Source organism: Mesorhizobium sp. M0571, from assembly GCF_040320985.1.
Classification (GTDB): domain Bacteria; phylum Pseudomonadota; class Alphaproteobacteria; order Rhizobiales; family Rhizobiaceae; genus Mesorhizobium.
In genome coordinates this window covers 1-53,511 of record NZ_JAMYQT010000032.1, presented here as the reverse complement: position 1 = coordinate 53,511, position 53,511 = coordinate 1, and the positions used below count along the sequence as shown (strand labels likewise).

Below are 53,511 nucleotides of genomic sequence, written 5' to 3'. Positions count from 1 at the left end.
ATGCAGCAGGGCGCGGTTGTTGCCGGCGGCAATGAAGTCCTCGTGCCGATAGCTGCTCGAGCGCATGCCGAGCGGATCGAACAGCAGGCTCTTGGCCAGCGGCGCCCCAGTTTCGCATTGGCGGGTCTTCGGCGCTGCGTGGTGCTGGGCGTCCGCAGCGCGTCGAAGCGGTGCGGCGGCAAGCAAACGATCCTGCAGTGCCTGCGCCGTCGGATACGTCTGACGAGCTGTCGAAGGCATTGGCTCGCATCGCCGATCTGGAACGATTGGTCGGACAGAAGACCGTCGATCTCGATTTTTTGCCTTGCAGCACGTCGGGGAAGAACGCCAGCAGAGCGGCGCGCCTGGCGGGACGGCATCTACACGGTCATCCAGGCGATGATGGCGTCCTTTTCGATGGCTGCAAGGCGTGATCGGGATCGAGCGGATGTGCAGGCTCGCGGGCGTGAGCCGCGCGGGCTACTATCGGCATTGGCAGGTGTCGTCTCCACGCCGTGAGGAGGCAGGTCTGCGTGATGTGATCCAGCGCCTGGCGCTGTCCAATCCGCATTACGGCTATCGCCGGATTGCCGTGCTGCTCGGCTGCGGGAGCTGGCGGGCGAACCACAAGCGTGTGCTGCGGCTGATGCGCGAGGACAATCTGTTGTGTCTGCGCAAGGCAGGTTTCGTGCCGATGACGACGGATTCCAAGCATGGCTGGCGGGTCGTTCCCAATCTGGCACGAGGCCTCCAACTGACCGACATCGACCAGCTCTGGGTCGCCGACATCACCTATGTCCATCTTGCCGAGGAGTTCGCCTATCTGGCGATCGTGCTTGACGCCTACAGCCGCAAGGTCATCGGCTGGGCAATGGCAACCCATCTCAAGGCCGAGCTGGCGATCGCTGCGCTCGACCAAGCGATTGCGGTGCGCCGACCTCCGCCGGGCAGCGTCATCCATCACAGCGATCGCGGCGTGCAATATGCCTGCGCTGAATACGCTGCACGACTTGCGGCGCATCGCATCCAGCCGAGCATGAGCCGGATTGGCAATCCCTATGACAATGCCAAGGCTGAGCGCTTCATGCGAACGCTAAAGGACGAAGAGGTCGATGGCCGAGCCTATCGCGACATCATCGATGCCAAGAAAAGCATCGGCGAATTCATCGAGCGGGTCTACAACAGGCATCGCCTGCATTCAGCGCTCGACTATCTCTCGCCGGATGAATACGAAGCCGGCCTAACGCGATTGCGCCAGGATCCCCCAGCCGCAATCCAAAACCTGGAGAACTGTCCCTAATTAGTGTCTCACCCAAGGGGTGCAGTCCAATGGGTAACACTTTTGGCTTTTGGCCGGAGGTGTTGATGCCGTGGAGAGAGTATTCGGTGATGGAGGAACGTCTTCGTTTTGTAGCTCGCCTTCTCGACGGGGAAGGCATGAGCGATGTGTGCCGGGAATTCGGCATCTCGCGCAAGACCGGCTACAAGATCTCGCGCGCTCCCGCTACCAAGTTTATCTCAATGAAATCAAGGCATTAACTGGAAGGTTGCTTTATAGAAGCGTTCTTCATGTCGCGCATGTTGGAAGCTGCCACGGCTGATTTCCAAGCGTTTCCTGCGGCTATCGGCAGATCCATGCGACATGAGCGCGACATGGGAAGCGGGCCGGGACTGCAGATGTCTGCACTGTCGAGTCTATAAACATCCAGCAAGGCGCTGGCGCGGATAACCGTGCCAGCGCGCCAACGCCCGATGCGCGCGGCAGCACAGCGTCGACGGACCTCATGACCCAGCGCTGTTTGGAAGCCGAAAGAAGCTCTTCCTCCTCCACGATGCCGGCCATGTAATTTGCAATGATCCGGGACGCGAGCGCTTCACGTTGATGCACGGTCTGACCGTCAACTTTCAGCCGATCGAACCCGCGACTGAGCAACGCCAACTCGGACTGGTCGAAAACACCCGCGTCCCGAGCTCTTTGATGGATCGGCATTACCCCTCTCGCCCGGAGATTTCTTTACAGAATTACCAATCGACACAGCAAAAGCAAAGTCGCCCCTTCGAGTGAAGGTCTGCCATTCGATCAATATTGCGCACACCTCGACTTGAGAGAGAAGAATTGCCACAAGGCGCCGGTTGAGCGTGCGACGGTTAGGCGCCCAGTCCCGGCATCAGGCAATGACACCAAGCCAAGGCTCAGCTACGCTGTTGCGGCGGCGGACCTGATTCCCGCCTTGGCCGGCACCTATCTCCCGCCCTCCCCCCTCTCCCGATGGGTGCCGGCTATCTTCAGCGCGGGGCGGATTGCGCTTGTGTAGCCTACAGGCCCAGGGTCAGAGACAACTGGACAACAGGCGTGTCTTGCTCACGGACATCAATCGCTACGTGGGGCTGCTCCAGCCTTTGCACCTGATCTTTCGCTAAATTCGAGCAAGGCTCGAACCTGTACGGTTTTCACACTCCTCATGGTGAACCCACCGCCGGCGTGCGCATCGGGCCTTCGAATGTCGGCGCATCGACGATCTTGCTTTCAAGATAGCCGTCGTTGCTGCGGTAAGGCCCTTCTGACCCGCCGGGTAACTCCAGCAGCCGACCGCAGGCGACGGCACGATCAATCCGTATCGCCCCGCGCGCGCTCTGAGGCCGCGAATGCTGCGCACTGACCACCCGCTCGGCGGAACGCTCTCGTCGCACCAATTGAACGCGCGGGCGACGGCTTCGCAGACGTTGCGTCTGCCGCCTTTGTCAAACGAATCCAGGAATTGACCCCTTTGGCGAACTGAAGAACTGACCCCCTTCATTGGTTTGCTTCGTTTGTTTCGGGCACCGAGCCGACCTTCTGCAGAAGGCCGGACCGGCGCTTTTCGCGCAGCCTGTAGCTGTCCCCCTGATGGTGATCACCGTTGAATGGTGAAGCAGGCGATCCAAGATTGCCGTGGCCACCACGGGATCTCCAAAAACGCTCCCCCATTCACCCACCGAACGGTTGGAGGTAATCAGGATCGATCCCTTACGCGCGGTGGCGACCAACGTGAGACGAGATCGAACCAACAACCCCGCAATCGGCATCAAGGGCAAGCGCCACGGGCCGCCCGCCAACGACGAAGCCGGGTATTTCGAGTTCTGCCCCGTTTGTGGCCAGACGTTCGACAAGCGAAACCTTGGCGAGGTGCTGCATCACTATCTCCCAACCATGAGCCGTTGAACTCGACGGATGCGTAACCAACCTTCGAACAGACGGTTCCGGTCATCCAAGATCATGATCGGTCCCAACCAGACGATCTCAAAAGTGATTGCGGATCTCGTCGTTAAAGTAGCGGCCTTCGCGAAGGCCGCTTTGAACCCGGCAAAGGTCTCCGGTGGTACCCGGAACCATTGCATATTGGGCGGAATTGGCTGAAAGTGATCGGACCACAGGGCGGGGTGTCGGACGGCTACGCATTCCAGGTGGCCGAGGCGCGGGTCAACGTGATTCGGGTCGATCGGCGGGACAGGGGGAGAAATGCACCCTTGGACGATGGCTGAGCTTGCGGAGATCACTGCAGGCATATGGGAAGGCGACCTGCCGGAAGACTGGACGACCGACCGCATAGCCTTCTGCGACGCACTGATCGGCCCCGGCGCGCTCGTCATCCCATGCGTTGGCACCTACCGTTACGGCGTACACACCAGGAAGATCAGGCGCTTCAGGCGACAGGGGCTCGCGCTCCTCGCGGACCGAGAGTACCGGTCCAACTTCGAATACTTGCCGTTGCTCCGGGTGGCTTCGGTCCGCGTCGCCATGAAGTATCTCGCCAAACGAGCGCGGGCTGCTTACGGCGGACGCCTCATCGCCGTGGGCGGCAGCGTCGGCAAGACGAGCACCAAGGCGATGATCAACGCCATTCTCACCGCAACTGGTTATCAACCGTTTCCGGACAAGAACTTCAATACCAACAGTGGAGTGTATGGCGAGATCGCCAACCTTCCCCGTGATGGCTTCCACGTTTTCGAGGTGTCGATTGGCTTTTATCGGAAGCTTAGCGCGCTTGCGCTCAAGCCGCATGTCGCACTCATCACGACAATCGGCGACGCCCATCTCGAAGAGTACGGCTCGCGTGAGGCCATCGCCAAGTTGAAAGCCCGCCTGTACGATGTCGCTAAGGGCGGCACTGCGATCATGCCTCGGGATTCCGAGCATTTCGAATACCTCCGAGCCCGCGCCCTGTCGTTCGGGGCGAAGGTCGTGTCCTTCGGTGAACATGCTAAGGCCGACTACCGGCTCGTGGACTATTCGCCCGAAGATCAACTGGTGCATGCGGTCCTGAAGGGCCGGGACTTTGCCTACAAGTTAGGTAATCCAGGGCGGCACATGGCAGTCAACAGCCTCAGCGCGCTGGCGGCTGTCGATTCGCTCGGCCTTGATCTGGGAGCTGCGACCAACGCGCTCGCCGAGGTGGAGGCCATCCCCGGGCGCGGCGAAGTCATACGCATCGCCCTCGCGTCCGGCGAGATCCATATCGTCGATGAGGCCTACAACGCGAATCCGACATCAGTAGCCGCCGTGCTGGCGGCACTTGCTGAGGGGCAGCGCGCAAGTGGGGGCCGAAAGCTTGCCCTTCTTGGCGACATGCGGGAACTCGGGCCACGATCGGCCGAATTTCACGCCGGTCTGGCGGAACCCGTTCTCGCGGCCGATCTGGATATGGTGATGACGGTTGGGACGCAGATGACATATCTCCGTCGTGCCCTGCCGGAGTATCTCCTCGGCCCACACTTCGCGACAGCAGACGATGTGTTGCCCGAGCTCGCCACTATCCTGCGCGCGAAGGACCTCCTTCTTGTAAAAGCTTCGAATGCCATGGGTCTAGATGAAGTTGTAACTCGCCTGCGCCGGCAATTGGACTCTCGACTAGGTCCGCCGTGATATAGCGTCCCAGGGTAGTGCCGGCTGGGCGCCGTCTTTGCAACCGGAGAGCTGCGTACATTCATGCCCGCTCGTCCGCATTAACGCCTGAAATGACAGGATGAGCAATTGCGCTACCGTCGAAGGGCGAAGCGCGGTGACAGAGGAACTTGATTTTGCAAGTACCACCACCCAAAATCATCTTTCTTAAGTTTAATCTGGTGGTCGAACTGGTCGGGAAGTGTCGCACGTCGTCTCAATTCCGACAAGACCAATGCAGCTTGCATGGCATTCACAGGACGCGTGCGGAAATCGGTGACCCGGTTGTCGCAAGACACCGGGTAGAGGCGCAGCTCCGCCTCCCCCACACCCAGATGTAGCCGCGCGATGAGACTGTAAGGGAAACCACTCTCTTTCAGATAGCGACCGGGGGCATTGTAGACAAAATTACCCAAAGAGCACACCAACCCGCCTTCTTTGCAAAACTCTACCTGCTGTAGACAATGGGCGCCATGCCCAATAACCAGATCTACCCCGGCGCGCATTGCCTCTTTCGCCAAAGCGAACATCTCCTGCGTCGCCCAACGATAATTCTTGCCGCCCCAATGCGGTTGAAACACGATCATCGCCTCAGGAAAGGCGGCTCGATAGAGGCGCACTTGGTCGGGCAGGAAATGCGAGAATCCCTCCCCAAATCCGGCCACTCCTGGCGTGTGGGGCCCGGCATAGAACTTGAAATTCTGGTCGTAGTCTCTGCGGTACTCGAAAGCAGAAAAAACTATGACTTGGGCAACACCTAAATCGATCAAAAGTGGGGTTGTTGCTGCGGCAAGGTCGGGCCCCATCCCGATCGAATGAATTCCGCTGGACGACAAAGTGTCTCTCATCGCCAATGCGGGCTCCTGCCCAAAGTCCATTGAATGGTTATTGGCCAGCGTCACGGCGTCTACCCCAAGGCGCCGAAGTACGCTGAGCGTGCGCACGGGGTCTTCCCAGGAAAGAAATTTCTTTTGTCCGCCAAAGATATCCGGTGGCGAAACGGCAAGGACTGTCTCGAGGTTAAGGACCAGAACTGCACGATTGGCGATCATCGGCCGCAGGGCGTCGAAGAAGCTGTCCGGGACCTTGCTTAAGCGGGCGCGTGTCTCAGGCCACCGGTCGCTGAGATAGCCGTCACCAAGGCTCGTGTCTCCGCCGAACATGATGGTGGGCGGCTGGCTGCTGGAGACTTCAAGCCTATGAAACGGTAGGTCTAGGTCAGGCGAGACCACCAGAGCGGGCTCTTCGGCGCGGGCTGCCGAAGGCCGTGGCCTGTCGGCGGTCAGCATATCGGTTGGCGGGTGTGCCTTGAGAAACAGCTGGCGGTCGCAAAACGCCGCTATCAGACGGCATACATCGATTGCATCGCCGTGTGCGGGATATACATAAAGCCCTAGACCGGGACGGTTATTGGCTTCGATAATGATGTAGCTACCGGGGTTCGGGGCTGTGGTATGATCGTACGCCATGACATCGAGACCGATCACATCCAAGCCTGGCGCGATTTGAGTGGCTCTTTCGGCGATACGCCGCATCTCCGGATGTACGCTGTCGGTGATGTTCCGCGTCTCGCCTCCTAGCAACCAACCGGATTTGGCGGCGAGCGGAACGATCCGACCTTTGGACGGAACATCTTCAAGCGTCATTCCCTGCCCGGATAAGAAGTTGCGCCGTGCTGCGTCGACCTGGATTGGATACTCGGACAAATGTGAATTGCGAGCACGCCGGGCGTTTTTTTCGTCGATAAGGGCCGCGACGTTTTGCTCTCCATCCCCTACGACATGTGCAATAACCTTCTCAATCACCGCGACGCACTGTCCATCTATGACCAAGTATCGCGCTTCGACTGCGTTACTGAAAAATGACTCGATGAGAATGCCCTTTGAGGACCCGACGCTGGCGAGACCCCAAGCTGCATCTAACGTTTCGGGCGTCACACCGACGGTAACCCCCCTGCCTTTTCTGCCGTCGGCAGGCTTGACTACAACGCTACCCATCCGCGCCACCAAGGGTCGCGCCGCCTCTAACTGATCGGAAACAAAGACGTGCTGTTCAGCCACCTCCAGGCCGTGTTCCTTCAGAATTCTCGAAGTTAATACTTTATCCTTTAAGATGCGGCTTCCCAAGCGCGACATAAAACTGGTCTCGCCTTCGAACAAATAACAATGTCGACCGCCCTTTGCGACCCGCAGCAAATCACCGAATCTTGTCGAGGTGTAGCCAAGTTCCTTAAAAGCAGCCTTCATCGCGTGGGCCGTGCGGAACTGCGGCACCCCGTCATAAATATTAATTGGACCCAGAAGTGGTATCTGCACCATTTGAAATTGCCCAGGCCAACCCCGTTTTGGCTAACTTAGCGGAAGAGGTAGGACCTGGGAAGTATACTAGTTTCCGGCTCGTCGGCACGCTATTGGCTTAGAGCCGAGCCTGTCTGCGGAGACATAGGCAAGCTCTCACGGCGCCAGTCCCGCTGAAGCGAGCAGCGGCGATGTCAGTCACCTTCAGATCGACTGTCGCGTTTCACCCGGGATCGTCGCCAACCACCAGCCGCGGAGTGCGTAGACTGCCTTCTCTGTAGACGCAAAAATGGCACGCTGCCGGCAGAGCAGCGGAACTGACAGAGATCTCTGGCGGCAATTTCGGCCATGCATTTGACCGCAGCCGCCCGGAATGGTTGCTTCGTCCCAGCCCCGGTTATTCCGTCCAAAACGCAGCGACAACAAAGGTGTGGCCCTGTCGCGAGGACTAACATCATCACTGCTTCAGCGAAGGAGCACTATCCCTAACTCTCTAAGAGCTTTCGGCGGAGTCGCACCATAGCTATCCAGGGTCACGCTCGAGTTGCCGCTATAGAAGAATTGCCAGGCAACAATCCAACCTGAGTTGGCAGTCGACTTCAGGTCTTTTGTCCCTCTCATCCGAAAATGATGGTGGGGCAGGTAGATAGCCCCTTCAATTAAGTAGTTTTTGTTTCCGGATAATGAGACCGTTGGCACAGAGGGCGTAACTGTGCGTGACCCGAAGATAGCGATGCCAGCGTAAATGCCGCTCGTGGGAGCCGAAATCCTTACGCCACCTTTGCCTGCTGACTGAATAATGCTTGACTCGGAGTCAACGAATATCGTGACTTGGTCGCCCGAGAGATTCACATGGCTGCCGATGCTCACTGTTGCGTTCTGAAAATAGTGAACTCCGGTAGAAAGAACGACGTTTCCGTCGAAGTCGATGTTTCCACAGAACACCCGACCGGCCGGAATGGTAACATCGGTCAGCATCTGATTACTGTAATCGCAGCCGTTCGGTGGAGCGGGCTGCGGTATGTCGACAAGTGGGTCTGCGAGTTCGGGTTGGTTGGTTTTCGGGATGATGGTGTAACCGCCGCCTTGGTAATTGCCCACTATAGAGATTTCCCTGGCGACGATCTTTCCGGTTCCAACGTGCCTCAGCGCCTTTGGACTGGAGGAATTCACTTGGATACCGCAGTTTGGCACCGAAAGGCCCCCGGAACCCATTACCGTCAGCGCTCCATTTGAGGCAGGATCGAGGACATAGAAGCAATAATCTGGCGCGGCTTTTCGGGCCGTTGCCGCCACGTGAAGGTTAATACTCCGAATTCCAGCAAGACTCATGAAAGCGGTTGGCATTCCAGCTGAGATTTCAACCGCCGCCTCTCGCGTCCCAGCAGTAGGAGTGGTGATGCTCACCCCAACGACAGCGCCGGTCACGAAGGAGCTATTGGCCAGCGCCCAATTCTTCGCGGCATGGACGGCTTCTTCGTTTCCTCCGTCGCTCTCGACAGCAGCAAGAGCCGCCGAATCGGCCATCTCCTGCAGCTTGGATTTCCAGGAAGCGGCATTGACAAAGTCAATGCTAAGGCCAAGGGCCAAGCCCAGTGGCACCACCATTAAGGCCATCGCGACGGCAAAGTTCCCTTTCCTTTCGAGCAGCAGATCTTTCAGTGTCCGCATCCAGAAGCCCTCTCTTAAGAGCAACTTAGACCGAAGGCGGTTTAGAATTTACTAAATTAGAACAATCAAACGCAGTGGCAATTCACGCTCGGCAGAAAGGCGATGCAAGCTGTCTCGCTACTCACTGGCTGAGTGAAACGCGGCAGACCTTGAAGTCAGCGATGTGCTAATTCTCTACTTAAGGCCGAAGACTTGCTGAGCTTGGTCAGACTGCAACAAGTCGCGTGCCGAATGTCCTACACCCGGCAAAATCACGAGCCGCCAATTGAAAGGCCACCCGTTAGCGGTCGCGACAGCTTGCGCCAGCTCAAAAGTGAACTGCCCCCGATCCAAACGCGTCTCTCCTTGGCGCATAGCAGCTGCGCTTTCGTTTAGATCGACATCGCCAGTGTCGTCTTCTCCAAGATAGATCGTTAGAGGCAAAGCCAGATAGGCCTTCAACTCCTGAGAGGCTTGATCCGGCGTATAGACGCAGCCCGAGGAGAGACATCCCAGCCCGTAAGCTGCCGCCTCTGCTAGCGAGGGCAATACGTAGGTCGACGGATTGGCTACGACCACTCTCTTGGCATCCGACAAGGCAAATGCTGCAACACGCGACATGAATTGACCTCCCGCCGAGTGCCCAAAAAGGTAATACTGCGCAGTCGGCAGCCCCTCTCGGGCCCTCGCCCAGTTTACCAAGCCCTTCACGTACCAGACAGTCCACCTGTCCCGAGGTTGAATTGTGCCCGAGTTGACAATGCCTCCCCGCTGATAGCTCCAGCCTGGGAACCTTTCCAGGTCGAAAAGCGGCGCCATAACGATCAGGCAATTTCGATCCGCAAGAGGCTGCGCGTAGTCTCGGTAGGATTCGGCCGTTCGGCTTAGTCCATGGAACACGAACAGGATCGACGGATTGGCACAGTTCTTCGGATGATAGGTGTATACCGTCAACTTTATGCCGTTAATAGTTGCTGAGGTCGTACCTTTTCCAACCTTCCAGGCAAGTACTTGGCCTGAATACGTCAGACTACAGCCTAAGACGACTGCCGCTAACAGACGGATTAGAAATCGCACCTGTCGCTCCCATGGACGATCCCGCAGGGATGACATATCCCATTAGCGGCAGCTAAACAAATCAAAACCGGCTGAGCAGTAAAGAGTTCGTTTCTCCAAGTCTGGTCCTCGCAACGTTCGCAAGCGACGCCTCCGCGGCACCTCAGCGTCCTGAGTGACAGGGTATCGGCTCCTCGTTTTGTCGGCACGTATCGCTCGCGCCGCCATTGCGATCGAGGAACCCAGTGCAAATCCGCGTACGGCAACGCATAAGCTTCGGAGCCTCACGCCAGTGCAGGGATGGCCAATTTAAGGCATCTGTCTTGAACGGCTACGACAACATCGGCGAGTCCAGGCGACAACGCCAGCAACCGATCGATTGTCGCGCGACCGGCTGCCCCTCCCATTATCTTTGGTTGGTAATCGAGGCGCGGGTCTCTGTTTTGAACGTAAACTGGAAAAATATCTAAACAGATCTGCTTCGCACCAAAGTGGAAGCAAGGCAGAATGGACTCCCCTTTGCTGTTTCCGGACCCAAAAGCAAAATTGCCGACACTGTATAATATCGGCCGACCATTATAAATCTCGATCGGCTGAAGGATGTGGGGATGATGGCCGATGACTGCGTCCGCACCCAGGTCGATAAATAGCCGTGCTTTCATGCGATCTTGCTCGGTAGGTTGGCGCTGGTATGGCAAACCCCAATGTACCATCACGGCGATCCGATCGACCAGTGGACGAAGCTGGGCCAGGTCACGCTCGACGAATTCGGGCACATCTTGTGCGGAGCCTGGAAGTTCGCCACGAGCCGCTGTTCGACGGTTCCAGTAATATCCGAGAAGTCCGATACGGATATCTGCGCCATCAAAAATCGCGGGGTGGTAAGCAGAGCTCTGGTTCCTACCACCACCGTACGGTTGGATATACTGTCGCTCTAACGTGGCTAGCGTCTCAACCACGCCACCCCGACCGCAGTCTTGAATGTGGTTATTCGCGACAGTCATGGCAGCGAAGCCTGCACGACGTAAGACAGAGGCTGACTTGGGATCGACTTTGTATGAGTAGTTCCGAGTGGTACCTGCTTTCTCTGAGATGGTGGAGAACGGCCCCTCAAGGTTTCCCGTTATCAAAGCGCAGCGTCTAAAGATCGGCCTGATCCAGGCGAAGGCATAGTCTGGGCCAAACCTGCGGATACGATGACGCATCCGCATCCCGGTCATCACATCTCCGACCGCCGCCAAATGGTACGGAGCGCTGGCGGACGAAGAGAGGAACTGTTCAAGTTGGTCCGGGTCGATGAGATCGATGTCATCCGGAATTATGACCTCTGAAAACTTCTCGCGAATATTTTCAACATGGCGCCGGACTTCTTCCGACTCACTGAGGCGGTAGAGGGGTGGCTGAACGGAGGGTGCCAACAATGTCTCAACCGCTGAAGAACTAAAGCCGATCCCACGTTTCTCAAAAACGCTTCGGATCAGTGTTTCGTACCGGCTGCTGAATCTCGTTCGGTCTGCATGAAGCAAACACGAGGCGAAGTTCTCCGGAAATGACCTGAGGGCGCGCGTTCGAATTCCGGAAGGAGCATACGGGCTATCAGAAAGTCGTCCCAGCGCCAAAAGGGCAGCTACAACTAACGAAATGCAAGTAAGTTCGTCTCCCGGAAAAGCCTTGTGCAGGTCCCACATTGTCGCCGCTATGATTTGCGCGACCAGCGCCTCCTGCGGCGGCATGTCGGCATCGTCCATACGTGAGTCATTGGCAAGAGTATCCGATGGTACGAACTCGGCATCATGACGGAGGTGCCAGCACCATAGGTAGGGAGTCGAGAGCATCGAGGCCGCAAAGTATGTGCTCAAGGCGTACTCAAGTGGGCCGGGCCTGCTGAAACTGGCGCGCGGTGCATGCAGCCTGTCGGCTTGGATGTCAGCGGTATGGCGCACCACGTGAAGTCCGAATGCCTGATATATGAAGCTGGCATTGTGCGAGGGGTCGCACAGATAAGCACCGCCTGAAATTCGTGGAAGCCACCCTTCCGCCGTGACTGCACGCCCCGGGCCAAACAGCAATTCCCCACAGAGGGGGATCGAAAAATCATCGAGATTTTCGATTCTTGCTGGATATCGGTATTTGGTCCCTTTGACCGGCACCAACCTAAGCAGGTTCCCGTTAACTCCCCCTTGTTTCGGCTGGTGCGCATTGACGATCGCCCTGACCTTCGGCAAGGGGCCCTCGCCGAGTGAACGAAGCACTTCGTTCACTCGATGAGCCATCAAGGAGACGTGGTAGTAGACGTTGACCTGGCCGAAGCGTGCCGCAGTCTCACAACCTTCCTGTTCACCAAGAATGCCGCCGCCAAAAGGCTTGAAGACATAGTTACCTTGCTTGTCGGGCAGTGCTTCGCCCATCTCACCCGTGGGCCAGTTAACTTCCGCGGCTGGATGACCAATTACGTCCACGTACCGCCCACGCAGGCCTTGCCTCTCTGTGTTCTGGTAAAGATAAGGCAGTTCGACCTCGGTTGAATGCACCCGGCCGCCAGTAAAATCTGAATCGCAACGCTCCCAGACGTAAACAGATCCAGTCGCCATCTTTTTCCCCAAAGCTACTGTTTCTTCTGCGAATGCTGAGACGCAAGAATTCACAAGTCTTGCGCTCTGCAAGCCTCCAAACCTTTCGCCGACGGTGCTGAAATTGAGTCCGAAAGGACATGCCGTCGGTTGCAGGCCAACTCTCTACGGGGCGCGGAGATTGTCCTTTAACATGCTCTGGGGCCGCATTTCCCTCCATGGTGGGAAGCTGGATCCGCATCTGCAGCCCAGCTTCCTGGAGCCTTTTGGCCTCAATTCGCCCGCCCCTTTTTGGGGCTACACAAAATCAATCTCCTGAGGAAGCACATCTATCAGATGCTTGCGACCGGCTTTTTCTTCTCTCCGTTTATTCGAGCTGCCTTACTGAGGCCGCCTGCTGAACTGTTATCCTCACCCGATGCAGCGAGCTCTTGCCGAGCGCTCTCCAATGCCTTCGCTGCAGATCCCTCCTTAATCACCTTAAGTTCTTCCGCGACCATATTCGATTTTATGAGATGCCACTTGTCGAGGGAGGCGGCGCGCACGAAGCCGTAAGCCGATGGCATACGGACCATCAGCCAGCCTAGCTTCAATAATTCCTCCGTGAAGCCTCTCACGAACGCTGCCCTGCCGACACGCCGTCCAGTTAGGCGCCTGAATGTCTTGTACGACATTCTTGCACGGGTTCGCGGCTGTCCCGCTTTGTTTGTGGTGCGTTTCAAGGTCAAAGCAACGAGTGTCGCCGCATCATTTAGCGAAACAATCGGTGTGGCAGTTGGCGAAACAGTATCCATAACTTTACTCTCCTTTGCTTCAGCAGAATCGATAAACTCATCACTGCTATCGAACGTCGTTCGTCTCGGGCCGAACCGAAGGAAATGGGGCCACTTCATCGAACCAGCCATCCTTTTTTGCCAAATACGACATTGCCATTGCGTGCATGGCAGCCCTTATTTGCGGTGGCCGCGACTGAGACATAGATGTGACAGGTTCCGCAGCTAGCTCACCAGATCTCGACACAAGCGCTATTTTGGCGCCCGATCCGTCAGTGCTCCATCTCAAAGTTAGAACCAAACCACCACTGTGCAGGTGCCGACGTAGGTCGGTATCAATATCAGGCTCGGAACTTACCAATATTAGTCGTGTAGTCGGCAAGGTCGACAGCGAACGGCGGGACCATTCATCTTCGCTGTTAACAATGAAATAACCCTGGTTGCCGCGCTGCAACACCCGCTGAGTGAGATCTTCGAGAACTGTACCATTATCTGCATCCGTTCGAGTCATCGAGACCGCGCGGCAAGCACCCAGACAAAGACCGCTCGCCCAAAGTCTGTCCGGAGAGGCTGCATAAACCAGAGCTTCCAGGAACGGGTCTCTGGCCAGCATTTGCGGGGTTGTCCGCCGGCCAAATTCCTGGGGTACAGTGTTGATGTAAGCGCCTCTTTTCGACAAGAGACCAACTCTTCGCCCTTCGGCTTGGAACCGGTGATCGATTGCTGTTGCCACCATACCAGTGTGTCGATCGCCAATGACGAGTACGGTGGCGATTTCCGATGAGCCCGGCTCATTGTACATATTGGCCAGGATTACCTCACTCACATCTCTCGAGATCCCCGCTCGCGGCCAAAGATGAAACTCGATCCCCGGCCGTGCATTTACCTCGATGACAGTACACCCGACCTCTTTGTAAGATCTTGCAATGTCGGGCATGATGAGATCTATCCCGGCAATGCTAAGGCCGATGACTCTGACGATGCGCTCGCACAGTTGCTTGTTATCTGGATGAACGGAGCTTGTAACATCGACCGGGATGCCTCCACGGGCGAGGTGACCGGTAGGTCGGAGAACCAAAGGCTGCCCGGAAATTGGGACGGACTCCGGCGTATGACGATGCAAGGCTAGGTGCCGTAGCAACTCATCGTCGATTTCTACAGGAGAAAGACGTCTCCCGTCTCTGTCCGGTTCTCGATTCAAATCATGAATCAGGTCAAGTATCGTTTTTTCACCGTCGCCAACGACTTGGGGGGGGCAACACATGACCGCCGCCACGAGGTGATAGTCAACGACTGTCGCTCGAAATTCCGGGCCGGCGATGAACTGCTCAACCAAGACGCCATACCGCTCTGACTGAGTGACGTCGTGCGCTATATCGAATGCAGCCTCAACTGCACGGCGTCCCCGCAGTTTAACCGAAACTCCCCGCCCCTGATTTCCCTGAGCCGGTTTCACCACGACGGTCTTACCCAGCTGTTTAGCGGCAGCGACGGCCTCAGGTTTGGTGCGAACGGTAATTTGACGGGGTACTGGGATCCCCGCTTGCGCCAAAAGTCTGTTGCCCAGCCTTTTGTCCAAGGCCACCTTCGCCGACGCAAACGATGTAGAACCCGATATCGTTGAGAACAGCTGCTTCTGGTGCTTGCCTTGGCCAAGGCGAAGGTGGTTACGGGCAATGAACTCGAACGGGATGCGATTTCTCTTAGCTGCAGCTACAAGCACAGCGGTCGAATTTGAAAGACGCCGTCTCTTCGCCCTTTCCAGGTTTAGCTCCCGAGTCTGAGCGTATTTCGGTGCCCCGTCCTCGCCTCGCGCCGCCTCACCAATCGCCTCAACGACAGCCGAAGCAGCCGCGCGCGACATCTGCGGGTCATCCGACTCCCAAACGATTGCAAGATGGCTTTCGGACGGGTCGCCTACTAGCGACGCCGTCGGCGAAAACGAATAGAAATTCATCGCGCGGCGAAGCTCAAGATCAGCGGACAGGATTGCATCGGCAATGTAGCGAGGGACCAAAGCGTCTTGTGCACAACCGGGAAACATTTCGGACAGCGCTGAGCGAGCCAGCGCAGTAAAATCGGAGATGCAAGAAACCGCTAGCTGCCCGATATTCAGGGTTAATTTGACCACCGTGTTCGTGCTATGCACATTAAGTCCCGACAGCACCTTAAACCTGACAATCTCAATTTTTCCCAACTCTTCAGATAGGCTGACCATAACCCCACTTTTGACCCCCTGATGTTCACGCTCCGCCTGCTTTTCGACCGTGTCCCACCGGTCGTGATGTAGACTTCCTGAATACCGTTGCGTTGCAGCCACTTCAAAAGCATCTCGAAAACCGGCCGCCCACCGATCGGCATGAGAGGCTTCCGCAAGACCAATGTGAAGGTGCGAGGACGTGGCCCATTCCACCACATTGAATGACTGCTTTCTTCTGATCCCCCCTTCTCGGCCTGAACGCCCCTGAATGCCATTGTCACGGCCGCAGCATCCGGAAGTCGAATTCTTGTTCTCTTAAAAGGCCGGTGAGATTTCCCGCCAGCCTGATCCGGACATTGCAGCTGGATGGTATGTGCCATCGAGGGTTGTGTCGTCGTGCGTTCGAATGGCGGGGATCCAGACGTTATGGTGTTCAATAGCCGTGCCGATAAAATCACGAGCAGAGAGGAAGAAAAAAAGCGTAAAAAGCGTAAATTGAATAAAGGTCGAATAGAAAAAGACTTGTAAATGCCACCTGAGTATAAGTGGGGCGAGTATCATGTCTGTTTCAAGAATTAAACGCGGGCGCCTGAAGAGAGCTAAACGCTCATTCGCTACCCGCCGAGTCGCGGCATCTCACATGCGGACACTCGTCACCGGGCCCCTACAGCCCGTCGCTGGCGATCTTGTTTTGGCGCGCGTTGATGAACTCGGCAATCACAGCAGACTGGAGCTCATCTGCGGCCGAAAAGCGATCATGTTTCCCGGAGATGAGATAATCCTCTGTTATGGAAACAGGTACGCTCCTGACCAGTTCGAGGCCGTAATAGGCCCCGATCTGGGGCCGTGCGACTTAGTAGCGGGGGGAGGCATCGCGGCATGTGAGCTTTCCAGGCATGCTCGCATGCTGGCGCCAACCAAGATCACCCCTCTCGGCCTGATTGGCGACAAGTTCGGCCGCCGGCTAAACGTGTGGGATTACAAGGTCAGCTCAGACGATTTACCCCCTTCACTGCCGATTGTTCTGTCGCTTGGGACCTCAATGAACGCCGGCAAGACATTGACGGCGACGTCATTGGTCAGAGGATTCAAAAAGGCGGGACTGAAGGTCGCCGCACTGAAAATCACAGGAACTGGCTCGGGTGGCGACACTTGGATTGTGCGGGATGCCGGAGCCGACATCGTTCTTGATTTCACAGATGCAGGATTTGCAACGACGTATTTAGCCCCGGTAGATTTGATTGAGAAGGGTGCTTTCCGCCTACTGAACCATGCCGCTGAAAATGGATGTGACGTCGCTGTTATTGAGATTGCCGATGGGCTGCAGCAGAAGGAAACTTCTGAACTAATTCTGGCTGAATCATTGCGTAGCATAGCTCTTGGCGCGATTTTCGCTTCCTATGACGCGATGGGAGCAAAGTATGGAGTTGATACCCTCCGCGCTGCTGGCCACAAGGTACTTGCAATTAGCGGCAGGATCGGGCGCTCGCCGCTCGGTGTGAGGGAGGCTGAAGAAGCCACTGGTCTGCATGTCTATTCCCCATGGGAGCTCCAGGATGGGGCACTCAGCCCCGTTCTACGGGCCCGCGCTTCTGAAAAACTAGCTAACGGACAGAGCAATAATCCATACCTTCGGCGCATAGCTGACTCCTCAAATCCAACTATGGCAATCGGCCAGGGTCGAGCCCATTCTTCCCAGCTGCGAGTTGATTTTTTGGGCAAGCTCGCGCACGAACTGATTCTGGCAGAGTTGGGAGAAACACCTGGCCACGGAAGGCCTGCCAGCGACAGCAGGGCGACATGGCCCAGTCCCTTTGGGAGCGTCTTGGTCACTTTGCCCGAGGTGCTATCGCAAGGCTCGAACCCCGCGTTTATGTCGATCCAGGCGCCCGCTGAGATGATAGAAGCGGCAGTGTTGGCAAAAACCCGTGGAGCCCTCAAGTCATCTCTGGGCAGCCTGGTCCAGGCCCTCGGGTGCCCTCCTCTGTCCGCCACCCAAATGTACAATCTCGTGAGCGGAGCTTGGTCGATGTTCGAGGCAGTTGATCACGATGAACGCCTTTTGGGAGCAAATCGGCATCAGCAAAATGTTCTTGCAGGACCTGCTTTGAGCCCTCATGACGATTTGGATGGGATGATCATGAATTTCTCGGGAATTTTCAACGAGGGCGGCGACCAGCATGCCCCGCTTGGGCGGGCGTGAAAGACGGTGTCCTTGGTGAGAACACGAGGTAGGCGGCGGTACAGCGCCCCGCTCAGCGAAATGTGGCGAAGGTCGATACCTGGCCTTGCTGCGGTTGTGGGTTTTGGTGTCTGTATCAATGCGCTCCGATTTGCTGGGCCGCTTTATTTTATACAAATATTCGACCGGGTCATTTCCAGCCGCAGCGTGGAAACCCTTATTATTCTGACCTTGGCCGCCTTGCTCGCTCTGGTAACCGGCGTCGTGCTGGAAGCCATTCGTCACCGTATGCTTTCCCGCTGGAGCGTTTGGATCGAGCACCACTTGACCAGCCAGTCCGTGAAAGCCGGATTGACGGCAGGCGTCCCCAATCCGCCGCTTCTGACCAGCATCGAGAAAGTCTCCAGCTTTGTTGAGCGAGGGCTAGCTGCTTGGCTGGACGTGGTCTGGGCTCCCGTTTTCCTGTTATGTGTATACTTGATCCATCCTGTTCTCGGCCTGATCGCGTTGGCAGGCATGGCTTTGCTGACAGGTATGAGCCTGCTCAAAGAAAAGATCACACAAGAGCCCCGCCAAGCTGAACGTGAAGCTGCCAAGCAGGCGAAAGAGGTATTGATCTCAGCGGAAAGGCACAAAGACGTAGTCGGCGCCTTCGCAATGGCCGACGCGATCGCCGGTCGCTGGGGTAGGAACAGAGTAGATGGCTTTTTGCAGCGGGAGCGGCTTAATGCCAGAGGATCGAGCCTTGATGCAGCGATCCGGGCGCTGAACCGTTGCGTTTACATAGTTCTATTGGCATCGGGCATCTGGCTGTTCCTGAACGATTCGGCGTCCCTCGGAGGCGTATTTGCAGCCCGGCTCATTGCCAGATTTGCTTACAGAATGGTGGAAAAGGCAGTTCGGGAGCTCAGAAGCCTTAGGGAAGCGCGGGAGGGATACTCTAAGATTAAGGCGGAGCTTGCCAAACCGTTGGACGTAGAGCCGTCTCTGCTTCCTGGAACGCCGCACGGCTCGTTAGTTCTCGATCAAGTTACATTCAGGCATGCTGGATCGCGAGCAGACGTATTTAGGAAACTGTCGCTTTCTCTGGCTCCTGGGGAATTGCTGCTGGTCATAGGACGTGCAGCCACCGGCAAGACGACGCTTTCTCGTCTTCTCATTGGTTTGCTCAAGCCCCGCACCGGTCAGATCCGCTTGGGAGACATGGACATAACCAGGCTTCCGGATAATGTTAGAGCTGGAGGCATTGGCTATTTACCTCAGCACGTTGAACTGTTTGAGGGAACCGTCGCGGAAAATATTGCACGGTTTCAACAAAGTTCTATCGATGACGTGGTTTCCGCAGCAAAAATAGCCGGAATACACGAAATTATCGTTCGTCTGGGCCAGGGCTATGACACTTTGCTTAACGACTCGGTCGGCCTGTCCGGGAGTGAACGGAAGCGAGTAGCCCTTGCCCGCGCGCTTTTTCGCGCGCCGAGACTTATTGTCTTGGACGAGCCATTCGCCAATTTGGACCCTGCCTCGAAGAAGGCCCTTGAGTCGGCGGTTAGGCTTATGAAGGATGCGGGAAGCTCGGTAATTGTGACCATGTCCGGACAGACCAACCGCCTTGCCGGACTAGTTGACAGGTCGCTGATCCTGGGAAGTCGATCGCCCGAGCTCACCGAAGGTTCCGTTCGTCCCGTTCGCTTAGGGAAAACTGAATTGCGGAGCGTTAAGTGATAGCTTCGCTCGCCCTTGGCACCAAACACCCCGGCACCCAGCAAGCCGAAGATCCGCCGCCGTTTGGTAGGCGTTTAGTGATCTCTGGTTTCGCGATAGTCGCTGCCTTCTCGACCCTGACCGGCATGTGGCTTGTCGCGGCACCTATCCAGGGTGCGGTCTTGGCCACCGGGGTGGTGAATGTCGCGTCAAACGTCAAGACAGTTCAGCACCTCGAAGGCGGCATCATATCAGAGATATTGGCTCAAGAAGGAGATCGCGTGTCCCCAGGCCAGGTGTTGATACGATTGCAAAACACCGCTTCGACGGCCGCTGCAAATGAAATCAAGGCGCAGTGGTACGAGGCGAAGGCTACCGAAGCGCGCTTGGTCGCGGAAAGAGATGGAAAGGACACGATCGAAATTCCGCCTGAATTGAAAGCGTCCGGCAAATTGGCAGCGGATGCTGTTTCCGGGCAGGAGAGTGTCTTTCGGACACGTCAAAACCTCTTCAGAGAGCAGCTCTCCCTGCTGCAGCAAGCAACCGGAAGCATGGCGAAGGAGATAGAGGGTTTTGAAGGGCAAGTCGTAGCGGCTACTCGAAAACTCGCGCTAATCGAGGAGCAATTAGGTGATGTCCGCAGCCTGTATGAAAGGAAGTTGGTGGTCAGGACACGCCTGGTAGATTTGGAAAGAGAAAAGGCAGACGTGGGAGGTGCCCTAAGCGGGTATGTAGCATCGATCGGCGCGACCCAGCAAAAGATGGAGGAGACGAAATTCAAGATCGCCGAACTTAGCGCCTCGACGACGGCCGATATCGTCGAGGCACTAGGAGAAACACGCGCCAAAATATACGAATACGAGCAGCGAATGGCGGCTGCTGATGACGTGGCGACGCGTACCGAGATACGCGCTCCTATCGGAGGCACCATAGTGGGACTTAAGGTCCACACGAATGGAGGGGTCGTAGCGGCCGGAGAGCCGCTAATGGACATCGTCCCTCAAGAAGACAACTTCGTTGTTGTGGCAAACGTTGACCCCCTCGACGTCGATCAGGTGAAAGTAGGGCTGCACGCGACGGTTTGGCTGAGCGCTGTGAGCAAACGTTACCAGCAACCGATGAGCGGTGACGTTCGCACTCTTTCAGCTGACCGACTAATTGATCCTCGGACCGGTCAAGCTTTCTATTCAGTTCGAATTGTTCTGAGACCGGAGTCTTTGAAAGCAGCGCCTGTAGCATTGCAAGCTGGGATGAGCACGCAGGTCATGATCGAAACTGGAGCGAGGTCAGCATGGGAGTATCTCAGCGCTCCTGTCTACGCCGCTATGGGTCGCGCCCTTCGTGAATAAAAGAACGAGCAATAAACAAAGAATTGGAAGTTCCCGTTAAAGTGCAATTGGGCGGATATCATGTCTTCTTCAAGAATTCGCGGGCACCAGAAGAGAGCTAAACGTGAATTCGCTACCCGCTGGGTCGCGGCATATCACATGCGCACACTTGCCACCGGACCCATACAGCCCGTCGTTGGCGATCTTGTTTTGGCGCGCGTCAATGAACCAGGCAGTCAAAGCAGATTGGAGCTCACCTGCGGGAGAAAAGCTCAGTTCCGTAATTTGGTCCCAGTCCGTGTGCTTGATACGATCGATGACCTTCGTAGCGCCATGACGCGGGAGACGGGCTCTGGTACGGCATTCCTCGACTACCTCCTCGAAGGTCCATACCAGTCGGGAAAGGGCGTCTGGATCAACCGCCGTAGCGAGGTCGTCGACTTCTACCGTAGCCTAATCGCCCGGTGTCCCCATCTTGAATCCGAGAGTCCGTATGGCGAGCACTACCGGACGAGAAATGTGCGGACGCGCGGCGACAACAGAGTCACGCTCCGACGTATCCAGGATGCTCCGGCCGAACACCAGCAAGCGGTCGCAGGGCACCGGCAGGAGCGCGCATTAAGCCGGCAGAGGCCGGTCGTCGTATTTGCCGGCGGACCGGCCGCGAAGATCGGCGCTATAATCGCGTCGTTGGTCGCGGATGGCGGATCCCAACGCTACGAGGTGAAATTCGTGCTGGACGGCGCCGAACAGTCCAACGAGAGCGGTTCGGCAAGTTACGAACACATCAACCATGCCAATGCTCTCAATGCCGAGCAGGACAACACAGGTCTCGGCATTCTTTTCTCGGCTGTGAAGCGGGCCCTCGTCGGCGAGCGTGATCCGGCAGTCGCGCTCGACGTTGAGTACAAGAAAGTCGATCTCTGGCCCCGCGCGATCGCTGCTCGCGATATACCGATCTATCTTGGGAATGAGCTCCATGGGCGCTGGCAAACACTCAAGGCAATGCTTGGGCTCCAGAACGATCACGTCAAGAGCCGGCTTGCCTCTAAGGCGTCTAGCGAGATCCTGACTTATCTCGAACAGAGCCTCGACTGTTCGTTCCGGCTTCCGAACGAAATCCGAAGGGCCGTCTTCCTTTACTTCACCCCGTCTCACTTCAGGCATTCGCTGAAAGACAATACCGACCTGGAGAGGAAGGTGGGGCTTCGTCCTCAAGGGCTATCTGCCGAAGACCTCACGCGCCTCTATGGCGCCGGCATCCTTGAGAAGATCGTGGCGGCGGATCTGTTTCCCGAGAATGCCTGCATTCGTCATGGATTCGATGCCGTCTGCCGCGAAATCCTTGAGCGCCGCGGCGCGGAATATATCCATAGGCACGCCATCCGCCAGATCTATCTGGAAAAAACAGGCGACACGACCAGAGCCGTTGCAGTCGTAATTGAATCACTTGCGACTGGCGAACAGCGTTGTCTGCCTGTCGACCATTTGGCGCTTTCCCTAGGGCCGACGGCTACGTTCCAGTACGGCGACGCTCCGGGGCTGGCGAACAGGACCTTGGACCGTATGAAGATCGGCTTACCAGTTCCATACCAGACCATTGCAGCCGGTCTCTCCGCACAGGTCCTGTTCCGAATCATCGACCCCGTGAAGGCGCAGAACATTCCGTTCACGGGAATGAAGCAAACGCATTTCGTTGAGATCGGCAGAACCAAAACGCATGTACTGATCAAGGTAACTTGCGGCGGCGTGATCGGGCTCCCGGTCTACAGCCGAAGCTACGGCATCAGCGCCTTAGCAAGCCTCCTGAGGACGATCACGCCTGAGATGGGGCTGCGATTTGAGGACGTGGTTTGCGCTTGGCCCTGCACTCGCGCCGTCAATGCCTCGAACAACGGGCAGATCGTGCAGTTGGCACAAAACAGTGTAGCGCGTTTCGGCGAAGGCGGAACGGGAATGTCGAAAATGGCGACTAATGCTCAGACCATGATTGATCTACTTGGCTTGGACTGGCCGCTGCCTTTAAACCTTAAAATTTCCCGCAAGCTCTATGAACATACAATCATCGATCATGTCTCCCGCATTGAGAGCCGGCTATTCAATGGCCGCTACCATCAACTGCCTTCGAAGTGACGAGGCGGGCCACAAGGAAGCCTCGTGTGTTCCGTGCTGATTATGAAACCTGCCGTTCTCCGATGGCTGGGGAGCGTCGGCGGCGCCAGCGGCATTACTGCGGGACTGGGTGGGACAATGGGCGGCACCAGCGGCATTGGCCTTTCACGATGCTGGCCTTCTCTACAGCACTCGAAGCGCTGCAACTTGAGAACCGCGAACTCGGCTACGCCCGCCCGATCCGCCGATTTTCCTTGCGATAGTGCTTCATATGGCGCGCCGGTAAGCGGACTCTGCTCACCCGCAGCAACGCAGCTTGAATTGGCAGGCTGATGAGTGTGGGGAAAGGCGGTAGCGCTCTCCCGCTACCAGTCTACCTTTAAGCTATTGAATCATAAGGCGCTGCGATTGGCTTCGGCACCGACCTCGACGGCGATAGCCAGGAAGATCAAGGGCTCGAATTCGCCCTCCGGACAGAGGTGCTTTCGCCGGCTGCGGTCATCCGCTCCGCGACCCGCACGAACGCGGCCCTTCTCCAAAGGGAGCACGATATCGGCCGCATTGCGGTCGGTTACCGCTCCGATCTCATCATAATCGACGGCGACCCTCTCAGGGATATCCGGATCCTTGGCGCGCCTAAGCATCTGCGGCTGGTAATGGTCGGTGAACGACTGGCGAAGAACGATCTCCTCTGAGGAAACCAAGATGGACAGACCACGCATCCTGCTTACCGGCGCCGACGGCACCATCGGCACCGCCGTGCATGCGGAGCTTAGCGGCTCAGGGGCCGAAGTGATCACCCTTGGACATCAGCCGGGGCCGATGATCGATCTCGTGGCCAACTTTGCCAGTGACGACGATCTTGGCCAGGCGATTGGGTCGATCACCCCCAGCCTCGACGGGTTGGTGTTCGCCCATGGCATGCTGGAGCCGGGGCCAGTTGATCGGGTGCCTCCTGTCGCGTGGCGACACATGCTGGATATGAATCTAAACAGCATATACACGATCATCCATGCCTCGCTGGAGCGGCTTGCCGAGAACGCCAGCATTGTCATTGTGTCGTCGACTGCCGCATTCGACCACAGTCCTGTTGGCGGGCCTCACTATAGCGTGAGCAAATGGGCTCTGAGCGGGCTCGTGCGCCATCTCGCGGACGATCTTGGGCCTCGGGGGATACGTGTCAATTCGGTGTGCCCGGGAACCGTTGAAGGTCCTATGGCCAGGGCGCTGCTCGGCGAACCGGACTATCTGGCGTCGTTGCAGGGCATTCCGCTTCGTCGAGCAGCGGATGCATCCGAGATCGCGGATGTCGTGTCGTTCCTCTTAAGTCGGAAGGCGAGCTATGCGACCGGCGCGAACATTCCCGTCTCCGGCGGCTATCGATAGAGTTAGTGATCGCGGCCCTGACCAGCCTGTCCGGATAACTCATTCGGTTGTTTCGCTCCATAATAACTACGCACTGGTGTGCTCTCGCCGGATTGACGAAGTGCCCGACGCTTCAGAAAGTCGCTCGGCGTGTATTGGCCGAAGCGGAGGCAGCTGATGGATGTCCTTGGCGATGACGATATCGACACGCCAGACTCTATTCCCACGAGACATCGCAGACGCGTTTGGCCATGCAGGGGATGGACCGCGTCATTCGGCTGGTCGCATGCAAACCGCTAATTGACGAACCAATGGTGGACCTCGTGGCGAGCCGCCCTATAAGTCATTGATAAATAGTACTTTGGTGGGCGGAGGATGTGCCAGGAATAATGATTTTATTGTCCTTTTCGCGGGCCAAAACCAGAAGTCTTCCCATATCTTTTCGTAAGCTCCCGCCATCGTATGTGCCCTGCGCCAACAAACATGCCGTCCAAACTGAACCAGGAAGGAAGCGGAAGAGCGGGCAAGTCAGTCAAATTGAAGGACAGGCGCGCACGTCATCTGCGAGCACTTCGGCCGACCTCTCTGCTAAGTAGATAGCTGGGAACCGCAACCAAGGAAGCTGCAACCAACCGGTTTTTCCCTGGGCAATCTTGACTAGATGTCGAGGAGGCTCGCGACCACGCGATCCGGCGCGACGCCTGGCACGGATTGGGCAGGCACGCCTGTCGTGACCAGCACCGAGCGCAGCCCCGCGCGCTGGCCGGCGAGGATGTCGGTAGCGACCTGGTCGCCAATCATGATGGTCTGCGACCTCGGCGTGCCGATAAAGGCAAGCGCCTCTTCGATCATGAATGGCTCCGGCTTGCCGACCACGATCGGGGCGCATCCCGGCACAGCAGCCGTCATCGCGGCCATCAGCGTGCCGACGCAGGGCTCATAGCCATCTTCCGCCGGTGTGAGTATATCGGGATTGGTGACGACCACCGCTGCCCCGCCAAGCGCTGCGCGCACGGCAGTCCGCAGTTTCGCATAGGTCAGTGCATAGTCAAAACTGAGGACGACGATCTCGGCATCCTCGCCGGCGCGCCGGAAGCCACCAACCTCCAACGCCTCGAAGAGCGGCCTTTCGCCGATCGCGAACACGGTTGCGCCGCTCGGCCAGCGCCGGCGCATCAGGCTCACCGTCGCCGCGATGGCGCCGAAGACCTGACCCTCCGTAACCGGCACGCCCATGCGACAGAGCTTCGTGGCGAACTCGGCCGAGGATTTGGTCGTACTGTTGGTCACGAAAACATAGGGCACGCCGTTGCTGTGCCAGGCCCGAAATGCCTGCACTGCGTCAGCAATGGGATTGTCACCGCGATAGACGACCCCATCGAGGTCGGAAATGATGCCGCTTATGGTCGTGTCCTTTGGCATGGAGCGTGGCAGCATCATATGGGCGTTCAGTCGGTCGGCGGGCACGCCAATATCCAGGACCTTCAACTGCAGGGCCCGACGGTTTCTGCGACGCCAACATAAGTGAAGAGCACGCGGATGGACCATCGCCAGCGATCCGGAATTCCTGTGCTGAGCGTGGAGTCCGCATCCGAGCAATGTCGTCTTGCCTGCCCAAGAAGCGTGCAGCGAAAAGCGTCAGCAACGGAATCGTGGAGCGGCAGGTATCAGGCCGGAACTGCATCTGGTCTAGAGTTTTCCGATCCCACCCGGAAAGTGGTGGAATGAACCGGCAACCAGGTAATCCACACGATCGGATCCCTGCCGCGTTCAAAAAGAAAATTCACGCACGTTCAGGGGAACAACAAATGATCAATCGCAGAGATATCATGCTTGGGGCGCTGACCGGAGCCGGCGCCTTCGGTTTCGGCCGCGTGAATCCGGATTTCCTGAGAAGTTCAGCCTTCGCGGCCGAGGAGCGCAATTTGCGTTTCCTCGGTGCGGAAGCCCTGACCGGCAACTGGGATCCGACCACCCACACCAATCTCGGACAGCTCATCGTCGAAGGATTCGTCTTCGGCTATCTGACCCGCGCCCCAATGAAGCCGGAGAACCCCGGCGAGCTGGTGTTCGAACTCGCCGAATCCCTTACGCCCTTGGACACCAACACGCTTGAGGTCAAATTGCGTTCGGGCATCAAGTTTCATGACGGCACGCCGTTCACCTCCGCCGACGTCAAGGCAACCTATGAGTATGGCTCGCAGCCAGACCGCCCGGCGCAATGGTATCCAGGCCCGGTCACCGTCGACATCGTCGATGACCTGACCTGCCGCATCAACACCAAGGAACATGGCTATCCGGCCGCCCTGTACTACTATCTGTCGTCCTTCCTGCCGATCATGGCGGCCAAGGACATCGCCAACAAAGCCCAACTCTCGGCGCGGATGAATGGCACCGGCCCTTTCAAATATGTCGACCAGAAGGGCGACACGACCATTCTAGCCGCCAACGCCGACTTCTTCCTCGGCGCGCCGAAGATCCCCGGCCTCGAATATCATTTCGTCGGCGACACCACGACGCGCACGCTTTCGCTGCTCAACGGAGAAGCCGACATCATCGAACGTCTTGAACAGGAACAGGTCGACACCATCGCCAAGGACGACCGCTTCGCCGTTCACAAGGCGGTGTCAGTGGAAAACAAGTATCTGTTCTTCCGCTGCTCCAAGAAGCCGTTCGACGATCCGCGCGTCCGCCTTGCAGCCTGCCACTCCATCGACCGGTCGCAGGTGCTCGAAGTGCTCGGCGTATCGGGCACGTTTTCCAAGGCCCATATCTCGCCGGTCAAGTTCGGCTATGTCGAGGTGCCGGACTACCCGGAATTCGACCCTGAAAAGGCGCAGTCACTGCTGGCCGAGGCCGGATTCCCCAATGGCGAAGGTTTGCCGGAACTGACCTACTATACGTCGGTCGGTTTCTATCCGAAGACCAAGGAATATGCCGAGCTGATCACCGGCATGCTGCAGGAACAGGGCTTCAAGGTGAACCTGCAGACGCTCGAAGTGGCCGCCTGGGGCAACCTCCTCTACGACAAGCCCGGCGGCGGCGAAGGTCACATGATCGATTGCGGCTGGTGCACCGGTTCGCCGGAGCCGGACCTCGTGATCCGAACACACTTCCACTCCTCGTCCAAGCGCATCACCGGCATCGTGGATCCGGAAATCGATGCGGTACTGGACAAGGAGCGCAACGCCACCTCGATCGAAGAGCGCAAGACGATCCTGCAGCAGGAGACGCTTCCCACCATCGCTCGCAAGGTGCCGGCCTATGCCTTGTTCACCTCCGTCTTCATTCACGCCTACAACAAGAAACTCGATGGTCTCTACATCTATCCGAACGGTATGCAGGACATGAGCAAGGCGACCCTTGCCTGAGCCGCGGCGGACCGGGGCCGGTGCCAACGGCGCCGGCCTCCATTTTCGGCACGCCAACAGGATGGTCGCCCCGTGTTGATCCTCGAATTTCTGGCCAAGCGGATCGCCCAGGGCATCCTCATCGTCGTCCTCACCTCGCTGATCATCTTCACGCTGCTGCGGGTCGTGCCCGGAGATCCCGTACGCCTCATCGTCGGCGGCATGGCACCCGACAATGTTGTCGAGGAGGTGGCCAACAAGATGGGCTTGCGCGATCCGATCATCGTGCAATACGCCCACTATATGGCGGGTCTCGCGCATGGCGACCTCGGCCAGTCCTACATCAGGCCGGTTAGCGGCGGCGTCGCGGCCGGCGGTCAATATGTCGACCCGACCAAGTCGGAGATGGCGCCCGTCGCCGATCTCATCGTCGAGCGACTGCCGCTCACGCTCCAGCTCGGCGGCATGGCGCTGCTGTTTGCGCTGATCATGTCCTTCCCGATCGGCCTTGCCGGCGGCCTGCACCAGCATGGCTGGCAGAACACCCTCGCCTTCGGCGTGCAGTCGCTGTTCGTTTCCATTCCGAACTTCTGGCTGGCGATCATCCTGATCCTGTTCCTGTCGGTGAAGCTCAATCTGCTTCCAGCACTTGGCTACAAGGGTTTCAGCTACGTGTTGCTGCCGGCCTTCGTTCTGGCAGTGGAGATCTCGCCCTTCATCATTCGCACGCTCACCACCTCGCTCGGCGAGGTGATGCAGGCGCCATTCATCGACGAGGCGCGCGTACGCGGCCTGTCGCGGCGGCGCATCATCTATTCGCACGCGCTGCGCAATGCCGCCGTTCCGCTGATCAACCTGCTCGGCATCCAGCTCTCCACGCTGATCGGTGGCGTCCTCGTGATTGAGTACATTTTCGACTACCCGGGGCTCGGCAATCTCACCGTCGTCTCGGTGCTGGGTCGTGATTTCCCGGTCATCCAGGGCATCGCCATCACCACAAGTGCGGTCTTCGTCTTCATCAACATTCTCGTCGACCTGGTGGCCTACCTGATCGATCCGCGTGTGGAGATCTGAGCGTGACCGTGATCTCCACCGATGTCGCCGTCCCTGAGCCCACCCGGACCATGTCCGTTAATCGTCGTATCCTTGCCGCAGCCTGGGGCACGCGAAGTTTCCGCGTCGGTTTCTTCGTCTTCGTCACACTGTTGCTGGTTTCGATAATCTATCCCGAGCTCTCCTCGATCAGCGCCACCAAAATGGTTGTCAAGGACAAGTTCTTGCCGCCGTTGTTCCTGGGCGAGAAATGGAGCTGGATTCATCCGCTCGGCACTGACCAGCTCGGCCGCGACATGCTGATGCGATGCCTCATCGGCCTGCGCTATTCACTGCTGATCGGCATCGTCACGGTGGTGCTTGTGTTCCTGATCGGCTGCGGCCTCGGGCTGCTCGCCGGCTTCAAGGGCAAATGGTGGGAGATGATCATCATGCGCATCACCGACGCCCAGCTCTCTGTTCCAATGATCATCCTCGCCATCACGATCCTCGGCGTTTCGAGGCCGACGGTGCCTACGATCATCATCGTCCTGGCCCTGTCGGGCTGGCCGCTATACGCCCGCGTCGCCCGCAGCGCGGCGATCACCGAGCGCGGCAAGGAATATGTGCGCGGTTTGCGCGTTCTTGGTGCCACGGACTGGCGCATCCTCTTGCTCTATGCCGCGCCCAACATCCTGCCGCCGATCGCCTTCGTCGCCGTGCTCGACGTCGCCCGCATGATGATCTTCGAGGCGATCCTGGGCTTTCTCGGTCTCGGCATCCAGCCGCCGACACCGAGCTTCGGCTCGATCATTTCCGACAGCCGCAAATATCTCATCAACGCCTGGTGGATCGCCACGAGCCCCGGCGTCTTCCTGGCGGTGGCGCTGACAGCCATCAATCTGATGGGCTCCACGCTGGAAAAGGCCCGTAACAGGATTTACGGAGGCGCCTGACATGACGGTGGACATATCGCTCATCCTGGAAGCGCGCGACCTGACTGTTGGTCCCCCGACAGGCGCGGCGAACGTCCTCGACGGCGTGAGTTTCAAACTGCATTCCTCCGAGATTTTCGGCATCTACGGCGAGAGCGGCGCCGGCAAGACCGTGCTCAGCCGCGCTCTCGCGCATTGGTTGCCCGAGGGCCTTGCCTATCGCGGCGGCTCGGTCTTCTTTGCCGGTCGCGACATTTTGGACCGCTCGGCCAAAACTACATGGCGCATCGGCCGGGACGTCGCCTATATCGGCTCCAAGCCGCAGAGTTCGCTCGACCCGACCCAACCGGTCGGCGTTCAGATCGCCGAGAAGCTGCGCAGCGTGCGTCCCGAATGGACGACAAGGGATTGCCACGATCGCGTCATCCAGCTCCTCACCGAAGTCCGTATTCCTTCGCCGAAGGAGCGCTACTGGGAATACCCGTCCAAATTCTCAGGCGGTATGATGCAGCGCGCGATGATCGTCGACGCCATCTGCGCCGAACCGGCCGTGCTGATCGCCGACAACGTCACGCAGCCGCTCGATGTCACGATTGCCGCCCAGATCGTGGCGCTGCTGCACGACCTGTGCCTGCGTCACAAGATGGCGACGATCTATCTGTCGTCTTCGCTGGCGACACTCGGCCAGTTCGGCGGGCGCACTGCCGTGCTGCACCGTGGCCGGCTTGTCGAAGAGCAGGCCTTCGCCGAACTCATCCGCGCACCGCGCAGCGATTATACGAGCCGCGCGATCGCGAGCGTACCGCGGATCTGGTCGACCAGCGAGCGGCCGATGTCGCGGCGCAACACCACGGACGAGCCATTGATGCGTATCCAGGATGCGCACCGTAGCTACCGGGCACGCAAGCGCGGTACCTTCAACACCTACCGCAACATCCTGGCGGTCAGAGGCGTCAGTTTCGATATCATGCCGCGCGAGAATTTTGGCATTGTCGGCGAATCCGGTTGCGGCAAGTCAACACTGACCCGCCTGCTGGCTTGGCTGGAAGAACCCGACCATGGCCAGATCGTTCTCGGCGGCGTCTCGCTGCGTACGCTCACCCCGCAGCAGCTCATCGAGAAGCGCGGCGAATTCCAACTTATCCTGCAGGATCCCTACAACGCCTTGCCACCGCGCACGACCGTAGGCCGCACGATCGAGGAAAGCCTGCGCATCCGGGGTGGCAAGGGGCTTCGCGAGCGCGTGATGGCCGCCATGCAGGAAGTGGGTCTGCCGGGACGCCTGTATGATGAACTGCCAAACGCGCTTTCGACCGGCGAACGCCAGCGCATTTCGATCGCTCGCGCCCTGATCCTGTCGCCGAAACTTCTCATTCTGGACGAGACCTTGTCGGCTCTAGACCAGGGCGAGCAGGCCAAGCTGATCGAGTTGTTTTCCGCCCTACAGGACAAGAACGACCTCACCTATGTCTTCATTTCCCACGACCTGGCCATGGTGAGGAAGGTCTGCACTCGGATCGCGGTGATGTACCTCGGAGAGATGGTGGAGATCGCCGACAACCACGAGCTTTTCTTCGACCCGCAGCATCCCTACACCAAGGCGCTGCTGTCGGCTGCTCCAACGCTGGAGGAGAAACCGTTCGATCCCAACGACTACCTCCTCGAAGGCGAGCCGCCGAGCCCGATCGATATTCCGCCCGGCTGCAGTTTCGCTTCGCGCTGCCCGAAGGTCTTTGGCCGCTGCCGGGTGGAGACGCCTCGCCTGCGCGAACACAAAGCCGGCAGGTTCGCGGCGTGCCATCTGCTCGACGAGATGGAAGACGGCCGCACCGTGGCGGCCTGATGCTTGTTGCCCAAAAATGCGCAGCGGTTTTGGGATAACGACATGCATAAAAACAAAGATCAATGCTCAGCCGGCCGCGGTGACCATTCGCCAGAGCGTCGCGGTCAGCAGGTCGAGCCCCTTGTCGAGGGCGATCTCGTCAGTGAACTCCTTCGGGCTGTGGCTCAGCCCTTCACGGCTCGGCACGAAGATCAGCGACGCCGGAACACGCTTCTGAAGGGCGAGCGCGTCGTGTCCGGCAACCGTCTTCATTGCCAGCGCCGAAAGCCCGAGATCGCGCGCCGCGGCAAGCACTAGCGCAACACCGTCCGCATCGAGCATGGCTGCGTCGCGCCGCTCGTCCACGGCGACTTCGAAAGAGACGCCGAGAGGCAGCATGGCTGCCTTTGTCCTTGTCAGAAAACGGTCGCCGAGGGCGATTGCCACCGCCCCTTCCTCATGCCGGAACTCGAACCAGACCTGGACGCAGGACGGCACCACATTCGGCGAATTGGGAGATGCCGTGATGCGCGCGGCGGAAGCATGGGCGCCAGTGTCGCTCACCTCGACCTCATCGTAGAGAACATCGATGGCGCGCGCCGCCGCCCGCAGTGCGTCGCGCCGCCGCTCCATCGGCGTCGGGCCGGTGTGGGAGGGCTCGCCACGAAAGACAAGCGAGAGTTTCCGAGCGGCCCAGGCGCCGGTGACGACACCAATGTCCGTCCCAGTCTCGTCGAGCCTCATGCCCTGTTCGACATGCAGCTCCAGATAGCTCACCGGATCGAAGGGCAGGTCCGACTCGCCGCGATAGCCGATGGCGGCAAGCGCCTCGCCGAGCGTCGTACCGTCGGCATCGGCGAGGCCGAGGGCCGTGGCGAGCGGGAAGGTGCCAGCATAGACGGAGCTGCCGGTAAGGCTCGGCTGGAAGCGGGCGCCCTCCTCATTGGTCCAGTTGGCGAGAACCAGATTGCGCCGCGCCGCGCCCGGTGTGTCCGCTGCGCGCGCGGCCACCGCCTGGACCGCCAGTAGGCCCGCCAAGACACCATAGGCGCCGTCATAGCGTCCGCCCGTGGGCTGGCTGTCGAGGTGAGAACCGACGATGACCGCCTCTGGCGAGGCCGGCGCCAGCGCTGCCGCACCGAACATGTTGCCGATTGCATCGACGTGGAGGGTGAGCCCCCGAAGCCGGATTTCCGTCACCAGCAGATCGCGTGCCGCGCGGTCCTCCAACGACGCCGCCAGGCGTTTGACCCCGCCATCACCGCTGTCCCCATGGCGGGCAAAGGCGGCAATGAGATCGTGAAGCTCCTGGGACATCAAATACTCGCGCTTGCCTGACGAAACGGTGCATCTCGGATGGTGTCGATTTCGAGCGAAACCTCACGCCCGCGGCGTGAGCGGCCAGTCCATGACAATATCGCGCAAGTCTTCCAGAGCCTTGCTGATCTGCAGCACGCCGAGATCGTCATAGCGGTGGCCGATAACCTGGACGCCGATCGGCAGGTGCCGTTCGTCGAAGGCGGTGCAGATGGTAGAGGCGGGTTGACCGGTCTGATTGAACATGGCGGTGAAGTGCGTATGGGCGAGCGGCATCTCGCGCGAAACGCCCGGCTCCTCGGCCGGAAAATTCACCACCGGCAAGGTCGGCGCGATGACATAGTCCCAACCCTCGAATGCCGCGAGCAGCGCCGACTTCATCTTTGCGATCTCGCCCAGGGCGCGGTAGAGATCGGCGCCGGAATGGCTGCTGCCGGCCAATGCCCACGCGCGGATATAGGGATCGATGTCGTCGTCGCCGTGCAGTGGCAGGCCGCAATATTCGACGAAACCGCGCACCTGGAGGAAAAGATCGATCGGTGCATAGGCGTCATGGTCGAGCGGCGACACAAACGGTTCGACATTGGCGCCTGCGCCCGCCAACAGCCGGCCGGCAGCCTCCACTGCCTCGCGCACGGCGGGTTCCGGCCTGAGCCCGAAGCCCATGTCGGTCAGGACGCCGATCCTGACACCCCTGAGGTCGCGCTCGAGGTGATTATGATACAGGGCGCCATCGCCGGGAAAGCTCCAGGTATCGCGCTCGTCGGGACGCGCGAGCACGCTCAGCATGCGGGCAATGTCCTCGACGCGCCGTCCCATCGGACCCGCCATGCGCATGGTGTCGGCAGGCAGGTGCGGCACCCGGCCATGGGTCGGCTTCAGCGATGCGAGACCGCACTGGGACGACGGCAATCTCACCGACCCGGCTATGTCGGTACCGACCGATAGAAAGCCCATGCCGGCCGCGACCGAAGCGCCGGCACCGCTCGAGGAACCGCCGGTGTTCCAGGCCAGTCCCCAGGGATTGCGGGTGACGCCATGGAGCGAACTGATGCCGGAAGCCATCAGGCCGCAATCGGGCATGGTGGTCTTGGCGAAGATTGGCGCTCCGCTTTCCATGAGCGCCAGCGCCGGCGGCGACGTATAGTCAGACGGCGGCAAGTCGCGGTTGGCGCCGATGCCGTGCCTGTAGGGCCAGCCGGCAATGGCGACGCTGTCCTTCACGGTTACCGGAACACCATCGAGAGGGCCGGCTTGTGTGCCGGCCCGGTAGCGCGCCTCGGAGGCTTGCGCGGCGGCGAGCGCCTGCTCCGGCCGGAAACAGAACAGGGCATTCACCGCCTTGTTGGTCGCCTGCGAATGATCGACGACGGTTCTGGTGACCTCGACCGGCGACAGTTCGCCCGTCGCATAGGCATTCACCAGCGCACCGACGCTCATGGCGACCAGACTTTCGATGGACATATGCAATTCCCTGTGGGTGAGGCGAAATGCCAGCGCCGACAGTGTCTGGATTACGAAGCTTGGCTGTGTTGCGGTAGGGCGTCGATCTGCCGGACAAGAAATGATGGAGCATGAGACATACCCCTTTGCGCCATTCCCAGCGAAACTACACTGGGAAGAACGGTTTGCAGCCGCGCTTCCCCATGTCCGCAAAGCAGACGAGCCAAGGCAGTATGAGCAGATTCGACGAGGAGCAAACTTTGGTTCAGGCGAGCATCCGCTCGCTGCCCGGTTGGCAAGAGCGCGCCGTCGTGGCCGAACCCGCCCTGCCCGTCCTCGCCTCGCCAAGTTGGCGCGGTGTCGATGGCTCGCCCTGGCGTGTCAGCGACACGGCGAGCGGCGAGACCCTGTTCGTCAAACTGATGGACCCCGATGCGGTCTTCTATATCGATGTCGCCTGCGCCTTCGAGGCAGCGCAGCGGGCTTCCGATCTCGGCATCGGACCGAGGGTGCTCAAGGCCGATATTGCCTCCGGCATGCTGGTGATGGAGGATCTCGACAAGGGCTGGCGCGTCGGCACGCTCGACCGGCTGCTCGATACCGCCATCGTCGACAAGATCCTCGCCGCTCGACAGCGTTTCCAGGATGGCCCACCATTGCCGCGCACAGCCAGCGTATTCGACGAGATCGAGCGTTTTCATGCCGATGCGATTGCGGCGTGCGCCGTGCTGCCGTCGGATGCGGGCTGGCTGCTGGCGGAACTGCAACTCGCCGCCGAAGCCATGCGGCCGGTCGCGGCAAAAGCGGTTCCGATCCATGGCGACGGCAACATTTCCAACGTGCTGATCAGCGATGCCGGCGAGGTACGGCTGGTCGACTGGGACCGGGCGGCCAATGCCGATCCGCTGGAAGATCTCGGCAGTTTTCTTGTCGAGGCCTTCGACGAGATGCCCGAAGCGCGCGACGCCTTTTCCCGCATGACCGGCGGCTTCGACGAAAGAGCCTTCAACCGGGCGTGGCTCTACGGTATCGCCGATGATTTGCGTTGGGGCCTGATCGGGGCGCTGGTTGCGGCGAAGTCGTCGCGCGATACGCATGAATTCTACAAATTCGCCAGCTGGCGATTCCTGCGTTGCCGAATGGCGCTGCGAGAGCCGCGCTTCGGCCAGGCGCTGCGGAGGGTCTGATGTCGATCAGGAAGGCCCTTGGTCAAGCCAGCAACGACCACGAACATGCACTGGAGCACGCGGTTGGTCGGGTGCCACAATGGCGAGGCCGCGATATCAGCTACGCCGCGCTCGTCGGTGGCCTTATGAACCAGAATTGGGTCGTCGAGGTCGCCGGAGACAGCCGAAGCTATTTCGTCAAGGTGCCGGGCGCGGGTTCGGAAATGTTCGTCGATCGCGTGGTCGCCAACCAAGCTGCACGCAACGCGCATTCCATTGGCGTAGGCCCCCAGGTCGTGTTCTTCGACCCTGGCGACGGCGTCGAGATCAGCGAATTCCTTCAGGGATATCGGGCCTGCACCAATGCGGATTTCTCCAGTGCCGCGATCCAGAGCGCGGTTCTCGACATCTATCGCCGTGTTCATGCCGGCCCGGCGCTATCGCTGACCAAAACCATCTTCGACATGATCGACGAGCACATCGACCATGGCCGCCAACTCGGCTCGCATTTTCCGCCAGCCATGCCCTGGATCGAACACCGCTATGAGCAAGCCAGATCCGCATTCATGGCGTCCGGCCTGGACCTCGTTCCCTGCTTCAACGACCCCATGCCCGGCAATTTCCTGATCGGCCTCGACAGCGCAGGCCAGCTGCCGATGAAGCTGATCGACTACGAGTTCGCGTCCAACAATGAGCGCGCCTATGAACTCGGCGTCCTGTTCGCGGAAATGTTCTTCGACGAGAAACTCATCCTTGAGCTGGTCGAGCAATATTATGGCTCGACCAACCCCGATATTGTCGCCCGCGTCATGCTCAACCGCGCATTGGCCGACGTTAAATGGGCGTCCTGGGCGGTGGTGAATCGCAAGCTCAAGACCTGGGATTTCGACTACCAGAAATACGGTGTCTGGAAGTACATGCGCGCACGCGATGTCATGTACGACCCGCGTTGGGAGGCCTGGCTGCGCGCCATTTGAGGCAAGCGCAGCCGTTCCGCTGGCGAACCCGTTAAATGGCTTCGTGCAGCGCCTCTTGCGCGGCATTCCAGGCGCCGGATGCGAAAGCACCGGCACCCGCCCTGTCGGCTTCTCCCCCGGAAAGAGGAATGGACGACCCCGAAGCGAGCGGCCGAGCGAGTTGATGCGCTTCGCGTGGAGCCATGCCGAAATGCCGGCTGAAGGTGCGGGAGAAATGGGAGACGTTCTTGAAACCGACCCGGTAGGCGATCTCGGAGACCGTGAGGTGTCCCTTCGGATCGGCGACCAGCAACTCGTAAGCGCGCTGAAGACGCTTGACCTGCATAAATTGACCAACCGTCGTGTCGTCGTCGTTGAACAGGCTGTAGAGATAGCTGAGGGATATCCGGCTGCTGGCGGCGATCTTTCGCGGCGAAAGATCCTGGTTGCCGAGATTGGTCTCGATGAAATCGAAGATGCGGCGGCGCAGGCGGTAGCGGGCGTTGCGCACGTCAAGGGTCGAACCACGATCCTCTGCGCCAATGGCAAGAGCAATAAAACCGAGGATCTCGGTGGCCAATGCCTCCGGATTGGGCGGAGGGCAATCGGCGAACAGGTCCACCACTCTGCGCAGCAGGTCGACCAGCAAGAGCGTCATCTGCCGGTTGGCGTCAAAGCGGCAGCCTATGTGATCGTCGACCGAGGCAAGGCGCCCTCTCAGCTCCACTGCCGGAATCCGAACCATCAGCAGGAGTGCCTCGGTGTCCGAGGAAATCTCATAAAACTCCATCTGGCTCAGAAGAATGTACTCGCCGGCATCGATCGTGCCTGAACGCCCGGCCTGGCTATAGTGGAGACGTTCGCTCAAGGGTACGACCAGCATATAGGACTGGTCACGCACACCGGCCACGCGTTCCCGGCTGCAGACGAGCTGGCGTTCGGCAACTGCCAGATCAACGAAAAGACGGCCAATCTGGATCTGCCGTTGTGTTACCAGTCTGGTGCGAATACCCGGATTGTGCATCATGCTTGGTTCCTGTCCTCAACCTCCCTGTTGACAACTATTTGTTTTTATTCGCTCATTTCTGACACTCCCGCAACGATGACGTCGGTCCCCGCCTTGCGCAGTGCCGCGGCCAGCGTTCCTGAAGGCTGTTTGTCGGTGACGAGGCGGTCGACCTCATTCCATCGTGCACAGACTGAGACGGCGAGTTGATCGAACTTGCTATGGTCGGCGACCACGATCGCCTCGGCAGCGCGCTCGATCATGGCGTTGTAGACGGCACCGGCCTCTTCGTCGGCGTCGTATATGCCTCGCGCGCTGATGCCGGTCGCGCCCACGATTGCCCGGTTGGCCTCGTAGCCGTTGATGCTGGCGATGGTCTGCGCACCGAGCAGATATCCCTCGCCGGGATGAAGCCTGCCGGCGCAGAACAACACGCGGATGGTTGGGTTGGTGCCAAGCGCGCTGGCACTGGCGAAGTCGTGGGTGATGACCGTGATGTCCCGGTTGCGGGCCGCCAGGAACCGGGCGACGTGATAGGTGGTGGCGCCGCCGCCCAGCATCAGTACTTCCTTCGGAAGTATCCTTGCCGAAACCGCGGAAGCAATGGCTTCCCGTTCCGCGACCATTATCCGGCGACGGTCACTGCGCGCCGCCTCAAACGCAAATGGGCGAGAAGCGCCGCCATAGGTGCGGTTGATTAGCCCCTGTTCATGCAGTTCCAGCAGATCCCTGCGGATGGTCTCCCCGGAGACGCTCAAAGCCACCGCCAGTTCGGTGGCCCGCAATGTGGGTGCCGCAGCCAGTTGCGCCATGATGCGCTGTTGGCGAACCGCTTTGGAAAGCCGGTCCTTCTCCTGCATCGGTGAGGCAGACCGCTGCAGGCTCCCATCCTTCGTTGGCAAATGCGCTCCACTGCTCATCGACCGACCGGTCTCCATTCTGCTTGGAGCGAACTAACCGCTCACCCTGCCGTTCCGAACTGGGAAATCTTACGCATGGCTTCTGTGGATTGTCCACAGAAAATGTGGTACTGCCCTCATACTGGCTGTGAAGGCATCATCTCGTCTGCCTCTGCAAAATTGGTTGCATTGTGACAGGCAGCCATCCGCCGAGTGGTGGAAGCCATAAGCATGGGCACCAGATTTGGAATGAATCTTGCATGAAAATAGACCGGCCATATCGGATCTGGCTCGGGCACGTTTATGAACCTCATCAGCGTCGACATACGAATGCTCCGGTCTCTGCAATGTGTCGCGGAAACCGGCAGCATTACGGAGACGGCGCGGCGCCTCAGCCGCTCACAGCCGGCCATTACCCTGCAACTTCAGCGGCTCGACGACATTTGCGGCTGCAACCTGTTCCGTCATGACGGACGCAAGATGGTGCTCACTTCCGATGGCAGGCTGGTGCTTTCTTATGCAAATTCGATTCTTCGCCTGCACGACGAGCTGCTGTCGCGGCTCTCATCGCCCGATATCGAAGGCCAGGTGATCCTCGGCACCCCCGACCTCTATGCTGCCTATCTGCTGCCGTCGATCCTGGCCGTATTCCAGCGCGCCTTCCCGCGCGTCCAGGTCCAGCTTCAATGCTCGCTGTCGACGCCGCTGGTCGCGCAGGTCCATCGCGGCGAAATCGACATCGCGCTGGTCACGCGGATGAACGACTTCATCGGCGGGCGGGTCGTGCGTCAGGAACAGCTCGTCTGGGTCACCGGGGAACACTCAACGGCGCATATCGAGACACCCTTGCCGCTGGCACTGCTGCCGCCTGGCAACATCTATCGCGACCACGCCATCGAGCACCTCGAAATGGCGGGCCGCCCCTGGCGCATCGCCTGTGTCAGCGAAAGCGTCAGCGGCCTCCAAGCCGCGGTGTTTTCGGGTATGGCCGTCACCGTTCTCGGCCGCAGCGCGCTCGTTTCGGGCATGCGCGAGATCGTCGCCAGAGTTGAATTTCCGACACTGCCAAAAGTCGACCTGCTGCTCTACAAGGCGCAAGGTGCGACCACACCGGCCGCCAAGGCGCTGTACGACTATCTTTCGCATTATCTCAATATCAGCCGCGAGATCGGTGGTGTGCTGATGCCGGACTTGCGCGAAGCCGACAGCGAAGAACCAATCAGTTGAGCGGTGGCCATTCCTGCGCCCAGGGCTGCGCCTGCTCGAAGGCCCCGGCGAGAGCAATGATGGAGGTCTCCCGCATCCATGGCGCGATCATCTGCAGGCCGATCGGCAGACCCGAGGCATCGCGCCCGCAAGGGATCGTCGCGGCTGGCAGGCCGCACAGATTGACCGGCCAGGTGAAGGGCGACCAGCCCAGATGCGCGTCGACCGGTTGCCCATCGACACGGGAAGCGCCGAGAGTGCCGGCCGCGAAGGCTGTCACCGCGACTGTCGGCGTCAGCAATAGGTCGACGGTGCGAAACAGTTCGACGAACTGGCTCCTCAGCCGTGTGCGCAGATGCGTCGCCGCCATATAGTCCGCACCGCTGTAGCTGAGGCCCTTTCGAAGAACCGCGCGAAACTCGTCGTCCGAATCGATAAACGCATCCTCAGCGCGATCGCCGACCGATGCCGCTTGCTCCGTGAAGGCGATCGGCTTGAGCACCTTGTCCAGCATATGCGGGTCGAGGGCGAAAGGCACCTCGACGAGTTCGGCCCCGGCGGACGCCAGGATATCCACGGCAGCGATAAACGCCGCCCGGACTTGGCGGTCGACCGGCGCGTAGCCGAAATCGACAGAGAGAGCGACACGCAGGCCCCTGGCTGACGCCGGGGTCCTTGAATACTCCTGTGGCTTCAAGGCGAGCGAGGCGGCGTCGCGCACGTCGTAGCCCGCAATTGTCTCCAGCAGCCGGGCCGCGTCCGCGACCGTCCGCGCGATCGGGCCGGTATGCGCAAGCGATGCCCATGACGGCGGGAAGAAGCCGGGCGCGCGCGAAACGAGGCCAAAAGTCGGCTTGAGACCAAAGACCCCGCAGAACGAAGCCGGGACGCGGATTGAACCGACGCCGTCGGTGCCAATCGCCAGCGGGCCGCAGCCGGCGGCGACACCGGCGGCGGCACCGCCGCTGGAGCCGCCACTGGTGCGGTCCGGTGACCAGGGATTGCGGGTGACGCCGCTGACGGGACTGTCGGCGGTGAGCTTGTAGCCGGATTCACAGGTGGTCGTTTTGCAGGTTACGATGGCGCCGGCGTCACGCAGGCGGCGCACGACATGCGCATCGACCTCAGGCACGAAACCGGCGAGCGAAGGTGCGCCCGCTTTCGCCGGTTTACCGGCGACGAAGACGAGATCCTTGACGGTGATAGGAACGCCCGCCAGCGCACGGTTCTCAATGCCCTTTCGGTAGCGCTGTGCGATCACCTTGGCGGCGGAAACAGCCTCGTCATAAAGGTCGGTCACCACGATGTCGCAGACAGCGTCCGCGCGGCGGAGCGCCGACACCGTATCGTCGATCACGTCGACAGCGTCGAAACGGCCTGCTCTGTAGCCGGCGACCATGTCGGCGGCGGAAAGACGCGCAAGGTCGCCCGGCGCGCTGGCCGCGCCGAAATTGGCTGGATTGACGGTCATAAGCCCTCCCGGGCCGGACTCGCGCGGCCGAACCGCGCCGGCCGGCCGCTATTGTCCTTTTGTTGCACCCTGGCCGGCGTTTTGAAGCGCAGCCGCTACCGCTCGCCGTGCCATGACCATCACCAGATTGGCGCGATAGTCGCGATCCGCGTGGATATCGGAATTCAATCCCGATGGATCCATCGAGACGCGGTCGAGCGCATCCGGATCGAACCGCTCCTGCAGCGCCGCCTCGACGTCGAGCGCCCTGAAAACCGACGAGGCCGCACCGGTGACGGCGACACGCACCTTTCCGGCCGTCCGTGCGACGAACACGCCGACAAGCGCATAGCGCGACGCCGGGCTGCGGAATTTCGCGTAGGCCGCCATTTCGGCAACCGGGATGCGGAAACCGGTAACGATTTCCCCGGGTTCGAGCGCCGTCTCGAACATGTCGACGAAGAATGCGGCGGCGGCGACCGTCCGCCTGGTCGTGATCACGGTGGCATCAAGCGCCAGGATCGCCGCCGGATAATCGGCGGCTGGATCGTTGTTGGCGACGGAACCGCCGATCGTGCCGCGATGGCGCACTTGCGGGTCGCCGATCTGCCCGGCGAGCGCGGCCAGTGCGGGGATATGCGCCCGCACCAGCGCGGAGGACGCCACGTCGTAGTGGCGCGCCATGGCGCCGACCACCAACGCGCCCTCCTCCAATTCGATCTCGCGAAGTGCTGCCACCGCCGAGAGATCGATGATCGCGGCCGGCGCGGCCAGGCTTTGCTTCATGGTAGGCAGCAAGGTCATGCCGCCGGCCAGGATTTTGGCATCGTCGTGCTTGGCCAGCAGAGCGGCCGCCGCCACGGTCGTCGCGGGCTTCAGATAGGCGAAGGATTTCATCGAAGCCTCCTCATTCGGCCGCGAGCGCGGCGCGCGAATTGCGGATGATGTTCCAGATCCGGTTCGGCGTGGCCGGCATATCGACATGGGTGATGCCCAGCGGCTGCAGGGCGTCGACCACGGCGTTGATGACGGCAGCTGGTGAGCCGATGGTGCCGCACTCGCCGCAGCCCTTCACGCCCATCGGCGTATGTGTGCAGGTGGTGGAGTGCGGCGCAACGACGATCGCCGGGAAATTGTCGGCGCGCGGCATGCAATAGTCCATGAAGGACCCGGAGAGCAGCTGTCCGGAGCTCTCGTCGTAGACGCCGTGCTCGAACAGCGCCTGGCCGACGCCCTGGGCGATGCCGCCTTGCAACTGACCCTCGACGATCATCGGATTGATGATCGTGCCGACATCGTCGACGGCGGTATAGCGCTCGAGCGTCACCGTGCCGGTGTCAGGGTCGATCTCGACTTCGGCGAAATGCGCCCCGCCGGGATAGGTGAAGTTGACCGGGTCGTAGTAGGATTGCTCCTCAAGCCCGGGCTCGAGCGTTTCCAGCGGATAGTCGAACGGCACATAGGCCGCACCGGCGATCTCGGTGAACTTCTTCTTGCGATCCGTGCCGGCGACGGAGAACTCCCCGGCGTCGAAGACGATATCCCCTAGGTCGGCCTCGAGCTGGTGTGCCGCGATCTTCCTCCCCTTCAGGATCACCTTGTCGGCCGCCTTCGAAAGCGCTGCGCCACCGACGACGAGCGAGCGCGAGCCGTAGGTGCCCATGCCGAACTGCACCTTGGCGGTGTCGCCGCAGACGATGTCGATATCCTCGAACGGCACGCCAAGACGATCCGAGACGATCTGCGCGAAGGTCGTCTCGTGGCCCTGGCCGTGATTGTGGGTGCCGATCAGCACGGTGACGGCGCCGGTTGGATGCACTCGCACCGTGGCACTTTCGTAGAGACCACCGCGCGCCCCGAGACTGCCGGCGAGCCGCGATGGCGCAAGCCCACAGGCTTCGACGTAGGTGGAGAGTCCGAGGCCGCGATATTTGCCGCGGTGCGCCGATTCCAGCCGCCGCTGCTCGAAGCCTTCCACATCGGCGAGCTTCTCGGCCCGGTCGAGGCAACCCATCGGATCGCCGCTGTCATACTCGACGATGACCGGCGTCTGATAGGGATAGGCCTCTGTCGGGATCATGTTGCGACGTCGGATCGCGCGCTTGTCGATGCCCATCTCGATCGCCGCTACATCGACCAGACGTTCCAGCACGAAGGTCGCTTCAGGCCGCCCGGCGCCGCGATAGGCATCGACGGGAACGGTGTTGGTGAACACCACCTTGACCGAGCAGTGGATCGCCGGCATGCGATAGACCCCCGACAGCAGCGGGGCATAAAGATTGGTCGGGATATTGGGCCCGAAGGTCGAGAGGTAGCCCCCCATATTGGCGAGCGTGCGCACCCTCAAACCCAGAAATTTGCCGCTCTCGTCGAGGGCCAGGTCGGCCTCGGTAAAATGGTCGCGGCCATGGGCATCGGAGACAAAACCTTCCGACCGCTCGCATACCCACTTGACCGGCAGCCCGAGCTTGGCGGCGGCCCAGGTGACGACGGCTTCCTCGGCATAGTGGAACTGCTTGACGCCGAAACCACCGCCGACGTCGGGCGCCACGACGCGTAATTTGTGCTGGGGGATATGAAGCACGAACTCGCCCATCAAGAAGCGCACCACATGCGGAAACTGGCTGGTGGTCCACAGCGTGTGCTGGCCGGTGGCGAAATCGTACTCGCCGATCGCCGCGCGTGGCTCCATCGGATTGCCGATAAGGCGGTTGTTGACCAGCTCGATGCTGGCGACATGCGCGGCGTCAATGAAAGCCGCCTCGACGGCGGCGGCGTCGCCCAGTTCCCAGTCGCAGCAAAGATTGTCCGGAATGTCGTCATAGACGGCGGGCGCCCCCGCCTGCAAGGCTTCGACGACGCTGACCACGGCGGGCAGGATCTCGTACTGGACGTCGATCGCCTCCACCGCGCTCCGCGCCTGCTCGACCGTTTCCGCCACCACGAAGGCGACGGCGTCGCCGACATGGCGCACCTTGCCATGCGCGATCGGCGGGTGCGGCGGCTCCTTCATCGGGTTGCCGTCCTTGCCATGGATGCCCCAGCCGACCGGCAGGCCGCCGACATTGTCGGCTTTCAGGTCTTCGCCGGTATAGACCGCCACCACGCCCGGCATCGCACCGGCCGCCGTCACGTCGATCGCCCCAAGCCGGGCATGCGCGTGCGGCGAGCGCAGGAACGCGCCGAACAGCATGCCGGGCCGCTTGATGTCGGCGACGTAGTTGCCACGCCCGGTGACGAAGCGCAGATCCTCCTTGCGTTTTGGCGACGCGCCGATGCCGACCACTTTTGACATGTTCATGAGTCCCTCACTTCGCATCGCGCATGGCGGCAGCGCCGGCGATCACCGATTTGACGATGTTGTGGTAGCCGGTGCAGCGGCAGAGATTGCCCTCCAGCCAATCGCGCACCTCGACCTCGCTCGGATCGGGATTGCGCCCGACGAGGTCGACCGCGCTCATCAGCATGCCTGGCGTGCAGAAGCCGCACTGCAGTCCATGGTTTTCATGGAAGGCCTGTTGCATCGGATGCAACTTCGCCTGCCCGGCGGCCGACAGGCCTTCGACCGTCATCACCGAGCCGCCATCGGCCGAGACCGCGAGCATGGTGCAGCTCTTCACGGACTCGCCGTTGAAATGCACCAGGCAAGCACCGCATTGGCTGGTGTCGCAGCCGACATGCGTTCCGGTGAGCGAGAGCTGCTCACGCAGCAGCTCCACCAGCAGCATCGCCGGTTCGACCGAGACGCTGACCGGGCGTGCATTGAGCGTGAGACTGATTTCCATGACGGGCTCCAAATCCTTACGGAGGTCTAGGCAAGCAAATGTGCGCGGTCGATCAGCCATGCCGCAAGGACGCTGTCGCCGACTTCGAACAGATTCTCGAAAAAACGGCGCTCCGGCACATAGGCGACGAATTCCTCCTCGCCGGCTGCGTCCAGCATCACCTTGACGAAATTGCCCTGATACTCGATGCCGAGGATTGTCGCCGGCACCGACGCCATGTCCTGCTCGGACAGTGCCGTGCCCTTGCGGAAGAGCTCGACATCGTCGCGCCGCACCGCGATGTCGATCGCCTGGCCGGCCTCCAGCCGGGCACCGGCGTGCATCGGAATCTGAATGCCGGCGATCTCGGGGCTGGCGATCATCGCCCGCGTGCCGTTGATCTTGCCGACCTTGCCGCTGAGCACATTCTGCCCGCCGAGAAACTCCGCAACGTAGCGATCCTTGGGCGCGGCATAGATTTCGCGCGCCGGACCGGACTGCTTGATCTTGCCGTTTTCCATGACGACGACCATGTCGGCGAGGGCGATGGCCTCGAGCTGGGTGTGCGTGACATGGACGAAAGTGATGCCGAGTTCGCGCTGCATGCGCCGCAGTTCGGCGCGCATCCTGATGCGCAGATGTTCGTCGAGCGCCGACAGCGGCTCGTCGAGCAGCAGCACCCGCGGTTCGGTGATCGCCGCGCGCGCAAGCGCCACGCGCTGCTGCTGGCCGCCGGAAAGCTGCGCCGGGAGACGATCGGAAAACTCGGTCATCCGCACCTTCTCGATCATGGCGTCGGTCTTGGTGTAGCGCTCGGCCTTCGACAACCCGCGAACCCGGAGCGCGAAGGCGATGTTGTCGCGCACCGTGAGATGCGGAAACAGCGCGTAGGACTGGAACATCATCGCCGTGCGGCGCTCGACCGGCGGCAGGCCGACGACGTTCTCGCCGCCGATCATGATCTCGCCGACGGTCGGATCCTCATGGCCGGCAATCATGCGCAGGATCGTGGTCTTGCCGCAGCCTGACGGGCCGAGGATGCAGCAATAGGCGCCGTCCGGTATCTTCAGATTGACGCCGTCGACCGCATAGGCGAAGCCATCATAGCTTTTGGCGACGCCGGCAAGCTCGATATTGCCCTTGCCGAAGCTCATGCAGCACCTCCCTGCTGGCCGGCAGGCGCGCGCGCCTCACGCCGTTTCTGCATGAAGGCGATGGTGCCGAGGCTTGCCCCGATGACAACAAACGAGACGATCGTGGTTACGGTGCCAAGCGCATAGAGCGCCGGTGAGGTGATGTTCAGCGTCATGCTCCAGATCTCCAGAGGCAGCGTGTTGAGCGAGCCGGCCGTCTGCAGCGTCCGGGCAAATTCGTCATAGGAGAGCGTGAAGCCGAACAGCGCGACAGCGACGATGCCGGGCGCCAGCACCGGGATGACGACGAGCCGGATCGTCTGCCAGGGCGAGGCGCCGAGGTCGCGCGCCGCTTCTTCCCATGCGTGGTCGAAGCGCGACATGACGGCGAACATGACCAGCACGCCGAAGGGCAGCGTCCATGAAAGCTGCGCGCCTAGTGCGGAGGTGAACAGGCTTGCGTCGATGCCGACCGCGTTGAAGATGAGCCCGACACCAATGCCGAGCACCAGGCCAGGAGCGACCAGACTGCCGATCATCAGATAGAAGACGACCGTGTCGCCGGCGAAGCGCTTGCGAAAGCCAAGCCCGGCCAGGAACGACACGAGCACGGTCAGCACCGTGACCACGATCGCAAGCTCGAACGAGCGCTCGAAGGAGCCTTTGACGTCACCGGTGCGGACCTGCGTGAACAGGTCGACGAACCAGTGCAGGGACAGGCCCTTCATCGGGAACACCAGCCCGCCGCGCAGATCCTGGAAGGACAGGATGTAGATGCAGGCCATCGGCCCGTAGAGCGCCAGCAGATAGAGCGTGAACAAGGTGGCAAGCACGTAGAAGGTCCACGGCCGGCGGCCGCTGGCCGGCGCGATCGCCCGGCTCCTGCGCGCCGGTGCGCTGGCTGAGGTAACGTCCGAGATACGGGCCAGGCTCATCGCATAATCTCCTTGCGGATGTCGACGAAGCGCAGGATCAGGCCGACCGTGATGACGAGGATTATCGTCAGCAGAACAGCACTCGCCGCGGCGGTCGGATATTGCAGCACCGAGATGTCCTCGTAGAAGGCGCCGACGACGGAGGCCGAACCACCGCCCGACATCACCTTGACCACGAAGAAGTCGCCCATGACGATCGAGATGACGAAGATCGAGCCGAGCGCGATGCCGCTTTTCGACAGCGGCACGATGATCAGGCGCATGATGTCGAAACGGCTGGCGCCGGCGTCGACCGCGGCCTCGACGACATGTTTGTCGATGCGGCCCATGGCGTTGAAGATCGGCACGATCATGAAGATGGTAAGCTGGTGGACATAGGCGACCACCACCGCGAAGCTCGAAAACAGCAGGAATTCGAGCGGCTGGTCGATCAGACCGAGCCTGATCAAGGCCGCGTTGACCAGCCCTTCCTTGCCGAGCAAGGGGATCCAGGAAATCATCCGGATGATGTTCGAGGTCCAGAACGGCACGGTGCAGAGCAGGAACAGCCCAAGCGCAAGCAACGGGTTCCTGACATGGAAGACGAGGAAATAGGCAACGAAAAAGCCGATCAGCAGGCTGAAAAACCAGGTCAGCACGGTGAACTTGATCGTCTCGTAATAGAGATTGAACGTCAGTCCCGAAGTCAGGATCTCGGTATAATTGTCGAGGTTGAAGGCCGGGAACAATCCGCCAAAGCCGTCGGTCTCGAAGAAGCTCGCCGCCACCACGGCGATCAGCGGCAGCACGAAGAACGGGATCAGCACGACGACGAGCGGCGCCACATAGGCCCATCCGGCCAGATTTCGCTTGAACGCAGCGCTTTGCGCCATCGCGGCTCTCCGAAGATTTTCGGATGAAGGTGTGGATCGGGCACGGCGCGCCCGATCCGGTTGCAGCATCTCAAGCGACCTTGAAGTCGTTCCAGCGCTTGTTCATGTAGGCCGCCTCGTCCATGAGCGTGTTCCAGCACGAGATGTTCTTGACCCGCTCGAGGAAGGAGCCGCCATCGCGCACCGTGCCTGCCTTCTCCATCGGGATGCCATAAGGATCCTTGATCTCGTCGGGAGCAGGCTTGCCGTCGTACCAGTAGTCCCACTCGGCGGCGGTGAGGAACGGCTTGGCCTTGGTCGGCACCGGGCTGTAGTAGCCGTAGCGGGCGACGAAGGCGCCCTGCCAGCCGGTATAGTACCAGTTGATGTATTCGTAGGCGGCGTCGAGCTTCTTGCCGGTGAGGTGCTTCATCAGGCCCATGCCGTTGCACCAGCCGCGATAGCCTTCCTTGTCGCCCTTCTTGTTGACCGGCGCGTAGACGCAAGGGATCTCCTTGACGCGCACCGCGGCGACGGCTGGCGACCACATCGACTGGATGATGACCTCGCCGGCCGCCATCAGCTGCACCGACTGGTCGAATGTGGTCCAGGTGGCGCGGAAGTGGCCCGACTTCTTCAGCTCGATCAGCTTGTCGATGGTGAAGTCGATCTCGGCCTTGGTCATGTTGCCCTTGTTGGCATATTTGATGAGGTCGGCGCTCTCGAAACACAGCGCGGCGTCCATGATGCCGATGGCCGGCACGTCGAGGATCGCCGCCTTGCCCTTGAATTTCGGATCGATCAGTTCCTTCCATTCGGTGACCGGATGGCCGACCAGGTCGGGTCGGTAGCCGATCGAATCCGCATTGTAGACCTGCGGCAGGAACGTCGCCCAGTCGGTGACACCGTCATGCAGCTCGGTCGCGTCCGGCGTCTCTATGTACATCGCCTCGTAGGGCGAAATGCCCTGCCGCGACACGACGGCGCCGTCGATCTCGCCCTTGGTGAAGATCGGCAGGATGTTGTCGAACTCCTTGATCTTCTTGATTTCGATGCCCTGGATAACGCCGCGCTTGGCGGCGAGCTTGGCCTGCCAACCCTCCAGATCGGCGATATCGACCGAATTCGGCTGGGTGATGAAGCGGTTGATGGCGGCCGAGGTGTCGAGATTCTGCATCGTCACCTTGAAGCCGAGATCCTTGGCAGCCTGGTCGCCGATGGCCTTCACCACCGAGTAGGAAACACCGAGATGGCGCAGTTCAATGTCCTTGATCTCCTGGGCCCAGATCGTCGGAAAGCCGCCGATCGCACCCGATCCGACGGCCGCGCCTGCAGCCGCCGCGCTGCCTTTGAGAAACTTTCTTCTGGTCAGTGAGTTCGTCGACTCTTTCACCTGTTTCATGGTCAAACCCTTCCCCTGCATGCCGAACCTGTCGTCGGCAATCCACATTCTTTCGATGTCTGGCTGTCTGCTGGGGGCAGGATATATTTTTTGTGCGGGCCGCCAAATTAGAAGTAAAAATTCCAATCATAAGCCAGGCAAATCTGCCGACGATATGAGCACGGGCAAGCACAAACCTGCCAAAACATATGCAGAAACCTCGGTTCCCTGGGTTTTTTTGCCAGAAGATTCAGCAAATTGGCGATTCTGTTGCGCGAAGACGCGCAGTAGCCGAATGAAAAGTAACTTCGATGCGCTATGGCCGAGGCCACCGTGCTGAATCTAAGAACACACCTTGTAAACGTTTCAGGTTCGAAAGGGTCTTGAGGGGCACGTCCTTCTGCCAGTTCCAGATTGTGCGACTTTGCCCTGGCAATTTTTGTAGCATGGCTCCAGTTCGGCTGGACGTCGCATCTTCAGATTGCCTCTGCAGCATTCTCGATCGGGCGCTCGAACCATCCCATTGGCACGCTTGCGGCAACCACATCGAGCGGCTAGAACGATGTCGCCGCTGTCCCAGTCGTCGCCCTTCAGGCGAACCGGGAAACTGCCGGCCTGCATTTGCTCCTCGATCCTGGCACTGACCGCCTCCGACATCTTGCCCAGATTTCGAGGACTATCGACAGCACTGGTCGATTTTTCCCAGCTGGACTGACAGATTTCACGATCGGAAACGCCGTCGGGCAGATGAAGATCGGAGCTTCCAGGAGACGCTGATACTACCCGGCCAGCCGATGAGCGGGCCGCAGCCGCGGTCTACGATCATGCGGCATCGTCCGGTTCGCCACGACGAGGCGCGCGAGCGCGCCGCCGAACTGCTCAGGCGTGTCCGCGTCAGCCATCCGGAGCGGGTGCTGGGCCTCTATCCGCACGAACTGTCCGGCGGCATGCGGCAGCAGGCCAACATCGCCATCGCCATTGCGCTCGACCCGCCGCTGCTGGTGCTGGACGAGCCGACGACGGCGTTGGATGCCAGCGTCCAGTCCGAGATCATCGCCATCCTGCAGGATCTTCGCAGGGACCACAAACCAGCGTTCTTCTGATCAGCCACGACATCAACATGATCCGCCGATCCTGCGACCGGGTGGCGGTGATGCAGTCGGGAACCGTGGTCGAAAGCGGCGCCGCCGGCGATGTCTTCGACAACCCAAGCCATGCTTACAGAAAGGCGCTCATCGCCTCGATCCCGGCACTCAACTATACCAAGCGGGACGGAAGGCTGGCTGAGACGGATGGACCCGATCCGACGGCGGCAATCTCGGATGAAAATGCCGGCTCGCCAAAAGAACGTCAGATCGCGATCGCCTGCAAAGCATCAGCCATTCCTTCGGCAGCCAGCCAGTGCTGCACGAGATCGACGTCAGCATCGGCTTGGGCGAAACATTCGGGCTGATCGGCGAGTCCGGTTCCGGCAAGTCGACATTGGCGAGGATCGTCACCGGCCTGCAGATCCCAAGTACCGGATCGGTCGCGCTGTTCGGCAAGACGGTCGTACCGCGCGTCGAGAAGAGAAATCTTGGCGAACGACGCGACGTGCAATGGTCTTCCAATCACCGGACCGCACGCTCAACCCACGGCAAAAGATAGGCAGGATTTTGGGCCGCCCTTTGCGGCGGCTTGCCGGTCTGCGCCGCCGCGACGTGAAGCAGCACGTCAGTGATTTGCTTGCTTCGGTTCGTCTGGCCAGCAGCACGGCTGAGCAAAAGTCGCGGTCGCTGTCCTGCGGCCAGCGACAGCGAGCGGCCATTGCGCGCGCCTTCGCCGGCGTGCCGAAAATCGTCGTGCTGGACGAGCCCACCTCGGCGCTCGACGTTTCCATCCAGGCGACCGTTCTCAACCTTCTCAACGACCTGCAGCGGGACAAGGACACGACCTATCTGTTCATCAGCCAGGACCTCAGGGTCGTACGCTACATGGCTGACAGGATCAGCGTGCTCTATCGCAGCCGTCTCGACGAGACCGGTTCATCCGACCAGATTTTTCGCGGCCCCAAGCATCCCTATACGAAACTCCTGCTGGCGGCGTCCTCGGATGAGACCGCGCCGAAGATCTCGGCTCAGCTCGACATTACGGCAGCCGATTTCCCGAGCAGCGGATGTTCTTTCGCCGATCGGTGCCCCCTAGCTCTCCCCGACTGCAGAAAATCAGAACCGCCGGTCAGGCAGGTCGGCGACGGTCATCTGATCGCATGCTGGCGGCATGGCGAAAGCTTCTGACATTCGAATCATCAGCATTCTGAAGGAGCAACAGGCCTGGCGTTTGCTACAAAGCGGGGATGCACGTGCAAGCTTTGGCCTGACTGAATGTTAGGAGCGCGACCCTTTGCGGACGTTGAGCGCGCTATCGGAACACATCTGCTTTGGCTCAACCCATCCCATTTGCACGTCGTTGCCGCCGATCACCGCACGGATCGCTGAGCGACCTTTCGACGCCAGAATTTCTGTATTAGGTGTGAGTGTGTCTTGGATGAGAAGGAGAATCGACGCGCAAAGGGCCCCAAATGTTTTCCTTCGAACACCATGAGCTTAGCCGAGATAAATAAATTCACCCGTGAAGGCTTTCGGGTAAGCCTTTGATATTTTTTTGACAATGGTGGGCCCGGAGGATGCGCCAAGGATATTGATTTCATTGGCTTTTTGGTGGGCTCGAATCAGAGAGTCTCCCGTATTGTTCCGTATCGTCCCGTCACAGATGGCCGACCATATCGAAAACCACCGATACTGACATTCGCTGATGGTGGCCATCTGAATGGATAATTCGTCTCGAAGCAATACAGCACGATAATTCTGGTGCACAACTATCCCGCCCGGCACCCCACGCGCACGATCCATCACGAGGGGTTACGCGTCGCCCAGTACGACTGAGGTCGGCCGGACGGTTTATATGCCGTGCAAAAGTCGTAGAGACTCCAGAGGCCGACAATCCCGACGCTTTTCAGGAGCGGACCTTCGTTTGTCATCCGGAACCGACCTAAGCGGGACGTATAAAATCGAGCCGTATGGCGGTCGGCCCGCTAGAAATCGCATCCCGCTCTGGTGCCAATGGCAAACAATCAACCGACCTTGACGAGATTCTGGTTCGGGAGGGGCCCACCAGGAAATTGAGCGAGCTTGCCGCCGATCGCCAGCGAGCCAAGATCGATCCCCACGAATCCGATTCGCTCGATTAGGGATGCGACCTCTGCTTTGGCCGTGGTGTCGTTGCCGGAATAGAACAGCACGCGCCGTCCGCCGTCCGAGCGTGGATCAGTGGCCAGTAGCTCTGCGCGGAGGTGATTGAAGGCCTTCACGACCCGGGCTCCGGGCACGAGATCAGCAAACACTTCGCTCGACACGCGGCCGCCGAGGTCTGCGGGCTTGAATAGCGGTGCCTCGATCGGATTATTGGCATCAATGACGATGCGCCCTTTCCAATCCGGAAGACCTGCCATCGCTGCCGGGAGCTTTGTCCAGTTCACAGCGACGAAGACGATGTCGGCACGTGCCGCTTCCTCGCGGGTGCCCGCCCTGATGGATGGCCCGAGCTCGCGGACCAGATCCTTGAGTGAATCCGGGCCACGGCTGTTTGAGATGGTGGCCTCGACACCCGCCCGGCTCAGCGTCCGCGCGAAGGCGGTGCCAATCGCGCCCGAGCCAATGATACCAATGGTCATTTTGATGTTCCTTCAGAGTCGGAGACGGACGCGGTCGTACCGGCGCTCGCTCACGATCGATTTCAGTTGACTGGTGCGGTACCGAGCTGCTGCATCAGCGAGAAGAGATTGGCGACGCCCCAATGTTCGGCGATCCGCCCATCGCGCACGCTCATGACGTCGACGGTCTCGAATTGAATTTTTCGGCCCGTCGGCGTCACCCCAAAAAACTCTCCCAGATGCGTTCCGTGATAGGTCTTGTAGGTCGTCACCCGGTCGCCATCGGCAAGCTGCCAATGGATTTCGGCGTGGAAGTCGGGGAACGCGGCGCGAAGGACTTTGTACAGCTCTCTCGCGCCTGCCTTGTCGGGCGTGCGGCCCGGTTGCGGTGTGTGGTCGACGAAGTCCTCGGCGAACAATTCATCGAACACCGCGAAATTGCCGCCGCCCTGCACTTCTTCGGTGTTGCGGCGAACGACCGCTTTTGCGGCTTCGCTTGCGTTGCTGCTGGTCATGACATGCTCCGATCGGTTGAGGGTTCTGCGCTCTGTCATGTGCGACGCCGCTCAGGCACCGCCGCCCGCCTTCTGACCGAGCAGCTGCAGCTCCCAGGCGAGCGCGATACCGGTGCCACCGCCATGCTCAAGAAACATCTCAGCCCCCATCCTCGCCGTCTCTTCGCGGGCCCAGTCGCGCTGCAATTCACCGGCCACCGCCATCCACGTGATTGGAACGACGCCTGCCATCACCATGCGGCGCACTGCCATGTCGTGCGCTTCCGCGCTCACGCCGCCTGACGCATCGGTGACCGCGTAGACCTCGTAGCCTTCGCCCGCAGCCTGGATGGCCGGCATGGCGAGACAGATCTCCGACCAAAGCGCCGCCATAATGATCTTCTTGCGGCCCGTCTTCTTCACGGCATCGACAACCCGCGCATCTTCCCAGGTGTTGATGAAGGTGCGGTCGATCGGCTTCTGATCCGGGAAGACATCCTGCAGGCCCTTGATGAGCTTGCCGCCGCGGTCCTCAAGGACGGT

At 59.9% G+C, this 53,511-nt stretch carries 42 protein-coding genes and 3 pseudogenes; 21 read left to right on the top strand and 24 right to left on the bottom strand.

What is annotated here, in order from left to right:
• A partial coding sequence (locus NKI85_RS27650; protein WP_352531550.1) for a hypothetical protein occupies nt 1-240 on the bottom strand: 240 nt, incomplete at its 3' end.
• Nucleotides 241-409: 169 nt separating this feature from the next.
• Between NKI85_RS27650 and NKI85_RS27645 the strand changes: the two genes are divergently transcribed.
• Together NKI85_RS27645 and NKI85_RS27640 are read left to right on the top strand one after the other, a co-directional pair.
• Nucleotides 410-1,279, top strand: a complete 870-nt coding sequence (locus NKI85_RS27645) for an IS3 family transposase (RefSeq protein ID WP_352531552.1) — start codon at nt 410-412, stop codon at nt 1,277-1,279.
• A gap of 65 nt (nt 1,280-1,344) precedes the next feature.
• Nucleotides 1,345-1,470: pseudogene (locus NKI85_RS27640) on the top strand (helix-turn-helix domain-containing protein); the annotation flags it as partial.
• A 1,303-nt stretch (nt 1,471-2,773) separates the two neighbouring features.
• On the opposite strand, the pseudogene NKI85_RS27635 reads toward NKI85_RS27640, so the two are convergent.
• Nucleotides 2,774-2,988, bottom strand: a pseudogene (locus NKI85_RS27635) (ATP-binding protein); the annotation flags it as partial.
• Between NKI85_RS27635 and NKI85_RS27630 the strand changes: the two are divergent.
• Both NKI85_RS27630 and NKI85_RS27625 read left to right on the top strand, forming a co-directional pair.
• Complete coding sequence (locus NKI85_RS27630; RefSeq protein ID WP_352531574.1) at nt 2,912-3,181, top strand: hypothetical protein; 270 nt, start codon at nt 2,912-2,914, stop codon at nt 3,179-3,181. The pseudogene NKI85_RS27635 and the gene NKI85_RS27630 overlap by 77 nt on opposite strands.
• A gap of 312 nt (nt 3,182-3,493) precedes the next feature.
• Nucleotides 3,494-4,882, top strand: coding sequence for a UDP-N-acetylmuramoyl-tripeptide--D-alanyl-D-alanine ligase (locus NKI85_RS27625; protein WP_352779138.1), 1,389 nt, complete (start codon nt 3,494-3,496; stop codon nt 4,880-4,882).
• 113 nt (nt 4,883-4,995) lie between these two features.
• Here the strand turns inward: NKI85_RS27625 and NKI85_RS27620 are convergent, their stop codons facing one another.
• From NKI85_RS27620 to NKI85_RS27595, 6 genes are all read right to left on the bottom strand, one after another.
• Nucleotides 4,996-7,218: a CapA family protein gene (locus tag NKI85_RS27620; RefSeq protein ID WP_352531556.1), complete on the bottom strand. Its 2,223-nt coding sequence runs from the start codon at nt 7,216-7,218 to the stop codon at nt 4,996-4,998.
• Nucleotides 7,219-7,662: 444 nt separating this feature from the next.
• Nucleotides 7,663-8,868: a TadE/TadG family type IV pilus assembly protein gene (locus NKI85_RS27615; protein ID WP_352531558.1), complete on the bottom strand. Its 1,206-nt coding sequence runs from the start codon at nt 8,866-8,868 to the stop codon at nt 7,663-7,665.
• 174 nt (nt 8,869-9,042) lie between these two features.
• Entirely contained in the window at nt 9,043-9,468 is a 426-nt protein-coding gene (locus tag NKI85_RS27610; protein ID WP_352451186.1) for a hypothetical protein, read from the bottom strand.
• Between the two features lie 719 nt (nt 9,469-10,187).
• Nucleotides 10,188-12,494, bottom strand: a complete 2,307-nt coding sequence (locus NKI85_RS27605) for a CapA family protein (RefSeq protein WP_352779135.1) — start codon at nt 12,492-12,494, stop codon at nt 10,188-10,190.
• 311 nt (nt 12,495-12,805) lie between these two features.
• Nucleotides 12,806-13,267, bottom strand: coding sequence for a hypothetical protein (locus NKI85_RS27600; RefSeq protein ID WP_352531562.1), 462 nt, complete (start codon nt 13,265-13,267; stop codon nt 12,806-12,808).
• 46 nt (nt 13,268-13,313) lie between these two features.
• On the bottom strand, nt 13,314-15,662 hold the full coding sequence (locus tag NKI85_RS27595) for an ATP-grasp domain-containing protein (protein ID WP_352779132.1): 2,349 nt from the start codon (nt 15,660-15,662) through the stop codon (nt 13,314-13,316).
• A 688-nt stretch (nt 15,663-16,350) separates the two neighbouring features.
• On the opposite strand from NKI85_RS27595, the gene NKI85_RS27590 reads away from it, so the two are divergent.
• The 6 genes from NKI85_RS27590 (at nt 16,351) to NKI85_RS27565 (ending at nt 24,158) form a co-directional block, all read left to right on the top strand.
• Entirely contained in the window at nt 16,351-17,649 is a 1,299-nt protein-coding gene (locus NKI85_RS27590) for a hypothetical protein (RefSeq protein WP_352779129.1), read from the top strand.
• A gap of 96 nt (nt 17,650-17,745) precedes the next feature.
• On the top strand, nt 17,746-19,353 hold the full coding sequence (locus tag NKI85_RS27585; protein ID WP_352531568.1) for an ATP-binding cassette domain-containing protein: 1,608 nt from the start codon (nt 17,746-17,748) through the stop codon (nt 19,351-19,353).
• Nucleotides 19,350-20,681, top strand: coding sequence for an HlyD family type I secretion periplasmic adaptor subunit (locus NKI85_RS27580; RefSeq protein WP_352531570.1), 1,332 nt, complete (start codon nt 19,350-19,352; stop codon nt 20,679-20,681). Before NKI85_RS27585 ends, NKI85_RS27580 begins: the two co-directional genes overlap by 4 nt.
• 60 nt (nt 20,682-20,741) lie before the next feature.
• Nucleotides 20,742-22,793: a hypothetical protein gene (locus NKI85_RS27575; protein ID WP_352531572.1), complete on the top strand. Its 2,052-nt coding sequence runs from the start codon at nt 20,742-20,744 to the stop codon at nt 22,791-22,793.
• 386 nt (nt 22,794-23,179) lie between these two features.
• Nucleotides 23,180-23,467, top strand: coding sequence for an amidohydrolase family protein (locus NKI85_RS27570; RefSeq protein ID WP_352779144.1), 288 nt, complete (start codon nt 23,180-23,182; stop codon nt 23,465-23,467).
• On the top strand, nt 23,436-24,158 hold the full coding sequence (locus NKI85_RS27565; protein ID WP_352779125.1) for an SDR family NAD(P)-dependent oxidoreductase: 723 nt from the start codon (nt 23,436-23,438) through the stop codon (nt 24,156-24,158). Before NKI85_RS27570 ends, NKI85_RS27565 begins: the two co-directional genes overlap by 32 nt.
• 636 nt (nt 24,159-24,794) lie before the next feature.
• Here the strand turns inward: NKI85_RS27565 and NKI85_RS27560 are convergent.
• A complete protein-coding gene (locus NKI85_RS27560; protein WP_352779123.1) occupies nt 24,795-25,604 on the bottom strand; it encodes an HAD-IIA family hydrolase in 810 nt (269 codons plus the stop codon).
• Between the two features lie 341 nt (nt 25,605-25,945).
• Here NKI85_RS27560 and NKI85_RS27555 point away from each other — a divergent pair, with 341 nt between their 5' ends.
• The 4 genes from NKI85_RS27555 to NKI85_RS27540 all read left to right on the top strand — a co-directional run bounded on the left by NKI85_RS27555 (nt 25,946) and on the right by NKI85_RS27540 (nt 31,297).
• Nucleotides 25,946-27,508 carry an ABC transporter substrate-binding protein gene (locus NKI85_RS27555; protein WP_352527298.1) on the top strand — a complete coding sequence of 521 codons (1,563 nt, stop codon included), beginning with the start codon at nt 25,946-25,948 and terminating at the stop codon, nt 27,506-27,508.
• Between the two features lie 72 nt (nt 27,509-27,580).
• Nucleotides 27,581-28,561, top strand: a complete 981-nt coding sequence (locus tag NKI85_RS27550; RefSeq protein ID WP_352527297.1) for an ABC transporter permease — start codon at nt 27,581-27,583, stop codon at nt 28,559-28,561.
• A 50-nt stretch (nt 28,562-28,611) separates the two neighbouring features.
• Nucleotides 28,612-29,475, top strand: coding sequence for an ABC transporter permease (locus NKI85_RS27545; protein ID WP_352527309.1), 864 nt, complete (start codon nt 28,612-28,614; stop codon nt 29,473-29,475).
• Nucleotide 29,476: 1 nt separating this feature from the next.
• Nucleotides 29,477-31,297 (top strand): ABC transporter ATP-binding protein, encoded by a 1,821-nt coding sequence (locus NKI85_RS27540; RefSeq protein WP_352779121.1) that lies wholly within the window; start codon nt 29,477-29,479, stop codon nt 31,295-31,297.
• 66 nt (nt 31,298-31,363) lie between these two features.
• Here the strand turns inward: NKI85_RS27540 and NKI85_RS27535 are convergent, their stop codons facing one another.
• Both NKI85_RS27535 and NKI85_RS27530 read right to left on the bottom strand, forming a co-directional pair.
• Nucleotides 31,364-32,593 (bottom strand): allantoate amidohydrolase, encoded by a 1,230-nt coding sequence (locus tag NKI85_RS27535; RefSeq protein WP_352779118.1) that lies wholly within the window; start codon nt 32,591-32,593, stop codon nt 31,364-31,366.
• 63 nt (nt 32,594-32,656) lie between these two features.
• Nucleotides 32,657-34,057, bottom strand: coding sequence for an amidase (locus tag NKI85_RS27530; protein WP_352779115.1), 1,401 nt, complete (start codon nt 34,055-34,057; stop codon nt 32,657-32,659).
• A 212-nt stretch (nt 34,058-34,269) separates the two neighbouring features.
• Between NKI85_RS27530 and NKI85_RS27525 the strand changes: the two genes are divergently transcribed.
• The gene (locus NKI85_RS27525) at nt 34,270-35,223 is read left to right on the top strand and encodes a phosphotransferase (protein WP_352779113.1); all 954 of its coding nucleotides are present in this window, start codon (nt 34,270-34,272) and stop codon (nt 35,221-35,223) included.
• Nucleotides 35,223-36,179, top strand: a complete 957-nt coding sequence (locus NKI85_RS27520; protein ID WP_352779111.1) for a phosphotransferase — start codon at nt 35,223-35,225, stop codon at nt 36,177-36,179. The genes NKI85_RS27525 and NKI85_RS27520 overlap by 1 nt, the downstream gene beginning before the upstream one ends.
• Before the next feature lie 31 nt (nt 36,180-36,210).
• Here NKI85_RS27520 and NKI85_RS27515 read toward each other — a convergent pair whose 3' ends face one another.
• Nucleotides 36,211-37,185: an AraC family transcriptional regulator gene (locus NKI85_RS27515; protein WP_352779109.1), complete on the bottom strand. Its 975-nt coding sequence runs from the start codon at nt 37,183-37,185 to the stop codon at nt 36,211-36,213.
• Nucleotides 37,186-37,229: 44 nt separating this feature from the next.
• A complete protein-coding gene (locus NKI85_RS27510) occupies nt 37,230-38,024 on the bottom strand; it encodes a DeoR/GlpR family DNA-binding transcription regulator (protein ID WP_352779107.1) in 795 nt (264 codons plus the stop codon).
• A 342-nt stretch (nt 38,025-38,366) separates the two neighbouring features.
• Between NKI85_RS27510 and NKI85_RS27505 the strand changes: the two genes are divergently transcribed.
• Entirely contained in the window at nt 38,367-39,290 is a 924-nt protein-coding gene (locus tag NKI85_RS27505; protein WP_352779105.1) for a LysR substrate-binding domain-containing protein, read from the top strand.
• Here the strand turns inward: NKI85_RS27505 and NKI85_RS27500 are convergent.
• The 8 genes from NKI85_RS27500 to NKI85_RS27465 all read right to left on the bottom strand — a co-directional run bounded on the left by NKI85_RS27500 (nt 39,283) and on the right by NKI85_RS27465 (nt 48,804).
• Nucleotides 39,283-40,740 (bottom strand): amidase, encoded by a 1,458-nt coding sequence (locus NKI85_RS27500; protein WP_352527288.1) that lies wholly within the window; start codon nt 40,738-40,740, stop codon nt 39,283-39,285. The two genes, NKI85_RS27505 and NKI85_RS27500, sit on opposite strands and share 8 nt — an antisense overlap.
• 48 nt (nt 40,741-40,788) lie before the next feature.
• Nucleotides 40,789-41,616 (bottom strand): FAD binding domain-containing protein, encoded by an 828-nt coding sequence (locus NKI85_RS27495; protein ID WP_352779103.1) that lies wholly within the window; start codon nt 41,614-41,616, stop codon nt 40,789-40,791.
• Nucleotides 41,617-41,626: 10 nt separating this feature from the next.
• The gene (locus NKI85_RS27490; protein ID WP_352527308.1) at nt 41,627-44,014 is read right to left on the bottom strand and encodes a xanthine dehydrogenase family protein molybdopterin-binding subunit; all 2,388 of its coding nucleotides are present in this window, start codon (nt 44,012-44,014) and stop codon (nt 41,627-41,629) included.
• A 13-nt stretch (nt 44,015-44,027) separates the two neighbouring features.
• Nucleotides 44,028-44,504 (bottom strand): (2Fe-2S)-binding protein, encoded by a 477-nt coding sequence (locus NKI85_RS27485; protein WP_352527286.1) that lies wholly within the window; start codon nt 44,502-44,504, stop codon nt 44,028-44,030.
• A gap of 26 nt (nt 44,505-44,530) precedes the next feature.
• Nucleotides 44,531-45,637: an ABC transporter ATP-binding protein gene (locus NKI85_RS27480; RefSeq protein ID WP_352779101.1), complete on the bottom strand. Its 1,107-nt coding sequence runs from the start codon at nt 45,635-45,637 to the stop codon at nt 44,531-44,533.
• Nucleotides 45,634-46,551 carry an ABC transporter permease gene (locus NKI85_RS27475; RefSeq protein WP_352779098.1) on the bottom strand — a complete coding sequence of 306 codons (918 nt, stop codon included), beginning with the start codon at nt 46,549-46,551 and terminating at the stop codon, nt 45,634-45,636. The genes NKI85_RS27480 and NKI85_RS27475 overlap by 4 nt, the downstream gene beginning before the upstream one ends.
• A complete protein-coding gene (locus NKI85_RS27470; protein WP_352779095.1) occupies nt 46,548-47,423 on the bottom strand; it encodes an ABC transporter permease in 876 nt (291 codons plus the stop codon). The genes NKI85_RS27475 and NKI85_RS27470 overlap by 4 nt, the downstream gene beginning before the upstream one ends.
• A 70-nt stretch (nt 47,424-47,493) precedes the next feature.
• The gene (locus NKI85_RS27465; RefSeq protein ID WP_352527282.1) at nt 47,494-48,804 is read right to left on the bottom strand and encodes an ABC transporter substrate-binding protein; all 1,311 of its coding nucleotides are present in this window, start codon (nt 48,802-48,804) and stop codon (nt 47,494-47,496) included.
• A 773-nt stretch (nt 48,805-49,577) separates the two neighbouring features.
• Here NKI85_RS27465 and NKI85_RS27460 point away from each other — a divergent pair.
• From NKI85_RS27460 to NKI85_RS27445, 4 genes and pseudogenes are all read left to right on the top strand, one after another.
• Complete coding sequence (locus NKI85_RS27460; RefSeq protein WP_352779092.1) at nt 49,578-49,886, top strand: ATP-binding cassette domain-containing protein; 309 nt, start codon at nt 49,578-49,580, stop codon at nt 49,884-49,886.
• Between the two features lie 17 nt (nt 49,887-49,903).
• Entirely contained in the window at nt 49,904-50,236 is a 333-nt protein-coding gene (locus tag NKI85_RS27455) for an ABC transporter ATP-binding protein (protein WP_352779089.1), read from the top strand.
• Nucleotides 50,185-50,585, top strand: a pseudogene (locus tag NKI85_RS27450) (ATP-binding cassette domain-containing protein); the annotation flags it as partial. The gene NKI85_RS27455 and the pseudogene NKI85_RS27450, both read left to right, overlap by 52 nt.
• Before the next feature lie 171 nt (nt 50,586-50,756).
• Nucleotides 50,757-51,059, top strand: coding sequence for an oligopeptide/dipeptide ABC transporter ATP-binding protein (locus NKI85_RS27445; protein WP_352779141.1), 303 nt, complete (start codon nt 50,757-50,759; stop codon nt 51,057-51,059).
• A gap of 836 nt (nt 51,060-51,895) precedes the next feature.
• Here NKI85_RS27445 and NKI85_RS27440 read toward each other — a convergent pair.
• The 3 genes from NKI85_RS27440 to NKI85_RS27430 form a co-directional block, all read right to left on the bottom strand.
• Nucleotides 51,896-52,495 (bottom strand): NADPH-dependent F420 reductase, encoded by a 600-nt coding sequence (locus tag NKI85_RS27440; protein ID WP_352779086.1) that lies wholly within the window; start codon nt 52,493-52,495, stop codon nt 51,896-51,898.
• Nucleotides 52,496-52,557: 62 nt separating this feature from the next.
• On the bottom strand, nt 52,558-52,989 hold the full coding sequence (locus tag NKI85_RS27435; protein ID WP_352779083.1) for an ester cyclase: 432 nt from the start codon (nt 52,987-52,989) through the stop codon (nt 52,558-52,560).
• A gap of 51 nt (nt 52,990-53,040) precedes the next feature.
• Nucleotides 53,041-53,511 (bottom strand): isochorismatase family protein (locus tag NKI85_RS27430; protein ID WP_352779080.1); only part of this gene is annotated, 471 nt, incomplete at its 5' end.

Excerpts from the sequence above, each read along its gene's own strand:
- NKI85_RS27625 (WP_352779138.1), top strand. The coding sequence starts at position 3,494 with ATGGCTGAGCTTGCGGAGATCACTGCAGGCATATGGGAAGGCGACCTG.
- NKI85_RS27620 (WP_352531556.1), bottom strand. The coding sequence starts at position 7,218 with ATGGTGCAGATACCACTTCTGGGTCCAATTAATATTTATGACGGGGTG.
- NKI85_RS27615 (WP_352531558.1), bottom strand. The coding sequence starts at position 8,868 with ATGCGGACACTGAAAGATCTGCTGCTCGAAAGGAAAGGGAACTTTGCC.
- NKI85_RS27610 (WP_352451186.1), bottom strand. The coding sequence starts at position 9,468 with ATGTCGCGTGTTGCAGCATTTGCCTTGTCGGATGCCAAGAGAGTGGTC.
- NKI85_RS27605 (WP_352779135.1), bottom strand. The coding sequence starts at position 12,494 with ATGGCGACTGGATCTGTTTACGTCTGGGAGCGTTGCGATTCAGATTTT.
- NKI85_RS27600 (WP_352531562.1), bottom strand. The coding sequence starts at position 13,267 with ATGGATACTGTTTCGCCAACTGCCACACCGATTGTTTCGCTAAATGAT.
- NKI85_RS27590 (WP_352779129.1), top strand. The coding sequence starts at position 16,351 with ATGCTGGCGCCAACCAAGATCACCCCTCTCGGCCTGATTGGCGACAAG.
- NKI85_RS27575 (WP_352531572.1), top strand. The coding sequence starts at position 20,742 with ATGTCTTCTTCAAGAATTCGCGGGCACCAGAAGAGAGCTAAACGTGAA.
- NKI85_RS27555 (WP_352527298.1), top strand. The coding sequence starts at position 25,946 with ATGATCAATCGCAGAGATATCATGCTTGGGGCGCTGACCGGAGCCGGC.
- NKI85_RS27545 (WP_352527309.1), top strand. The coding sequence starts at position 28,612 with ATGTCCGTTAATCGTCGTATCCTTGCCGCAGCCTGGGGCACGCGAAGT.
- NKI85_RS27540 (WP_352779121.1), top strand. The coding sequence starts at position 29,477 with ATGACGGTGGACATATCGCTCATCCTGGAAGCGCGCGACCTGACTGTT.
- NKI85_RS27535 (WP_352779118.1), bottom strand. The coding sequence starts at position 32,593 with ATGTCCCAGGAGCTTCACGATCTCATTGCCGCCTTTGCCCGCCATGGG.
- NKI85_RS27530 (WP_352779115.1), bottom strand. The coding sequence starts at position 34,057 with ATGTCCATCGAAAGTCTGGTCGCCATGAGCGTCGGTGCGCTGGTGAAT.
- NKI85_RS27525 (WP_352779113.1), top strand. The coding sequence starts at position 34,270 with ATGAGCAGATTCGACGAGGAGCAAACTTTGGTTCAGGCGAGCATCCGC.
- NKI85_RS27520 (WP_352779111.1), top strand. The coding sequence starts at position 35,223 with ATGTCGATCAGGAAGGCCCTTGGTCAAGCCAGCAACGACCACGAACAT.
- NKI85_RS27515 (WP_352779109.1), bottom strand. The coding sequence starts at position 37,185 with ATGATGCACAATCCGGGTATTCGCACCAGACTGGTAACACAACGGCAG.
- NKI85_RS27510 (WP_352779107.1), bottom strand. The coding sequence starts at position 38,024 with ATGCAGGAGAAGGACCGGCTTTCCAAAGCGGTTCGCCAACAGCGCATC.
- NKI85_RS27505 (WP_352779105.1), top strand. The coding sequence starts at position 38,367 with ATGAACCTCATCAGCGTCGACATACGAATGCTCCGGTCTCTGCAATGT.
- NKI85_RS27500 (WP_352527288.1), bottom strand. The coding sequence starts at position 40,740 with ATGACCGTCAATCCAGCCAATTTCGGCGCGGCCAGCGCGCCGGGCGAC.
- NKI85_RS27495 (WP_352779103.1), bottom strand. The coding sequence starts at position 41,616 with ATGAAATCCTTCGCCTATCTGAAGCCCGCGACGACCGTGGCGGCGGCC.
- NKI85_RS27490 (WP_352527308.1), bottom strand. The coding sequence starts at position 44,014 with ATGTCAAAAGTGGTCGGCATCGGCGCGTCGCCAAAACGCAAGGAGGAT.
- NKI85_RS27485 (WP_352527286.1), bottom strand. The coding sequence starts at position 44,504 with ATGGAAATCAGTCTCACGCTCAATGCACGCCCGGTCAGCGTCTCGGTC.
- NKI85_RS27480 (WP_352779101.1), bottom strand. The coding sequence starts at position 45,637 with ATGAGCTTCGGCAAGGGCAATATCGAGCTTGCCGGCGTCGCCAAAAGC.
- NKI85_RS27475 (WP_352779098.1), bottom strand. The coding sequence starts at position 46,551 with ATGAGCCTGGCCCGTATCTCGGACGTTACCTCAGCCAGCGCACCGGCG.
- NKI85_RS27470 (WP_352779095.1), bottom strand. The coding sequence starts at position 47,423 with ATGGCGCAAAGCGCTGCGTTCAAGCGAAATCTGGCCGGATGGGCCTAT.
- NKI85_RS27465 (WP_352527282.1), bottom strand. The coding sequence starts at position 48,804 with ATGAAACAGGTGAAAGAGTCGACGAACTCACTGACCAGAAGAAAGTTT.
- NKI85_RS27460 (WP_352779092.1), top strand. The coding sequence starts at position 49,578 with ATGAGCGGGCCGCAGCCGCGGTCTACGATCATGCGGCATCGTCCGGTT.
- NKI85_RS27455 (WP_352779089.1), top strand. The coding sequence starts at position 49,904 with ATGATCCGCCGATCCTGCGACCGGGTGGCGGTGATGCAGTCGGGAACC.
- NKI85_RS27445 (WP_352779141.1), top strand. The coding sequence starts at position 50,757 with ATGGCTGACAGGATCAGCGTGCTCTATCGCAGCCGTCTCGACGAGACC.
- NKI85_RS27440 (WP_352779086.1), bottom strand. The coding sequence starts at position 52,495 with ATGACCATTGGTATCATTGGCTCGGGCGCGATTGGCACCGCCTTCGCG.
- NKI85_RS27435 (WP_352779083.1), bottom strand. The coding sequence starts at position 52,989 with ATGACCAGCAGCAACGCAAGCGAAGCCGCAAAAGCGGTCGTTCGCCGC.